This is a genomic window from Zoogloea ramigera (assembly GCF_006539865.1).
GTDB classification, from domain to species: Bacteria; Pseudomonadota; Gammaproteobacteria; order Burkholderiales; family Rhodocyclaceae; genus Zoogloea; species Zoogloea ramigera.
The window spans coordinates 55565-113235 of sequence record NZ_BJNV01000002.1; the positions used below are offsets into that span (position 1 = coordinate 55565).

At 66.3% G+C, this 57671-nt stretch carries 51 protein-coding genes and 1 tRNA gene (2 of these 52 running past the window's edge); 47 read left to right on the forward strand and 5 right to left on the reverse strand.

Going from position 1 to position 57671, the window contains the following annotated elements; translation table 11 throughout:
• On the forward strand, nt 1-153 hold the 3' end of the coding sequence (locus ZRA01_RS00385; protein ID WP_141348765.1) for a phenylacetate--CoA ligase family protein. 1188 nt of this gene lie to the left of the window's left edge; only the last 153 of its 1341 coding nucleotides appear in the window; its start codon lies off the left edge, out of view; its stop codon occupies nt 151-153.
• An 11-nt stretch (nt 154-164) separates the two neighbouring features.
• Entirely contained in the window at nt 165-596 is a 432-nt protein-coding gene (locus ZRA01_RS00390; protein WP_141348766.1) for an ACT domain-containing protein, read from the forward strand.
• A gap of 18 nt (nt 597-614) precedes the next feature.
• Here the strand turns inward: ZRA01_RS00390 and murJ are convergent, their stop codons facing one another.
• The gene (gene murJ, locus ZRA01_RS00395) at nt 615-2153 is read right to left on the reverse strand and encodes a murein biosynthesis integral membrane protein MurJ (RefSeq protein WP_141348846.1); all 1539 of its coding nucleotides are present in this window, start codon (nt 2151-2153) and stop codon (nt 615-617) included.
• 168 nt (nt 2154-2321) lie between these two features.
• Here murJ and ZRA01_RS00400 point away from each other — a divergent pair, with 168 nt between their 5' ends.
• A complete protein-coding gene (locus ZRA01_RS00400; RefSeq protein ID WP_141348767.1) occupies nt 2322-3290 on the forward strand; it encodes an acetyl-CoA carboxylase carboxyltransferase subunit alpha in 969 nt (322 codons plus the stop codon).
• Nucleotides 3277-4608, forward strand: a complete 1332-nt coding sequence (gene tilS, locus ZRA01_RS00405) for a tRNA lysidine(34) synthetase TilS (RefSeq protein ID WP_141348768.1) — start codon at nt 3277-3279, stop codon at nt 4606-4608. Before ZRA01_RS00400 ends, tilS begins: the two co-directional genes overlap by 14 nt.
• Nucleotides 4609-4638: 30 nt before the next feature.
• Here tilS and ZRA01_RS00410 read toward each other — a convergent pair whose 3' ends face one another.
• Both ZRA01_RS00410 and ZRA01_RS00415 read right to left on the reverse strand, forming a co-directional pair.
• The gene (locus tag ZRA01_RS00410; RefSeq protein WP_141348769.1) at nt 4639-5244 is read right to left on the reverse strand and encodes a response regulator transcription factor; all 606 of its coding nucleotides are present in this window, start codon (nt 5242-5244) and stop codon (nt 4639-4641) included.
• Complete coding sequence (locus ZRA01_RS00415) at nt 5241-7121, reverse strand: sensor histidine kinase (RefSeq protein WP_141348847.1); 1881 nt, start codon at nt 7119-7121, stop codon at nt 5241-5243. The genes ZRA01_RS00410 and ZRA01_RS00415 overlap by 4 nt, the downstream gene beginning before the upstream one ends.
• 285 nt (nt 7122-7406) lie before the next feature.
• On the opposite strand from ZRA01_RS00415, the gene ZRA01_RS00420 reads away from it, so the two are divergent.
• The 21 genes from ZRA01_RS00420 (at nt 7407) to ZRA01_RS00520 (ending at nt 29267) form a co-directional block, all read left to right on the forward strand.
• Complete coding sequence (locus tag ZRA01_RS00420; protein WP_141348770.1) at nt 7407-8411, forward strand: TRAP transporter substrate-binding protein; 1005 nt, start codon at nt 7407-7409, stop codon at nt 8409-8411.
• A gap of 90 nt (nt 8412-8501) precedes the next feature.
• A complete protein-coding gene (locus tag ZRA01_RS00425; protein ID WP_141348771.1) occupies nt 8502-9203 on the forward strand; it encodes a TRAP transporter small permease in 702 nt (233 codons plus the stop codon).
• Nucleotides 9200-10483, forward strand: coding sequence for a TRAP transporter large permease (locus tag ZRA01_RS00430; protein ID WP_141348772.1), 1284 nt, complete (start codon nt 9200-9202; stop codon nt 10481-10483). The genes ZRA01_RS00425 and ZRA01_RS00430 overlap by 4 nt, the downstream gene beginning before the upstream one ends.
• A gap of 178 nt (nt 10484-10661) precedes the next feature.
• Nucleotides 10662-13109, forward strand: coding sequence for a heavy metal translocating P-type ATPase (locus tag ZRA01_RS00435; RefSeq protein WP_141348773.1), 2448 nt, complete (start codon nt 10662-10664; stop codon nt 13107-13109).
• Between the two features lie 8 nt (nt 13110-13117).
• Nucleotides 13118-13315 (forward strand): cbb3-type cytochrome oxidase assembly protein CcoS, encoded by a 198-nt coding sequence (gene ccoS / locus ZRA01_RS00440; protein WP_141348774.1) that lies wholly within the window; start codon nt 13118-13120, stop codon nt 13313-13315.
• A 459-nt stretch (nt 13316-13774) separates the two neighbouring features.
• Nucleotides 13775-14200, forward strand: a complete 426-nt coding sequence (gene ndk / locus ZRA01_RS00445) for a nucleoside-diphosphate kinase (RefSeq protein ID WP_141348775.1) — start codon at nt 13775-13777, stop codon at nt 14198-14200.
• Nucleotides 14201-14245: 45 nt separating this feature from the next.
• Complete coding sequence (gene rlmN, locus ZRA01_RS00450; RefSeq protein ID WP_141348776.1) at nt 14246-15349, forward strand: dual-specificity RNA methyltransferase RlmN; 1104 nt, start codon at nt 14246-14248, stop codon at nt 15347-15349.
• Nucleotides 15346-16155 carry a type IV pilus biogenesis/stability protein PilW gene (pilW, locus tag ZRA01_RS00455; RefSeq protein ID WP_141348777.1) on the forward strand — a complete coding sequence of 270 codons (810 nt, stop codon included), beginning with the start codon at nt 15346-15348 and terminating at the stop codon, nt 16153-16155. The genes rlmN and pilW overlap by 4 nt, the downstream gene beginning before the upstream one ends.
• Complete coding sequence (locus tag ZRA01_RS00460) at nt 16152-17063, forward strand: helix-turn-helix domain-containing protein (RefSeq protein WP_141348778.1); 912 nt, start codon at nt 16152-16154, stop codon at nt 17061-17063. Before pilW ends, ZRA01_RS00460 begins: the two co-directional genes overlap by 4 nt.
• Nucleotides 17064-17074: 11 nt before the next feature.
• The gene (ispG, locus tag ZRA01_RS00465) at nt 17075-18325 is read left to right on the forward strand and encodes a flavodoxin-dependent (E)-4-hydroxy-3-methylbut-2-enyl-diphosphate synthase (RefSeq protein WP_141348779.1); all 1251 of its coding nucleotides are present in this window, start codon (nt 17075-17077) and stop codon (nt 18323-18325) included.
• Between the two features lie 31 nt (nt 18326-18356).
• Nucleotides 18357-19652 (forward strand): histidine--tRNA ligase, encoded by a 1296-nt coding sequence (gene hisS / locus ZRA01_RS00470; protein WP_141348780.1) that lies wholly within the window; start codon nt 18357-18359, stop codon nt 19650-19652.
• Entirely contained in the window at nt 19639-20292 is a 654-nt protein-coding gene (locus ZRA01_RS00475; RefSeq protein ID WP_141348781.1) for a YfgM family protein, read from the forward strand. The genes hisS and ZRA01_RS00475 overlap by 14 nt, the downstream gene beginning before the upstream one ends.
• Nucleotides 20289-21422: an outer membrane protein assembly factor BamB gene (bamB, locus tag ZRA01_RS00480; RefSeq protein ID WP_141348782.1), complete on the forward strand. Its 1134-nt coding sequence runs from the start codon at nt 20289-20291 to the stop codon at nt 21420-21422. Before ZRA01_RS00475 ends, bamB begins: the two co-directional genes overlap by 4 nt.
• 21 nt (nt 21423-21443) lie before the next feature.
• Entirely contained in the window at nt 21444-22772 is a 1329-nt protein-coding gene (der, locus tag ZRA01_RS00485) for a ribosome biogenesis GTPase Der (RefSeq protein ID WP_141348783.1), read from the forward strand.
• A gap of 99 nt (nt 22773-22871) precedes the next feature.
• Nucleotides 22872-23114, forward strand: a complete 243-nt coding sequence (gene hfq / locus ZRA01_RS00490; protein ID WP_079434940.1) for an RNA chaperone Hfq — start codon at nt 22872-22874, stop codon at nt 23112-23114.
• A gap of 75 nt (nt 23115-23189) precedes the next feature.
• Nucleotides 23190-24323: a GTPase HflX gene (gene hflX / locus ZRA01_RS00495; protein ID WP_141348784.1), complete on the forward strand. Its 1134-nt coding sequence runs from the start codon at nt 23190-23192 to the stop codon at nt 24321-24323.
• Nucleotides 24324-24406: 83 nt separating this feature from the next.
• On the forward strand, nt 24407-25678 hold the full coding sequence (gene hflK / locus ZRA01_RS00500; RefSeq protein WP_141348785.1) for an FtsH protease activity modulator HflK: 1272 nt from the start codon (nt 24407-24409) through the stop codon (nt 25676-25678).
• Complete coding sequence (gene hflC, locus ZRA01_RS00505; protein ID WP_141348786.1) at nt 25678-26595, forward strand: protease modulator HflC; 918 nt, start codon at nt 25678-25680, stop codon at nt 26593-26595. The genes hflK and hflC overlap by 1 nt, the downstream gene beginning before the upstream one ends.
• On the forward strand, nt 26596-26781 hold the full coding sequence (locus ZRA01_RS00510; RefSeq protein ID WP_141348787.1) for a DUF2065 domain-containing protein: 186 nt from the start codon (nt 26596-26598) through the stop codon (nt 26779-26781). It abuts the gene before it with no gap.
• 15 nt (nt 26782-26796) lie between these two features.
• Nucleotides 26797-27951, forward strand: coding sequence for an ATP phosphoribosyltransferase regulatory subunit (locus ZRA01_RS00515; protein ID WP_141348848.1), 1155 nt, complete (start codon nt 26797-26799; stop codon nt 27949-27951).
• 5 nt (nt 27952-27956) lie between these two features.
• Nucleotides 27957-29267, forward strand: a complete 1311-nt coding sequence (locus ZRA01_RS00520) for an adenylosuccinate synthase (RefSeq protein WP_141348788.1) — start codon at nt 27957-27959, stop codon at nt 29265-29267.
• Nucleotides 29268-29435: 168 nt separating this feature from the next.
• Here the strand turns inward: ZRA01_RS00520 and ZRA01_RS00525 are convergent.
• A tRNA-Leu gene (locus tag ZRA01_RS00525) sits at nt 29436-29520 on the reverse strand.
• Between the two features lie 175 nt (nt 29521-29695).
• Between ZRA01_RS00525 and rnr the strand changes: the two genes are divergently transcribed.
• The 3 genes from rnr to ZRA01_RS00540 are packed head-to-tail and all read left to right on the forward strand — an operon-like array spanning nt 29696 to nt 33473.
• On the forward strand, nt 29696-32035 hold the full coding sequence (rnr, locus tag ZRA01_RS00530) for a ribonuclease R (protein ID WP_371859280.1): 2340 nt from the start codon (nt 29696-29698) through the stop codon (nt 32033-32035).
• A complete protein-coding gene (gene rlmB, locus ZRA01_RS00535) occupies nt 32028-32774 on the forward strand; it encodes a 23S rRNA (guanosine(2251)-2'-O)-methyltransferase RlmB (RefSeq protein ID WP_246093237.1) in 747 nt (248 codons plus the stop codon). Before rnr ends, rlmB begins: the two co-directional genes overlap by 8 nt.
• A 21-nt stretch (nt 32775-32795) precedes the next feature.
• Nucleotides 32796-33473: a HugZ family pyridoxamine 5'-phosphate oxidase gene (locus ZRA01_RS00540; RefSeq protein ID WP_141348791.1), complete on the forward strand. Its 678-nt coding sequence runs from the start codon at nt 32796-32798 to the stop codon at nt 33471-33473.
• An 11-nt stretch (nt 33474-33484) separates the two neighbouring features.
• On the opposite strand, the gene ZRA01_RS00545 is transcribed toward ZRA01_RS00540, so the two are convergent.
• The gene (locus ZRA01_RS00545) at nt 33485-34273 is read right to left on the reverse strand and encodes an outer membrane lipoprotein-sorting protein (RefSeq protein WP_141348792.1); all 789 of its coding nucleotides are present in this window, start codon (nt 34271-34273) and stop codon (nt 33485-33487) included.
• Between the two features lie 84 nt (nt 34274-34357).
• On the opposite strand from ZRA01_RS00545, the gene ZRA01_RS00550 reads away from it, so the two are divergent.
• The 19 genes from ZRA01_RS00550 to ZRA01_RS00640 form a co-directional block, all read left to right on the forward strand.
• Nucleotides 34358-35125 (forward strand): ABC transporter ATP-binding protein, encoded by a 768-nt coding sequence (locus ZRA01_RS00550; protein ID WP_141348793.1) that lies wholly within the window; start codon nt 34358-34360, stop codon nt 35123-35125.
• Nucleotides 35126-35165: 40 nt separating this feature from the next.
• Nucleotides 35166-36464 carry a DUF1302 family protein gene (locus ZRA01_RS00555; RefSeq protein ID WP_141348794.1) on the forward strand — a complete coding sequence of 433 codons (1299 nt, stop codon included), beginning with the start codon at nt 35166-35168 and terminating at the stop codon, nt 36462-36464.
• A 194-nt stretch (nt 36465-36658) separates the two neighbouring features.
• A complete protein-coding gene (locus tag ZRA01_RS00560; protein WP_170182859.1) occupies nt 36659-37264 on the forward strand; it encodes an XrtA/PEP-CTERM system exopolysaccharide export protein in 606 nt (201 codons plus the stop codon).
• A 60-nt stretch (nt 37265-37324) separates the two neighbouring features.
• Nucleotides 37325-38887, forward strand: coding sequence for an XrtA system polysaccharide chain length determinant (locus ZRA01_RS00565; protein ID WP_141348795.1), 1563 nt, complete (start codon nt 37325-37327; stop codon nt 38885-38887).
• Between the two features lie 9 nt (nt 38888-38896).
• Nucleotides 38897-39886 (forward strand): XrtA-associated tyrosine autokinase, encoded by a 990-nt coding sequence (locus tag ZRA01_RS00570; protein ID WP_141348796.1) that lies wholly within the window; start codon nt 38897-38899, stop codon nt 39884-39886.
• Nucleotides 39883-41427, forward strand: coding sequence for a TIGR03016 family PEP-CTERM system-associated outer membrane protein (locus tag ZRA01_RS00575; RefSeq protein ID WP_141348797.1), 1545 nt, complete (start codon nt 39883-39885; stop codon nt 41425-41427). The genes ZRA01_RS00570 and ZRA01_RS00575 overlap by 4 nt, the downstream gene beginning before the upstream one ends.
• 7 nt (nt 41428-41434) lie before the next feature.
• Nucleotides 41435-42523 carry an XrtA/PEP-CTERM system-associated ATPase gene (locus ZRA01_RS00580; protein ID WP_141348798.1) on the forward strand — a complete coding sequence of 363 codons (1089 nt, stop codon included), beginning with the start codon at nt 41435-41437 and terminating at the stop codon, nt 42521-42523.
• Nucleotides 42520-43386 carry an XrtA system polysaccharide deacetylase gene (locus ZRA01_RS00585; RefSeq protein WP_174851573.1) on the forward strand — a complete coding sequence of 289 codons (867 nt, stop codon included), beginning with the start codon at nt 42520-42522 and terminating at the stop codon, nt 43384-43386. Before ZRA01_RS00580 ends, ZRA01_RS00585 begins: the two co-directional genes overlap by 4 nt.
• A 13-nt stretch (nt 43387-43399) precedes the next feature.
• Entirely contained in the window at nt 43400-44437 is a 1038-nt protein-coding gene (locus tag ZRA01_RS00590; protein ID WP_141348799.1) for a FemAB family XrtA/PEP-CTERM system-associated protein, read from the forward strand.
• Between the two features lie 5 nt (nt 44438-44442).
• On the forward strand, nt 44443-45687 hold the full coding sequence (locus tag ZRA01_RS00595) for a TIGR03087 family PEP-CTERM/XrtA system glycosyltransferase (protein ID WP_141348800.1): 1245 nt from the start codon (nt 44443-44445) through the stop codon (nt 45685-45687).
• Nucleotides 45684-46883: a TIGR03088 family PEP-CTERM/XrtA system glycosyltransferase gene (locus tag ZRA01_RS00600; RefSeq protein WP_141348801.1), complete on the forward strand. Its 1200-nt coding sequence runs from the start codon at nt 45684-45686 to the stop codon at nt 46881-46883. Before ZRA01_RS00595 ends, ZRA01_RS00600 begins: the two co-directional genes overlap by 4 nt.
• Before the next feature lie 7 nt (nt 46884-46890).
• Nucleotides 46891-48822, forward strand: a complete 1932-nt coding sequence (locus ZRA01_RS00605; protein ID WP_141348802.1) for an XrtA/PEP-CTERM system amidotransferase — start codon at nt 46891-46893, stop codon at nt 48820-48822.
• A complete protein-coding gene (locus ZRA01_RS00610; protein WP_141348803.1) occupies nt 48823-50034 on the forward strand; it encodes a TIGR04063 family PEP-CTERM/XrtA system glycosyltransferase in 1212 nt (403 codons plus the stop codon).
• Entirely contained in the window at nt 50031-51155 is a 1125-nt protein-coding gene (locus ZRA01_RS00615) for a glycosyltransferase family 4 protein (protein WP_141348804.1), read from the forward strand. The genes ZRA01_RS00610 and ZRA01_RS00615 overlap by 4 nt, the downstream gene beginning before the upstream one ends.
• Entirely contained in the window at nt 51148-52500 is a 1353-nt protein-coding gene (locus ZRA01_RS00620) for a phenylacetate--CoA ligase family protein (protein ID WP_141348805.1), read from the forward strand. Before ZRA01_RS00615 ends, ZRA01_RS00620 begins: the two co-directional genes overlap by 8 nt.
• Nucleotides 52501-52551: 51 nt before the next feature.
• Nucleotides 52552-53892 (forward strand): putative O-glycosylation ligase, exosortase A system-associated, encoded by a 1341-nt coding sequence (locus ZRA01_RS00625; RefSeq protein WP_141348806.1) that lies wholly within the window; start codon nt 52552-52554, stop codon nt 53890-53892.
• Nucleotides 53893-53981: 89 nt separating this feature from the next.
• Nucleotides 53982-55478 (forward strand): exosortase A, encoded by a 1497-nt coding sequence (xrtA, locus tag ZRA01_RS00630; protein WP_170182860.1) that lies wholly within the window; start codon nt 53982-53984, stop codon nt 55476-55478.
• Nucleotides 55475-56743 (forward strand): glycosyltransferase family 4 protein, encoded by a 1269-nt coding sequence (locus tag ZRA01_RS00635; RefSeq protein WP_141348808.1) that lies wholly within the window; start codon nt 55475-55477, stop codon nt 56741-56743. The genes xrtA and ZRA01_RS00635 overlap by 4 nt, the downstream gene beginning before the upstream one ends.
• A protein-coding gene (locus ZRA01_RS00640; RefSeq protein ID WP_170182861.1) for a glycosyltransferase crosses the window boundary here: on the forward strand, nt 56736-57671 show its 5' portion. Its footprint extends 480 nt past the window's final position; the window shows 936 of its 1416 coding nt (coding positions 1-936); its start codon is at nt 56736-56738; the stop codon falls past the right edge of the window. Before ZRA01_RS00635 ends, ZRA01_RS00640 begins: the two co-directional genes overlap by 8 nt.

A 57671-nucleotide genomic window follows, 5' to 3' on the forward strand; every position in this document is an offset into this window, starting at 1 on the left:
GGGGCGATGGAAGAGCTGCGCCGCCGCATCGCCCATTCGATCCACAACGTCACCGGCCTCAACGTGGCGGTGCGCCTCGCCGAGCCCCATTCGCTGCCGCGCAGCGAAGGCAAGGCCAAGCGGGTGTGGGACGAACGCCAGGACAGCCAGTGAGGACCGCCGCCATGAAAATCAGCCAGCTCTCGACCTTCATCGAAAACCGCAGCGGCCGCCTGCGTGCCGCCTGCGAAGCCCTTGCCGCCAGCGGCATCAACATCCACACCCTGTGCCTCGCCGACAGCCGGGATTTCGGCATCCTGCGGCTGATCGTCGCCGACCCGCTGGCCGGCAAGGCGGCGCTGGAGGCGGCGGGCTACGTGGCGCAGCTCACCGACGTGCTGGCGGTCGAGGTTGCCGACAGCGCCGGCGGCCTCGCCCGGGTGCTCGCCACCACCGACGAGGCGGGGCTGGACATCGAGTACATGTACGCCTTCAGCACCGCGCCCGGGCAGCAGGCGGTGGTCATCATCCGCTTCAGCGACCCGGACCGGGCGCTGGCCGAGCTGCAGCGGCGCGGCCTCAATGTGGTCGAGCCGGTGAAGTTGCTGCAGGGCTGAAGCCCCGTGCCGCTGGGCTCAGGTGGCGGCCCGGCGGCGGAAATCGCGCACCCGGAAGCCGAGGGCGAACAGGGTCGCAAAATACACCGCCATCCCGCCGATCACCAGCGCCGACAGGCGGGCCAGGCGTTCAAGGCCGGAGGCCTGCAGCCACAGGCTGTCGCTGCCCACGGTGAACCAAACGGCGACGCCCAGCACGCCCAGCGCCGCCAGCAGCTTGACGAAGAACAGCCCCCAGCCCGGCTGGGGCTGATACACGCCGCGCTTGCGCAGGCCGCGGTAGAGCATGCCGGCGTTGATGCACGAGGCGAGGCCGATCGACAGCGCCAGCCCAGCGTGCTGCAGCGGGCCGATGAAGACGAGGTTCATCAGCTGGGTTGCCGTCAGCGAGATCAGCGCGATCTTCACCGGCGTGCGGATGTCCTGGCGAGCGTAAAAGGCCGGCGCCAGCACCTTGACGAGGATCAGCCCGGCCAGGCCGACGCTGTAGGCGATCAGCGCCGTGCGGGTCTGGAACACGTCGTTGGCCGTGAAGGCGCCGTGGTGGAAGAGGGTGGCGATCAGCGGCACCGCCAGCAGCGCCAGGCCCAGTGCGGCGGGCAGGGTGATCATCAGCGTGAGGCGCAGGCCCCAGTCGAGCAGCGACGAGAACTCGGCCGGCTTCTCGTCGGCGTGCATCTTGGACAGGCTGGGCAGCAGGATCGTGCCGAGGGCCACGCCGAGCATGCCGGCCGGAAACTCCATCAGGCGGTCGGCGTAATACAGCCACGACACGCTGCCGCTGGGCAGGAAGGAGGCGAACACGGTGTTGATGAGCAGCGAGATCTGGCTCACCGACACGCCGAGGATGGCCGGCGCCATCAGCTTGAGGATGCGCCGCACGCCCGGGTCGGAGAAATCCAGCGAGAAGCGCGGCAGCATGCCGATGTTGGCCAGCGGGCGCAGCTGCAGCAGCACCTGGGCCAGCCCGCCGATGAACACCGCCCAGCCCAGCGCCATCACCGGCGGGTCGAAGTAGGGCGCCGCCAGCAGCGCCATGGCGATGAACGACAGGTTGAGCAGCACCGGCGTGAAGGCCGGGATCGCGAAGCGGCTCCAGGTGTTGAGCACGCCACCGGCCAGCGCCACCAGCGACATGAAGAAGATGTACGGGAAGGTGATGCGGGTGAGCTGCACCGTCAGCTCGAACTTGCCGGCGTCGGCCGAGAAGCCCGGCGCGGTGGCGTAGATGATCAGCGGGGCGGCGATGGCGCCGAGGATGGAGACCAGCAGCACGACCAGCCCGAGGCCGCTCGCCACGTGGTTTACCAGCCGGTGGGTCTCCGCCTCGCCGCGCTTGTTTTTATACTCGGCCAGGATCGGCACGAAGGCCTGGGAGAAGGCCCCCTCGGCAAACATCCGGCGCAGCAGGTTGGGCAGCCGGAAGGCGACGAAGAAGGCGTCGGTCTCCACGCCGGCGCCGAAGGCCCGGGCCACCACGAAATCCCGCACGAAACCGAGGATGCGCGACAGCAGGGTCATGCCGCTGACCGTGGCGAGGGCGCGGAGGAGGTTCATCGAGGCCATGGGGACGCTGCGGAGGGCAAAAAGGGGGTGAACTTTAGCCCTCGTTGCGCTCTGCAGCAATGCAATTTCCATGGGGCGCGTGAGGCTTTTCCGGGGCGGTGCGCGTCCCGGCGGGCGTTGGGGTAAAATGCGCAAAATTTTCACTAGTCTGGCCCCCCGATGAAGACCACGTTCCTGGATTTTGAACAGCCCATTGCCGAACTCGAGGCGAAGATCGAAGAGCTGCGCTTCGTGCAGGACGACTCGGCGGTGGATATCTCCGAAGAGATCGCCCGCCTGGAACAGAAAAACTATGGCCTCACCAAGGACATCTACAGCAAGCTGAGCCCGTGGCAGTGCGCGCTGGTGGCCCGCCACCCGCAGCGGCCCTACACGCTCGATTACGTCGAGCACATCTTCACCGACTTCGAAGAGCTCCACGGCGACCGCGGCTTTGCCGACGACAAGGCGATTGTCGGCGGCCTGGCCCGCTTCAACGGCCAGCCCTGCATGGTGATCGGCCACCAGAAGGGCCGCGACACCAAAGAAAAGATCTTCCGCAACTTCGGCATGCCGCGCCCCGAGGGCTACCGCAAGGCGCTGCGCCTGATGAAGCTGGCCGAAAAATTCGGCCTGCCGGTGTTCACCTTCATCGACACGCCGGGCGCCTACCCGGGCATCGACGCCGAGGAGCGCGGCCAGTCCGAGGCCATCGGCCACAACCTGTTCGTGATGGCCGAGCTCAAGGTGCCCATCATCTGCACGGTGATCGGCGAGGGTGGCTCCGGTGGCGCACTGGCCATTGCGGTCGGTGACCAGCTGATGATGCTGCAGTACTCCACCTACTCCGTGATCTCGCCCGAAGGCTGCGCCTCCATCCTCTGGAAGAGCGCCGAGCGGGCCCCCGATGCCGCCGAGACGATGGGCATCACCGCCTCCCGCCTCAAGTCGCTGGGCCTCATCGACAAGGTCATCAACGAGCCGGTCGGTGGCGCCCACCGCGACCACCGGGCGATGGCCCAGAGCCTCAAGCGCGCGCTGCAGGATTCCCTGCGTCAGGTGTCCGACCTGTCGCCCTCCGAGCTGCTCGAGCGGCGCTTCGAGCGCCTGATGAGCTACGGCAAGTACAAGGAAATTGCCGTCGACTGAGCTCGCCGGGCGTGTCGCCGGCAGCTGGCGGCAGCTTCCCCAACCGGCCCGGCGCGTTCGGGTCGGCCTGAGCGGCGGGCTCGACTCCACCGTTCTGCTTCATCTGCTGGCCAGCCTGCGCCAGACCCTTCCCCTTCAACTCTCCGCCGCCCACGTGCAGCACGGCCTCGTCGCGGGCTCGGCGGCCTGGGCAGACGACTGCCGGCGCCTGTGTGACGGCCTCGGCGTGCCGTTGGTGGTGTCCGCGGTGCAGGTGGATCGCCACCACCCGGGCGGGCTTGAGGCCGCTGCGCGGGATGCCCGGCGGGAGGCCCTGGCTGCCCTCGGCGACGAGGTGCTGGCCCTGGCCCACCACCGGGACGATCAGGCCGAGACCGTGCTGTTCCGGGCCATCCGCGGCGCCGGCGTGCGGGGCGCCGGTGGCATGAGGCCCGTTGTGGCGGCCGGCCCGGGGCCGCTCGTCTGGCGGCCGCTCCTCGACGTGCCGCGTTCGGCGCTCCTTGCCTACGCCCGCGCCCACTGTTTGGCGTGGGTCGATGACCCAAGTAACGCCGACAGCGGTTTTTCCCGCAACTTTCTCCGCAACGAAGTGCTGCCGCTGGTGGAATCCCGTTTCCCTGGCGCGGCGGCGGGGCTGGCCCGTATGGGCCGCCTGTGCGGCGAGGCCGCCGGCATGCTCGACGAGCTGGCCGCCCTCGACCTCACCGCGCTGCGCCTGCCCGGCAGCCAGCGCCTGGGGCGGGAGGCCACGCTGCGCCTGTCGTCGGCCCGGCTGCGCAATCTGTTGCGCTTCATGCTGCTTGAGGCTGGCGAGGCGATGCCCGACGAGGACCGGCTGCGGGAGATCGAGCGCCAGTTGTGCAGCCCGGGGGCGGCGGAGGGCCTGTGCCTGCCGATTGGAAAGTCGGCCCTGTGCGTGTATCGCGAGGCCTGGTGGCTGGCGCCCGCCCGCCATGACGCCGCGCTGGTATCGCTGGCCTGGAGCCTCGAACCGAGCGTGCGGTGGGCGGGCGGCGTGGTGGAGTGGCGTGAGACGGTGGGTGAGGGCCTGGCGGCGGCTGCGCTCGCGGGCGGGGTGTGCGAGCTGCGCCGGCGGGCCGGGGGCGAGAGGATGCGCCTGCGCGCCGGTGGCCCGTCCCGGTCCCTCAAGAATTTGCTGCAGGAGGCCGGCGTGCCGCCCTGGCTGCGGGACAACCTGCCGCTGTTGTGGGTGGATGGCCGGTTGGCGTGGATCGCCGGGGTCGGTGTGGCGGCGGAGTTCCGCTGCCGCCCGGGGGAGTCGGGGGTGGTGCTGAACTGGTCGGTGCTGGCCGGTTGAGCGATTAAGGGCGCAGCGCCGGCCTGCTGCTCAGTCCCGGGGTTGTGCCAGCAGCTGGGCGAGCTCGACGGCGGAGCGGACGCCCATCTTTTCGAAGACCCGCGAGCGGTGCACCTCGACGGTGCGCATCGAGATGTTGAGCTCGTCGGCGATGACCTTGTTGAACTTGCCGGCCAGCACCAGGCGCATTACCTCGTGCTCCCGCGGGGTGAGCTGGCTGATGCGGGTGGCGACGGTGGCCTGGCTGGCCTCGCTGGCCTGGCGGCGGGCGTCGGCGGCGAGGGCGCGGATCACCCGGTCAACCAGGGCGTTGTCATCCACTGGCTTCTCGAGGAAATCGAAGGCGCCTTTCTTGAGGGCGCCGACGGCCATCGGCACGTCGCCGTGGCCGGTGAGGAAGATCACCGGCAGGCTGTTGCCCTGTTCGCGCAGGGCCTCGAAGCACTCCAGCCCGCTCATCTCGCGCATCCGGATGTCGAGCACGATGCAGCCTCGCCAGTCGGGCTGCCAGGCTTCGAGGAAGGCCTCGGCGGATTCCCAGGCCCGGCAGGCGACCTGGCGGGTGCGGAACAGCCAGGTGAGGGCGTCACGGATGGCTTCGTCGTCGTCGACGATGTGGGCGAGGGCTTGGCTCATGGATGGGGCACGGGAAGCGTGAAGCGAAAGATCGTACCACCGTCCGGATTGGGCTCGAAGCTGAGGCGGCCTCGGTGCAGCTCGGCAATGGAGCGGCAGATGTTGAGGCCCATCCCCATGCCCTCTTCCTTGGTGGTGAAGAAGGGCGCAAAGAGCTTCTCGGCAACCTCCGGGTCGATGCCCCGCCCGCGGTCGGTGACCGAAAAGACCAGCATGCCGTCCTCGGCGCGGGTGGCCAGGTGGAGGCGACGTTCGCGCCGGGGCGTGTCGGCCATCGCGTCCATGCCGTTGCGGATGAGGTTGATCGCCACCTGTTCGATCATCACCGGGTCGGCCAGCACCGGCGGGAGGCCGTCGGCGAGGTCCACGTCGATGCCCACGCTGCGCCGGGCGGCGTCGGGTTCGACGAGGCCGACCGCCTCGCGGATCACCCCGTTGAGGTCGACGGTTTCGAACTTGGGCTCGCTGCGCCGCACGAAGGCGTGCACCCGCCGGATGATCTGGGCGGCACGCTGGGCCTGCTTGCCGATCTTCTGGAGCACGCCGGTGAGCTCGTCGGGGGCGATGCTGCCGTGTTCGAGCATGTTGAGGCAGCCGGTGTTGTAGCTCGAGATGGCGGCCAGGGGCTGGTTGAGCTCGTGGGCGAGGGTGGAGGCCATCTCGCCCATCGTGACAAGGCGGGCGGTGGCCTGCAGCCGCTCCTGCTGCTGGCGGGCGAGCTCCTGGGCGCGCTTCTGCTCGGTCACGTCGACCACCGAGCCCATCCAGCCGATGTGCCGGCCCTGGTCGTCGATCAGCGGGGCTTCGATCAGGAGGGCGTCGAAGCGCTCGCCACTCTTGCGCATCAGGCGGACTTCCAGCCCCTGGGCCGGCGCGTTGCCGCCCAGGATCTGTTGATGGACCCCGCTGGTGTGTTCGATGGCCTCCGGCGCCCAGTAGGGCATCGGCGGCTGCATGCCGACCAGCTCTTCGGCGCTCCAGCCGACCATCCGGCAGAAGGCCGGGTTCACGTAGGTGATGCGGCCGTTCAGGTCGCGGGCGCGCATGCCGGTCTTGAGGGAGTCTTCCATCGCCTTGCGGAAGGCGTGCTCGCCGCTCAGGGCCTGCTCGGCCGCCTGGCGGCGCTGCATGTGGCGACGCAGCTGCCACAGGCTCCACACGATGGCGGCGGCGAGCACGCCGAGGGAGCCCATCAGGAGCAGGGGAATCCAGCGCACTTCGCTCTTGTAGGCGGTGATGACGAGGTTGAGGCCGTGGCCGGGCGGCTCGAAGGGGATCTCGTAGGCGAGGGTGGCCAGCGGCGAAACCTTGGACTTGGCGGCGATCTCGACGCCCAGGTTGTTGGTCACCGAAACCCTGTAGCGCTCGGAGAACCACCAGGGCACCTGCCGGGCCAGCAGGGCGTTGAGGGAATACACGCCGACAACAGTGCCCAGGTGGCGCCCGCCTTCGAAGATAGGCTGGTGGACCTCGAACTGGGTCTGGTTTTCGAGGACGGCGTAGGACTCGCTATAAACCGGCCGGCCGAGGGAGCGCGCCAGACGGAAGGCCGCGGCGGAAGGAAAGGTGCCGGTGGTTTCCCCCACCATTTCATGGTTGGTGAAGGGCGGCGCCGCGCCTTTAACCTTGCCGTCGGGGTCTAGCCAGAGCACCCGTACGATGCCGCTTTCCGGGTCGAGGGCGCGCTTGAGGCGGGCCTCGGTGGTCGTCCCGGCGGGGCTGTCAGCGAGCAGTTCGGGGCCGAGCTGGACGAGGAGGGCATTGTTGCGCTCGAACTGGAACGAGAAGTTCTGCTCCATCCACAGCACGTCGGTGATCAGGGTGGCGCGCTGCTCCTCGGCGTCTTCCCGGTGGATCAGCCACAGCAGCGCCGCCATCGCGGCGATGAAGAGGGCTACCGCGGCGTAGGGCAGGCTCCAGTACCAGCTGGGCGGCGGCGGTGTCGAGGATGCGGGCGGCAGGGCGGTGTGGGGCACGGGTCGAGTCTCTCCTGGTCGTCGGCTGCATGGTGACGGAGAAGGCCGGCGCTGGCCTGAGGGCTTTCCACAATTGAGCGCCCGCCGCGCCAGAAGCTACTTTTCGGGCATCTGCCGGCTTGAGGTTTTGGGTCGGGGGAGTTCGGTTGGTCAAGCACGCAGCACCCAAATATAAAGGAGACTTCCATGAAACTTCGTACCATTCTGTTCAGCCTCGCCGCCGTTGGCTTCTGCACCGGTGCCGCCGCCCAGGCGCCGATCGTGATCAAGTTCAGCCACGTGGTGGCCGCCGATACGCCGAAGGGCAAGGCCTCCGAGTTCTTCAAGAAGCGTGCGGAAGAGCTGAGCAAAGGCAAGGTGAAGGTGGAAGTCTATGCCAACAGCGCGCTCTACAAGGACAAGGAAGAGCTCGAGGCCCTGCAGCTGGGCGCCGTGCAGATGCTGGCGCCGTCGCTGGCCAAGTTCGGCCCGCTGGGGGTGAAGGAGTTCGAGGTCTTCGATCTGCCGTACATCTTCGACGATTACGCCGACCTGCACCGGGTCACCCAGGGGCCGGTGGGCGCCGGCATCCTGAAGAGGCTCGAGCCGAAGGGCATCGTCGGCCTGGCTTACTGGGACAACGGCTTCAAGTCGTTCTCGGCTAACACGCCGATCCGCAGCCCGGCCGACCTGAAGGGCAAGAAGCTGCGCATCCAGTCGTCCAAGGTGCTCGAAGAGGAAGTCCGCACCATCGGCGGCCTGCCCCAGGTGATGGCCTTCTCCGAGGTGTACCAGGCGCTCCAGACCGGCGTGGTGGATGGCACCGAGAACCCCCATTCCAACATGTACACCCAGAAGATGCACGAGGTGCAGAAGCACCTGACCGTGACCGACCACGGCTACCTGGGCTACGCGGTGATCGCCAACAAGAAGTTCTGGGACGGCCTGCCCGCCGACGTGCGCGGCAACCTGGAAACGGCGATGAAGGAAGCCACCACCTACGCCAACAAGATCGCCCAGGAAGAAAACGACAAGTCCCTCGAGGCGATCAAGAAGAGCGGCAAGACCCAGGTGTACGTGCCCACCAAGGACGAGAAGCTGGCCTTCAAGAAGGCGCTGGTGCCGGTCCACCAGAAGATGGAAGGCCGCATCGGCAAGGGCCTGATCGAGTCGATCTACAAGGAAACCGGCTTCGACCCCGCGAAGCTGTAATTTCGTCCGCTCGAAGTTCCTTTTGTTGCAGGGCAGCCCCCGCCGCCGCGGGCGGCCCTGCCTCGCCGTCACGTTTCGCGAGGTGCAAGCATGAAATTACTCGATCACCTTGAGGAGTGGATCATCACGCTCCTGATGGGCAGTGCCACGGCGATCATCTTCGCCGCGGTCGTTCATCGCTACCTGGCCGGGCTCAGCATCCCCGGCCTTCAGGACTGGCTCCTGTCCCTCAACTTCAGCTGGGCCCAGGAGCTCTGCATCATCATGTTCGTCTGGATGGCCAAGTTCGGCGCGGCCTACGGCGTGCGCACGGGCATCCACGTGGGTGTCGACGTGCTCATCAACCGCCTGTCGGATGGCATGCGCGGGCGCTTCATCATCTTCGGGCTGCTCGCCGGCGCGCTGTTCACCGGCATCGTTGCCACCTTGGGCGCCCATTTCGTGTGGGAGAACGGTGCCCACTATGCCTTCCTGACCTTCACTGGTGCGGAAGTCGGCGACATTCCCGAAGGCCCGACGACCCCCGACCTCGAATGGCCCACCTGGATCGTCTATAGCGCCATCCCGCTGGGCTCCAGCCTGATGTGCTTCCGCTTCCTGCAGGTGGCCTGGAACTTCCTGCGCACCGGCGAGCTGCCCCACCACGACCACGGCCACGTCGATGGTCTCGAGCAAGAGCAGCTGCCGGTGGACGTGGATGTGTATGGCATGGACGACAACCTGCACATGCACGATCTCAAACACAAGCCCCTCGGCGACTCTCGCGGGCCGGGCAAGGGAGGCCGTCAATGAACGCCGCAATCATCTTCGGCATCCTGCTTGTGCTGATGCTGACGGGCATGCCCATCTCGATCTCCCTCGGCCTCACGGTGCTGAGCTTCCTGTTCACCATGACCGAGGTGCCCCTCGAATCCGTGGCGCTCAAATTGTTCACCGGCATCGAGAAGTTCGAGATCATGGCGATCCCCTTCTTCATCCTGGCCGGCAACTTCCTCACCCACGGCGGGGTGGCCAAGCGGATGATCAACTTCGCCACCTCGATGGTCGGCCATTGGTACGGCGGCCTCGGCCTGGCTGGCGTGTTGGCCTGCGCGCTGTTCGCGGCGGTGTCGGGTTCGTCGCCGGCCACGGTGGTGGCGATCGGCTCGATCCTGCTGCCGGCGATGGTGCGGGCGGGTTTCCCCAACAAGTTCGGCGCGGGCATCATCACCACCGCCGGCGCGCTGGGCATCCTGATCCCGCCGTCCATCGTGATGGTGATGTACTCGGTGGCCACCAACACCTCGGTCGGCGCGCTGTTCATGGCCGGCGTGGTGCCGGGCCTGGCCCTGGCGGCAACCCTCGGCGGCGTCACCTGGTACCGGGCGCGCAAGTTCGACTACCCGCGCCAGCCCAAGGCATCCATCGCCGAGCGGGTGAAGGCCTTCCGCGAGTCGGTGTGGGGCCTCTTGCTGATCGTGGTGGTGATGGGCGGCATCTACACCGGCATCTTCACCCCCACCGAAGCGGCGGCGATGAGCGCGATGTACGCCTTCATCGTGGCGGTCTTTGTTTACAAGGACATGCCGCTGAAAGACGTGCCGAAGGTGCTGCTCAACTCGGCCAACATGTCGGCGATGCTGCTCTACATCATCACCAACGCGGTGCTGTTCTCCTTCATCATGACCAACGAGAACATCCCGCAGGCGCTGGCCGACTGGATGCTGGGCCACGGGCTGGGGGTGATCGCCTTCCTGCTGGCGGTGAACGTGCTGCTGCTCCTGGCCGGCAACTTCATGGAGCCGTCGAGCATCGTGCTGATCTTTGCGCCCATCCTGTTTCCGGTGGCGATGAAGCTGGGCATCGACCCGGTGCATTTCGGCATCATCATGGTGGTGAACATGGAAGTCGGCATGTGCCACCCGCCGGTCGGTCTCAACCTGTACGTGGCTTCCGGCATCACCAAGATGGGCATCACCGAGCTCACCGTGGCCGTCTGGCCGTGGCTGTTGTCGATGCTGGTGTTCCTGGGGCTGGTCACCTACTGGCCGGGTCTTTCGCTGTGGTTCCCGCGGATGCTGGGCGTGATGTAAGCCTGGCGGCGGCAAGCATGGAGCGCGTGCCGGCCGGCGCGCCCCGGCTGCAGGGCTTCCCAGCCTTTTGCTGCGCCGCAGCTTTGTGATAAAAGATCGGGTTTCCCGTGGCCGCCTCCGGCTACGGGCCCTGATTGCGAGGCCCGCGTTGTCCCAGCCGTTGCCCCAGACTCCCTCCGTGCCCGAGCACGATTGCTATCATTGCGGCCTGCCTATCCCCGACGAGGTCGACCTGGCGGTGGATATCGAAGGCACCCGCCACCAGATGTGCTGCACCGGCTGCCAGGCGGTGGCCCAGTCCATCGTCAGCAGTGGCCTCATCGACTACTACAAGCGTCGCGACGCGATGCCCGAGCAGGCCCGCGAGGCGATGCCCGACGAGCTGAAGGATCTCGGCCTCTTCGACCACCCGGACTTCCAGCAGGGCTTCGTCAAGCCCATCGGCGAGCACGAGCGTGAGGCCGCGCTGATCCTCGAGGGCATCACCTGCTCGGCCTGCATCTGGCTCAACGAACAGCACGTGGCCCACCAGCCCGGCGTCACGGCGGTCGACATCAACTACGCCACCCGGCGTGCCCGCGTGCGCTGGGACGAGCGCCGCATCAAGCTCTCCGACATCCTCGCGGCGATCCAGGCCATCGGCTACCGGGCCTATCCCTACGACGCGGCCCGCTCCGAGCAGATCTCCCAGCGTGAGCGCCGCAGTGCCCTGTGGCGGCTGTTCGTGGCCGGCTTCGGGATGATGCAGGTGATGATGTACGCCTTTCCGGCCTACATTGCCGCCGATGGCGAGATCACCCCCGACATCGAGGTGATGATGCGCTGGGCCAGCCTGATCCTCACCGCGCCGGTGGTGCTGTACTCCGCCGCGCCTTTCTTCAGCCACGCCTTCCGCGACGTGCGCCTGCGCCGGCTGGGGATGGATGTGCCCGTCGCTCTCGGCATCGGGGCCGCCTTCATCGCCAGCTGCTGGGCCACCTTCACCCGGCAGGGCGAGGTGTATTTCGACTCGGTGACGATGTTCGTGTTCTTCCTGCTGTGCGGCCGCTACGTCGAGATGCTGGCCCGCCAGAAGGCCGTGCGTGGCGTCGAGGAGCTCGGCAAGGCCTTGCCCGCCTTCGCTGAACGCCTGGCCGCCTGGCCTGCCGGCGAGGGCGAGCGGGTGCCCGTCTCCCAGCTCCAGCCGGGCGACGTTATCCGCGTCAAGCCGGGCGAGACGGTGCCCGCCGACGGTGTGGTGATCGACGGCGAGAGCGAGGCCAACGAGGCCCTCCTCACCGGCGAGAGCCGCCCGGTGCCCAAGCGCCCCGGCGCCGAGATCACCGGCGGCACGGTCAACGTCAGCAGCCCCCTGTGCCTGCGGGTCAGCCGCACCGGCGAGCACACCCGCCTCGCGGCGATCCGCCAGCTCATGGAGCGCGCCTCCGCCGAGAAGCCGCGGGTCGTCCAGCAGGCTGACCGGGTGGCGGCCTACTTCATCATCGCGCTGCTGGTGCTGGCCTGCGTCACCGCCGGCTGGTGGTACTGGCATGACCCAGACCGCGCCCTGTGGGTCTTCGTGTCGGTGCTGGTGGTCAGCTGCCCTTGCGCGCTGTCGCTGGCGACGCCAGTGGCGCTCACCGTCGCCACCGACGCCCTCGCGCGGATGGGCGTCCTCGTCACCCGCGGCCACGCCATCGAGGCCCTGGCGCGGGCCGAGCATTTCGTGTTCGACAAGACCGGCACGCTCACCTACGGCGAGATGCGCCTCGAGACGCTCCATTGCCTCGGCGACGCCAGCCCGGCCAGCGTGCTCGGCCTCGCCGCCGCCCTCGAGCAGGGCTCCGAGCACGCCATCGCCCGGGCCCTGCGCCTTCGGGCGGTGGAGGAGGGCGTCGCACTGCCGGCCTTCCTTGCCGTGACTGCCACCACCGGCCAGGGCGTCGCCGGTGAGTTCGACGGCCAGCAATATCGCATCGGCCGCCCCGCCTTTGCCGCCGGCCTCGCTGGCACGCCCGTCCCCGAGGTGCTCCAGCAGGCCGAACAAGGCGGCGGGACGGTGATCGCGCTGGCCTCATCCGCCGGCTGGCTCGGCGGCTTCGTGCTCAGCGACGGGCTGCGGGAAGACTGCGAGGCCACCTTCGACGTCCTGCGGGCGCAGGGGCTCAAGCTCTCGATCTTCAGCGGCGACACGCCCTCCACGGTCGAAGCCATGGGCCGCCGCCTCGGCGTCAGCCACGCGCTGGGCGGCATGACCCCGGAAGGCAAGCACGCCGGCCTGCGTCAGTTGCAGCAGGGCGACGCGGTGATCGCGATGGTCGGCGATGGGGTGAATGACGCGCCGGTGCTGGCCCAGGCCCAGGTGTCGGTGGCCATGGGCGGCGGTACCGACCTGGCCCGCAACCAGGCCGACATCGTGCTGCTGAGCGCCCGGCTCGGCGCCCTCGCCGATGGCCTCGCACTGTCCCGCCGCGCGCTGACGATCATCCGGCAGAACCTGTGGTGGTCCTTCGTCTACAATTTCACCGCGGTGCCCCTGGCCATGTCAGGGCTTGTGACGCCCTGGATGGCCGGCATCGGCATGTCGGCCAGTTCCCTCTTCGTCGTACTGAACGCCTTGCGCCTGCAGCGCGGGGCCAAGCGCTGAGGTTGGTCATGGAAAGCCTGTATCTGCTCATCCCCTTGTCGATCGTGCTGGTCTTCGTGATCGCCGTCATCTTCTGGTGGTCCGTCCGCAGCGGCCAGTTCGACGACCTCGAAGGGCCTGGCTACCGCGTCGTCAGCGATGACGATACGCCACCCGCCGATGCCCGCGCCAAGGCGCCCGACCCGGGGCGTCGCCCAGCGCCCTGACGGGAGCACGCCTCGACTTTGGAATTTGCCAGCAGGCGGGTGCGGCGCTTGCTGCCATTGGGGGCGTCAGCGTCTGCGTCGGCAGCCACGGCCTCTTTCTCCCTGTGCTTGACATGGTTTTGATTCAGGTCAAATTCTGCGCCGCTGGTCTCCGGCATAATCCGTTCCAGGTTGAGGACGTGATCACGAGCAACAACAAGCGCGTCCTTGGGGCCCTCTGGTGGCCCAAAGCTAAAGTCTCTCTGTTGGGGTTGGGGGTGCGCGATGCGCACCCTTTTTTTTCGCCCGTCTCAGCCGGGTCGACCGTTCTCCCATCATCTCCCGGCATACCCTGCTGCGGCACTCTTACATTCCGTAATCGTCTCGTCGTTCCGAAAAACGCCGAATCGACGTACCAACCTGCTAAAATTTCAGGCTTTCGGTTTTTCGACCACCTCAGCCCTACTGGAGTTTAGTCTCATGGCCATTGAACGCACCCTTTCCATCATCAAGCCCGATGCCGTCGCCAAGAACGTGATCGGCCAGATCTACGCCCGTTTCGAAGGCGCCGGCCTCAAGGTCATCGCCGCCAAGATGGCCCACCTGTCCGAGCGTGAAGCCGGCGAGTTCTACGCCGTGCACAAAGAGCGCCCCTTCTTCAAGGATCTGGTCTCCTTCATGACCTCCGGCCCGGTGATGATCCAGTGCCTGGAAGGCGAGGGCGCCATCGCCAAGAACCGTGAGCTGATGGGCGCCACCGACCCGAAGAAGGCCGACAAGGGCACCATCCGCGCCGACTTCGCCGAGTCCATCGACGCCAACGCCGTGCATGGCTCCGACGCCGCCGAAACCGCCGCCGTGGAAATCGCCTTCTTCTTCCCCGGCATGAACGTTTACAGCCGTTGATGATCTCTACCGGCGGGATGAAACTTCTTTCTTCCGCCGGTCTTGATGGAATTACACGTGGTCAATCTTCTCGATTTCGATGCCGCAGCGCTCACCGACTGGTTCGTCCAGCAGGGTGAGAAACCATTCCGTGCCAAACAGGTGCTCCGTTGGGTGCATCGCTTCGGCGTGACCGATTTCGACCAGATGACCGACGTGGCCAAGTCGCTGCGGGCCAAGCTCGCAACGACGGCCTGCATCACCCCGCCCGTGCCGGTGCGCGACAGCATCTCCACCGACGGCACGCGCAAGTGGCTGCTCGACGTGGGCAACGCCAACGCGGTCGAGACGGTGTTCATCCCCGAGACCAACCGCGGCACCCTGTGCATCTCGTCCCAGGCCGGCTGCGCCCTCGATTGCGCCTTCTGCTCCACCGGCAAGCAGGGCTTCAACCGCAACCTCAGCGCCGCCGAGATCATCGGCCAGCTGTGGCTCGCCAACCGCATGCTTGGCGCCAACGGCGACGGCGAGCGGGTCATCAGCAACGTGGTGATGATGGGCATGGGCGAGCCCCTCGCCAACTTCGACAACGTCGTGTCGGCCCTCAACCTGATGCTCGACGACAACGCCTACGGCCTGTCCCGGCGCCGCGTCACCGTGTCGACGTCCGGTATCGTGCCCGCCATGGACCGCTTGCGCGACGCCTGCCCCACGGCGCTGGCCGTGTCGCTGCACGCCTCCAACGACGCGCTGCGCGACAAGCTGGTGCCGATCAACCAGAAATACCCGCTGCGCGAGCTGATGGCTGCCTGCCGCCGTTACCTAGAGCGCGCCCCGCGCGACTTCATCACCTTCGAGTACGTCATGCTCGACGGGGTGAACGACAGCGATGCCCACGCCCGCGAGCTCGTCGCGCTCACCCGCGATGTGCCGTGCAAGTTCAACCTGATTCCCTTCAACCCCTTCCCGAATTCGGGTTTCGACCGGTCGCCGGCGCCGCGCATCAAGCGCTTCGCCGAGATCCTGATCGACGCCGGCATCGTCACCACCACTCGCAAGACGCGCGGTGACGACGTGGATGCGGCCTGCGGGCAGCTGGCGGGGCAGGTCACCGACAAGACGCGCCGGGTCGCGTCCCGGATCGTCCCCATCGTGGAGCAACCCCGATGAATCGTTCCCTCGTCGCCCGTCTGCTCATCGCGCTGCCGGCGGCCCTCGCCCTGGGGGCCTGCGTCGGGCCGCAGCCTGGAGGCTCCCTGGCCCGCATGGAGCGGCCGGTGTCCGAGATGCCGGTGGGCAAGGACGAGTCCCGCGGCAAGGCCAAGGTCCATGTCGAGCTCGGTCAGGCTTATTTTCAGGTCGGCCGCTACGGTGTGGCGCTGGACGAGGCCAAGGCCGCCATCTCCTACGACTCGCGCTACGCCCCGGCCTATCAGTTGATGGGGCTGGTGCATATGTTCCTCGAAGAAAACCAGATCGCGGACGCCAACTTTGCCCACGCGCTGTCACTGGCCCCGGGCGACCCCGAGATCCAGAACAGCTACGGCTGGTTCCTGTGCTCCACCGGCAAGGAGGCCGCCGGCATCGAGATGCTCCAGGCCGCCGCCCGCAACCCGTATTACCAGACACCCACCCGGGCCAACGCCAATGTGGGCCTGTGCCAGCTGCGGCTGAACAACGACGCAGCTGCCGAGCGTGCCTTCCTGCGGGCGGTCGAGCTCGACAACGGCAACCATCAGGCGGTCTTCCACCTCGCCGATATTGCCTACCGGCGTGGCGCCTACGAGGCCGCCAAGCGTTATGTGGCCGCCATCAACCAGACGGTCGAGCCGACGGCCGAGAGCCTCTGGTTGGCGATCCGCATCGAGCGCAGGCTCGGTGACCGCGCGGCCGAGGCGAGCCTCGTGCAGCAGCTGCGCCGCCGTTTCCCCGGCTCTCCCGAATACCAGGCTTTCTTGCAAGGGCAGTACCAGTGACCGATTCCCAAGCCGTGCCGTCGTCTGCGCCGACCTCCTCCCAGGACACCTCGGTGGGTGACACCCTGCGGCGCACCCGCGAAGCCCAGGGGCTCTCCATCTCCGAAGTCGCCAACGCGCTCAAGCTGAACGCGCGCCAGATCGAGGCCCTCGAATCGGGCCGTTTCGCGCAGCTTCCGGGGCTGGCCTTCACGCGGGGTTTCCTGCGCAACTACGCGCGTCTCCTCAAGATCGATGCTGCACCGCTGCTGGCAGGCCTGCAGGCGCCGGATGCCGGCGAGCCGATGGAGCTCGCGCCGGCCTCCAACGCCCATGGCGACATGCCGCAGGTGGGGCGCGGGCGTTTCCGCCGCTCGGTGATCCCGGGCGTGCTGGCGGCGCTGGTGCTGTTCGGCATCGTGGTGGCGGGCTGGTACTACGATACGCTCCGCAAGAAGCCGGCCGAGGAGCTCGCCCTTCCGGCGCCGGATGCCCAGCAAGGTGTCGCCGAGGGTGAGCCGGCCAGCGTCCAGCCGCCCCCGGCCGAGCCCGCCCCGAAGGCCGCCGAAGCCCCGGCCGCGCCCGCACCTGCCCCCGCCGCACCGGCTGCTGCGGGTGTCCCGGTGCCCCTCAGCCCGACCGTCACCGAGTCTGCGCCGGTAAATCCCGCTGCTCCTGCCGCCGAGGCCGGGCGTGACCGGCTGGTGTTCCAGTTTGCCCAGGATGCCTGGGTCGAGGTCAAGGACAAGAGCGGCAAGGTCGTCTTCTCCCGGCTCGGCAAGGCCGGCTCCGAGGAGACATTCGACATCTCCGCCCCGGTTTCCCTCGTCATCGGCAACGCCCGTAACGTTAAGCTCCAGCGTAACGGCACTCTCGTCGACATCCCGACCCCCGGCAAGGTGACCGTCGGGCGCCTCAAGCTAGATTGAATACTGCTGCCATGGATCTCCTCCTCTCCGGGCGCGCCGCCGCTCGTCGCCAGACCCGCCAGGTGCGCGTCGGTAATGTCCTTATCGGTTCCGACGCGCCGGTGGTCGTGCAGTCGATGACCAACACCGATACCGCCGACGACTTCGCCACCACGATGCAGGTCGCCCAGCTCGCCCGGGCCGGCTCCGAACTGGTGCGGATCACCGTCAATAACGACGAAGCCGCCAAGGCGGTACCGAAGATCCGCGAAAAGCTGCTCCAGATGAACCTCGACGTTCCGCTGGTCGGCGATTTCCACTACAACGGCCACAAGCTGCTGCTCGACAACCCGGCCTGCGCCGAGGCCCTCGACAAGCTGCGCATCAACCCGGGTAACGTGGGGCAGGGCGCCAAGCGCGACACTCAGTTCGCGTCCATCGTCGAGATCGCCTGCAAGTACGACAAGCCGGTGCGCATCGGCGTCAACTGGGGCAGCCTCGACCAGTCGGTGCTGGCGCGCATCATGGATGAGAACGCGAAGCGTGCCGTGCCGAGGGACGCGATGGCGGTGATGCGCGAGGCGCTGGTCACCTCGGCCCTCGAATCGGCCGCCAAGGCCGAGGAATACGGGCTTGGCCGCGACAAGATCATCCTGTCGGCCAAGGTCAGCAGCGTGCAGGACCTGATCGCGGTGTATCGCGACATGTCCGCCAAGTGCGACTACCCGCTGCACCTCGGGCTTACCGAGGCCGGCATGGGCTCGAAGGGCATCGTGGCGTCCACCGCCGCGCTGGCGGTGCTGCTCCAGGAGGGCATCGGCGACACCATCCGCGTCTCCCTCACGCCCGAGCCCAACGGCAGCCGCACCCAGGAGGTCGTCGTCGCCCAGGAGATCCTGCAGACCATGGGCCTGCGCGCCTTCACGCCAATGGTCACCGCCTGCCCGGGCTGTGGCCGCACCACCAGCACGCTGTTCCAGGAGATGGCCTCCGACGTGCAGAACTTCGTGCGTGACAACATGCCCGTCTGGCGCGAACAGTTCGACGGTGTCGAGAACATGACCCTGGCGGTGATGGGCTGCATTGTTAACGGTCCGGGCGAGAGCAAGCACGCCAACATCGGCATCTCGCTGCCGGGCACCGGTGAATCCCCTGCGGCGCCCGTGTTCGAGGACGGCGTCAAGACCCGCACCCTGCGCGGCGACAACATCACCAACGAGTTCAAGGCCATCATCGAAACCTACGTGGCCCGTACTTATCCCCGAAAAGGCGCGCCGGCCTGAGCCCGCGCCGATCAGAACAACAAAGGGAATCATGAGCAAGACCCTCCAGGCCGTGCGCGGGATGAACGACATCCTGCCCGACGACGCCGAAGTCTGGGAGCAGTTCGAGGACATCGTCCGCGACTGGCTGCACAGCTACGGCTACCGCCCGATCCGCATGCCCATCGTCGAGCCGACGCCGCTGTTCAAGCGGGCGATCGGCGAAGTCACCGACATCGTCGAGAAGGAGATGTACTCCTTCGAGGACGCCCTCAACGGCGAACACCTCACCCTGCGCCCCGAAGGCACGGCGTCCTGCGTGCGGGCGGCGATCCAGCACAACCTGTTGTTCGGCAACCCGCGGCGCCTGTATTACCAGGGCCCGATGTTCCGCCACGAGCGCCCGCAAAAAGGCCGTTATCGCCAGTTCCACCAGGTCGGCGTCGAGGCCCTCGGTTTCGACGGGCCCGACATCGACGCCGAGCACATCCTGATGTGCGCCCGGCTGTGGGACGACCTGGGCCTCGAGGACGTCAAGCTCGAGATCAACTCGCTGGGCAGCAGCGAGGAGCGCGCAGCCCACCGGGCCGCGCTGATCACCTACCTCGAGGGCCACAAGGACAGCCTCGACGAGGACGGCAAGCGTCGCCTCTATACCAACCCGCTGCGCATCCTCGACACCAAGAACCCCGATCTTCACGCGATTGTCGAAGCGGCGCCCAAGCTCGCCGACTTCCTCGGCGAAGAGTCGCTCAAGCACTTCGACGGCGTGCAGACCATCCTCAAGGACGCCGGCCTGCCGTACCGCATCAACCACCGCCTGGTGCGCGGCCTCGATTACTACAACCGCACGGTCTTCGAGTGGGTCACGACCCGCCTTGGTGCCCAGGGCACTATCTGCGCCGGCGGCCGTTACGACGGCCTCGTCGCCCAGCTCGGCGGCAAGCCGGCGCCGGCGGCGGGCTTCGCGATGGGCGTCGAGCGTCTGCTCGCCCTGTGGCAGGAGTCCGGTGGCCAGGCCGAACGCGTGGTGCCCGATGTGTACCTGGTGCACGCTGGAGAGGCCGCCCAGCGGGCCGCTTTCCGGGTCGCCGAAGGCTTGCGTGGGACGGGCTTTGCGGTCACGCTGCACTGTGGTGGTGGCAGCTTCAAGTCGCAGATGAAGCGCGCCGATGCTTCCGGCGCACCGTTCGCCGTGGTGATCGGTGACGACGAGGCGGCGGCCGGTGAGGTCAGCCTCAAGCCCCTGCGCGACGGTGGCGAACAGATTCGCGTCCCGATGGACGTGCTCCCGGAAACCCTGGCGGACCGCCTGATCGAATCGGAAGAAGACGATGGCAGCATTTGACCTCGAAGAGCAGGAACAGATTTCCCAGATCAAGGGCTGGTGGGAGCAGTTCGGCACCCTCGTGACCGGCGCCGCCGTGGCCGCCGCCCTCGCCTCGGTTGGCTGGCAGGGCTGGCAGTGGTACCAGGGCAAGCAGACCGCCGAGGCATCCGCGCTCTACGCAGTGCTGCAGAAGGCCGCCAGTGAGAAGAACACCCAGAAGTCCCGCGAGGCGGCCGGCGCCCTTATCGAGAAATACAACGGCACCGCCTACGCCGACATGGCCGCGCTGCTGTCTGCCAAGGTGCAGGCCGAAGCCGGTGACCTCAAGAACGCCCGCGTTCCGCTGGCCTGGGCGGCGACCAAGGCCAGCGATCCCGCCCTGCGGGAGCTGGCCCGCCTGCGCCTCGCCACCGTGATGTTCGACGACAAGGCCTACGACGAAGCCCTGGCCCAGCTCCAGGCCCCGACCGACGAAAGCCTGGTCGCACGCTTTGCCGACCTCAAGGGCGACATCCTGCTTGCCCAGGGTAAGCGCGAAGAGGCTCGCGCGGCCTACAAGGCGGTCGTGACGGCCCTCGAGACGACGACCAAGAGCGAATCGGCGGCGCTGCGGGAGATCGCCCAGGCCAAGCTTGACGCCGTCGGGGGCGCGCAATGAGGGCGCATACCCTGGCGCTGAGCCTCGCCGGCGCGTTTGTGCTGTCGGCCTGCAGTTCGCTCAACCCCTTCTCGTCGGAAGGCAAGCCGCCGGCGCTCAAACCCCTGGCGAGCCCGGTCAAGATGAACGAGGGCTGGCGCGCCCGGGTGGACGACGCTGGTGTCTTCGTGTTCCAGCCGGCGATCAGCGGCGGCGCCGTTTTTGCCACTGGCAAGGATGGTGAAGTGACGCGGATCGAGTCCGGCCGCACGGTCTGGAAGACGCCTCTCAAGACCCGCGTGTCTGGCGGTGTCGGGTCCGATGGCAATCTGGTTGCCGTGGGCACGCCCAAGGGCGAGGTCATCGCGCTCGACGCGGAAACGGGGCAGGTCAAGTGGCGTGTCTTCATCAACGCCGAGGTGCTCGCTGCGCCGGCCGTCTCGGGCGGCATGGTGGTGGTGCGCAGTGCCGACAGCCGCCTGTTCGGCCTCGACGCCTCCGACGGCAAGCGCCGCTGGACGTACCAGCGGGCCACCCCTGCGCTGGCCCTGCGTAACGCGGCGGGCGTGGTGATGGAGGGCAACTTCATCATCGCCGGTTATCCGGGGGGCAAGCTGGTGGCCGTCAATGGCACCAACGGCAGCCTGGCCTGGGAGGGCACCGTTGCGGTGCCGCGCGGTGCGACCGAGCTCGAGCGGGTGGCCGACATCACCAGCCTGCCGGTGATGACGCCCCGGGCAACCTGCGCCGTCGCCTACCAGGGGCGGGTCGCCTGTTTCGACATGAGCAACGGCACCACGCTGTGGACGCGCGACCTTTCCAGCTCCAGGGGCCTTGATCTCGACGACCGGAACGTCTTCGTGACCGACGAGAAAGGTGCCGTTCACGCGCTGGATCTCGCCAATGGCGCCAGCGTCTGGAAGCAGGATCAGCTCGCTGGCCGCAGCCCCGGGCGCCCGCGGATCATGGGCGAATACGTCGCGGTCGGCGACGTCGAAGGCTATGTGCATCTTCTCCGGAAAGACGACGGCAGCCTCGCTGGCCGCCACCGCGTCGATTCCAGTCCGATTCTCGCCGACCCGCAAAAAGCAGGCGGCGACATCGTCATCCAGACACGCAATGGCAGCCTCCAGGCCATCGGCGTGCAGTAACAATAAGGGAGTCACCGTAGCGTGAAACCTACCCTCGTCCTCGTTGGACGCCCCAACGTGGGCAAATCCACCCTGTTCAATCGTCTCACCAAGACCCGCGACGCGCTGGTCGCCGACTTTCCCGGCCTGACCCGCGACCGCCGCTACGGCCTCGGGCGTGTCGCCGAGCGCGAGTTCCTAGTGGTCGATACCGCCGGTTTCGATCCGGTCGCCAAGGAAGGCATCGTCCATGAAATGGCCAAGCAGGCCGAACAGGCCATCGCCGAAGCCGACGCGCTGCTGTTCATGGTGGATGCCCGCAACGGCCTGACCCCCCACGACGAGCAGATCGCTGCGCGCCTGCGCCGGGCGGGCCGCCCGACCTTCCTGGTGGTCAACAAGGCCGAAGGCATGAACCGCGCCGTCGTGTCGGCCGAGTTCCACGCCCTCGGCCTGGGTGACCCCCTGTGCATCTCCTCGGCCCATGGCGACAACGTGCATGCGCTGATGGAGCTGGTGCTCGAATCCTTCCCCGCCGACGAGGACGACGACGAGGCCGATGAGAAAGGCCCCCGCGTCGCCATCGTTGGTCGGCCGAACGTCGGCAAGTCCACGCTGGTGAACACGCTGATCGGCGAAGAGCGGGTGATCGCATTCGACATGCCGGGCACCACCCGGGACGCCATCGAGGTGCCGTTCGAGCGCAACGGCAAGCACTACACCCTCATCGACACCGCCGGCCTGCGCAGGCGCGGCAAGGTCTTCGAGGCGGTCGAGAAGTTCTCGGTGATCAAGACCCTGCAGGCGGTGGAACAGGCCAACGTGGTGGTGCTGGTCCTCGATGCGAGCCAGGAGATCTCCGACCAGGACGCCCACATCGGTGGTTTCGTCGTCGAGGCCGGCCGCGCGCTGGTGGTGGCCGTGAACAAATGGGACAGCGTCGACGATTACCGCCGCCAGCGCATCAAGGAAGACATCGAACGCAAGCTGCCCTTCCTGGGTTTCGCCAAGTTCCTGTATGTCTCGGCGCTGAAGGGGCAGGGCATCGTGCCGATGCTGAAGGCCGTCGATGGCGCCTACGCCGCCGCGATGACCAAGCTGGCAACCCCGAAGCTGACCCGTCTGCTCCTCGATGCCACGCTCAAGCAGCAGCCGCCGCGGCACAGCGGGTTCCGCCCCAAGATGCGCTACGCCCACCAGGGCGGGATGAATCCGCCGATCATCGTCGTGCACGGCAGCGCGCTCGATCACGTGCCGGCGTCGTATGTCCGCTACCTCGAGCGCAGTTTCCTCGAAGCATTCAAATTGCAGGGCACACCGTTGAGGATACAATTCAAGTCTTCACATAACCCCTTTGCAAGCAAGGTTTAAAGAGCCCACTTCCACACCAGTGAGCGGTCTGTTTGTTCGTGTTGCAACGCAGCAAATCGCTCTATAATTATTTCAAACTAAAACCATAGAGGTTCTAACATGAGCAACAAGGGGCAACTTTTGCAAGATCCCTTCCTGAATGCCTTGCGGCGTGAGCACGTTCCGGTCTCCATCTACCTCGTGAACGGCATCAAGCTGCAGGGGCAGGTCGAGTCCTTCGACCAGTACGTCGTGCTGCTGAAGAACACCGTGACGCAGATGGTTTACAAGCATGCCATCTCCACTGTCGTGCCGGCGCGCCCGGTCAATATCCAGCAGGAACAAAACGAGGCAGCAAGCTGACCTATCCGCTCAGTCATACGCTTGCTCAGCCGTTGAGCCGGCCGCGTCACGGCCTTTGCCAATCCGGGAGCCCGAGTGTTTGAAAGGCCTGCTTCGGGGACGCGTGCGCTACTGGTCCAGGTTGATTTCGGCCAGGGCAGTCTCGAAGAACGTCTGGCAGAGATCACCTTGCTGGCCGAAAGCGCCGGTGCAAGCGTGGTCGGTGTGGTTCAGGCCAAGCGCCAGGCGCCAGATCCCGCCCACTTTGTCGGCAAGGGCAAGGCGGATGAAATCGGGTCGTCAGCGCAGCTGAACGAGGCCGACATCGTCATCTTCAACCATGACATCACTGCCGCGCAGCAACGCAACCTCGAGCGCAAGCTCAATTGCCGCGTTATCGACCGTTCCGCGCTGATTCTCGACATCTTTGCCCTGCGGGCGAAGAGCCACGAGGGCAAGTTGCAGGTCGAGCTGGCCCAGTTGCAGCACTTGTCCACACGCCTCGTGCGGGGCTGGACTCACCTGGAGCGCCAGAAGGGCGGTATCGGCCTGCGGGGGCCCGGTGAGAAGCAGCTCGAAACCGACCGTCGTCTGCTTGGCGAGCGGGTCAAGCTGCTCAAGTCCAGGCTGGCGACCCTCGAGCGGCAGCGTGCCGTGAGGCGGCGGGCCCGGGAGCGCCGCGAAGTGCTCACCATTTCACTGGTGGGCTACACCAACGCAGGCAAATCCACGCTGTTCAATGCGCTGACCAAGGCTGGCGCCTACGCGGCAGATCAGCTCTTCGCGACCCTCGACACCACCTCCCGGCGGCTTTTCCTCGGCGAGGCGGGCAACGTGGTGTTGTCGGATACCGTTGGTTTCATTCGCGATCTACCCCACTCGCTGGTGGCCGCCTTTCACGCGACCCTCGAAGAGACCGTGTCTGCCGACCTTCTGCTCCACGTGGTCGATTCGGCCAGCGAAGACCGGGAAGGGCAGATCGCGGCGGTGAATGGCGTGCTGGAAGAAATCGGGGCGGGCAGCCTTCCCCAGATCCAGATCTGGAACAAGATCGACGCCACGCTGGCGAGCCCGGAAGTGCAGCGGGACGCTTGTGGTAAGATCTCGCGCGTTTTGCTTAGCGCCAGGACGGGCGAAGGCCTCGACCTGCTGCGTGAGGTGCTCGCCGACGTGGCACTGGCGCACAAAGCCGAACTGGCTGCCATTTCAGCGGCAGCGCAGGCTGGTTGAACCCGCGCCCGCATTCAAGGTCCTACATCTCCGCATTCACGACTATCCTGGAGCAGATTTTTACTGTGATCTCAGGCATCCTCATGTCTCTAAACGATCCCAAATGGGGTAAGGGCAGCGGTGACAACCGCGGCGGCGATGGCAATCAGGGGCCTCCCGACCTCGACGAGCTGTGGCGCGATTTCAATCGGCGTCTGTCCGGCATGTTCGGCAAGACCCCCGGGCGGGGTGGCGGCTCCGGCGACGGTGATGGCGGCGGCAGCAAGTTCCCCGAGTTCAATTCCCGGCAGTTCGGTGGTGGCATCGGCCTGATCGCGGCGTTCGTTGCCGTGATCTGGCTCGCCAGCGGCTTTTACATTGTCGACGCTAGCCAGCGTGGTGTCGTGCTGCAGTTCGGGCGCTTCCAGGAATCCACCGAGCCTGGCCTGCGCTGGCGTCTGCCTTACCCGATCCAGTCCCACGAGCTGGTGAACCTCACCGGCGTGCGCACCGTCGAGATCGGCTATCGCGGCTCCGAGCGCAACAAGGTGCTGAAAGAGGCGCTGATGCTCACCGATGATGAAAACATCGTGAACATCCAGTTTGCCGTCCAGTACGTCCTCAAGGACCCGCAGCAGTACTTGTTCAACAACCGTAACGCCGACGACTCCGTGATCCAGGCGGCCGAAACCGCGGTGCGCGAGATCGTGGGCAAGAGCAAGATGGACTTCGTGCTCTACGAGGGCCGTGAGCAGGTGGCGGCCAACGCCCAGAAGCTCACCCAGGACATCCTCGATCGCTACGCCACCGGGATCCAGGTGAGCAAGGTGACGATGCAGAACGCCCAGCCGCCCGAGCAGGTGCAGGCCGCCTTCGACGATGCCGTGAAGGCCGGCCAGGACCGGGAGCGTCAGAAGAACGAAGGCCAGGCCTACGCCAACGACGTGATTCCGAGGGCCCGCGGTGCGGCGTCCCGCCTGATCGAAGAGGCCGATGCCTACAAGGGCAGGGTGGTTGCCCAGGCTGAGGGCGATGCGTCGCGCTTCAAGCAGGTGTACACCGAGTACGCCAAGGCGCCCGAGGTGACCCGCCAGCGCATGTACATCGAGACGATGCAGCAGGTCTTCTCCAACACCTCCAAGGTGATGGTGGACTCCCGTGGCAGCGGTAATTTGCTGTATTTGCCCCTCGACAAGCTGATGCAGAGCACCGCTTCGCCAGCGGCCAGCGCGCCTGTCGCCGAAGCCTTGCCGCAGGCCGGTCGCCCCGCCGCCGCGGCCGAGAGCAACATCTCGCCGCCGCGCGTCGACGCCTTGTCGGGCGAGGCGCGCAGCACCCGTGAGTCGATTCGTAACCGTGAGCGGGGAGAGCGCTGATGCGTGAACGTTTGCCTTTGTTTGCCGGCGTCGGGCTGTTCGTCTTCGCCATCCTGTCGATGAGCCTGTTCACCGTCGATCAGCGCCAGCACGCGCTGGTGTTCCAGCTGGGCGAGGTCAAGGAGCAGATCAGTGAGCCGGGGCTGCATTTCAAGATCCCGCTGATCCAGAACGTCCGCTACTTCGACAAGCGCATCCTGACCCTCGACACCACCGAGCCGGAGCGTTTCATTACCTCCGAAAAGAAGAACGTGCTGGTCGATCTGTTCGTCAAGTGGCGGATCGTCGATCCCAAGCTGTACTACATCTCGGTGGGCGGCGATGAAGCCCGCGCCAAGACGCGCCTCGAACAGACGGTCAATGCCGGCCTGCGCGAGGAGTTCGGCAAGCGCACCGTTCATGAGGTGGTGTCCGGCGAGCGCGACCGGATCATGGACGACATGCGGATCAAGGCCGACCAGGACTCCCGCAAGATCGGCGTGCAGATCGTTGATGTTCGCCTGAAGCGTGTCGACCTGCCGTCCGAAGTCTCCGAGTCGGTCTATCGCCGCATGGAGGCCGAGCGCAAGCGGGTGGCCAACGAGCTGCGTTCCCAGGGTGGTGCCGAAGCCGAAAAGATCAAGGCCGATGCCGACAAGCAGCGCGAGGTGATCATCGCCGAAGCCTACCGCCAGGCCCAGATCGTCAAGGGTGAGGGTGACGCCAAGGCGTCGGCCATCTACGCCCAGGCCTTTGGCCAGAGCCCGGAGTTCTACGCCTTTTACCGGAGCCTTGAGGCCTACCGGAGCAGCTTCAAGAGCAAGGCCGACCTGATGGTCGTCGAGCCTAACTCCGAGTTCTTCAAGTATCTCAAGGGGGCAGGCGCTCGTTCGGCGCCGGCATCCGATGCCGCAAAGGGTGCCAAGAGCACCAAATAAATGGGGCGCACCCTTCTTCTTGCGTTCGCGCTGATGCTGGTGCTCGAGGGGGTGATCCCCTTCGTCGCGCCAGCCACCTGGCGCGAGACCTTCAGCCGGCTGATCCGCATGGCCGACGGGCAGATCCGCTTCGTCGGCTTTGCGTCGATGCTCGCCGGCCTCGTCATCCTGATTGTTTTTTCCTGAGGCGCCTTACCCATGTTGCGTTGGGTTCTACCCGAATATATCCAGGACGCTCTGCCCGCCGAGGCGGCGAAGCTGGAAGATCTGCGCCGCCGATTGCTCGATGATTTCCGTCTGAACGGCTACCAGCTGGTTGCGCCGCCGCTGCTCGAATATCTCGAGTCGCTGCTGACCGGTGCTGGCCAGGATCTGCAGCTCAAGACCCTCAAGCTGGTCGACCAGCTGTCCGGCCGTTTGATGGGGGTGCGTGCCGACATCACGCCGCAGGTGGCCCGTATCGATGCGCACCTGCTCAACCGCAAGGGTGTGGCGCGGCTGTGTTACTGCGGCAGCGTGGCCCATGCGGTCCCGTCGTCGTTGACCGCTACCCGCGAACCCCTGCAACTGGGCGCAGAGCTCTATGGGCACGCCGGTATCGAAGCAGACGCCGAGGTCATTCGCCTGCTCGCCGAGGCCCTGCAGACGGCCGGGGTCGGAACCTCCCGGATCGACCTGGGCCATGTGGGTATCTTCAAGGCGCTGGCCCAGACGGCCGGCTTGCTGCCCCAGAAGGAAGAGGCGCTGTTCGATTGTCTGCAGTCCAAGGATCTGCCAGGGCTGCGTGAGCTGCTAGTCGAGGCGCCCGAGGGCGTCCGTGCGGCCCTCCTGGCCCTGCCGACCCTCTACGGTGGCGTCGATGTTTTGGCGCGCGCCCGCGAAGTGTTGCCCCGTCAGCCCGAGATCGTGGCTGCGCTGGATGATCTGCAGGAGCTGGCGAGCCGTCTGGCCGGTCTGCCGATCAGTTTCGATCTGGCGGATCTGCGCGGCTATCATTACCACAGCGGTGTGGTGTTTGCGGCTTACGGCGGCAATTCGCCGGTGGCCCTGGCTTTGGGCGGGCGCTACGACAGCGTCGGTCGGGCCTTCGGGCGCGGTCGTCCGGCCACTGGTTTCAGTCTTGATTTGCGGGAGCTCGCGGCCCAGGTGCCCGACCCCGTGGCGGCAGGCGCAATCCTGGCGCCGGCAGGGGGAGAGGCGGGCCTCTCCGCAACCATCGCCGCGCTACGCGCTGGCGGTGAAAACGTAATGATCGAATTGCCCGGCCATGAAGGCACGTGGCGTGAGGCCGGCTGCGACCGGCGTCTGGTTCTGCGGGGCGGTGCCTGGCAGGTCGAACCGCTTCAGGGAGAGTAAGAAGAATGGCAAAGAACGTAGTCGTGGTGGGCACCCAGTGGGGTGACGAAGGCAAGGGCAAGATCGTCGATTGGCTGACCGATCATGCCCAGGGCGTGGTGCGCTTTCAGGGCGGCCACAACGCCGGCCATACGCTGGTGGTCGGCACCACCGAATACAAGCTCAATCTCGTCCCGTCGGGCATCGTGCGTGAAGGCGTCGAATGCTACATCGGCAACGGCGTGGTGCTCGATGTGCACCATCTGCTCGCTGAAGTCCGCGGCCTCGAGGCTGGCGGCATCAAGGTGCGCGAGCGCCTCAAGATCAGCCCGGGCTGCCCCGTCATCCTCGGTTACCACTCGGCCCTCGATCGGGCCCGTGAGGCGAAGAAGAGTGCCGGTGCCAAGATCGGCACGACCGGCAAGGGCATCGGCCCGACCTACGAAGACAAGGTCGCGCGCCGGGCGCTGCGGGTCTACGACCTCTTCGACCCGAAGCGCTTTGCCGAAAAGCTGGCCGAGAACCTCGAATACCACAACTTCGTGCTGACCCAGCACCTGGGCGCCGACCCGGTGGATTTTCAGACGGTCTTCGACGAGGCGATGGCCGATGCCGAAGAGATCCGTCCTATGGTCACCGATGTTTCGGCCGACCTCTACGCGATCAACAAGGCGGGCGGCAACCTGCTGTTCGAAGGTGCCCAGGGCACGCTGCTCGACATCGACCACGGCACCTATCCCTTCGTCACCTCCAGCAACTGCGTGGCGGGCCAGGCGGCGGCGGGTTCCGGTGTCGGCCCCGGCCGGCTGCACTACGTGCTGGGCATCACCAAGGCTTACTGCACGCGCGTCGGCGGTGGCCCGTTCCCGACCGAGCTCGACTTTGAAACGCCGGGAACGCCGGGCTACCAGATGTCCACCGTCGGGCGTGAGTTCGGCACCGTGACGGGCCGCAAGCGTCGCTGTGGCTGGCTGGATCTGGCCGCGCTGAAGCGCTCCATCATCATCAACGGCGTGTCGGGCCTGTGCATCACCAAGCTCGACGTGCTCGACGGCCTGTCCGAACTCAAGCTGTGCACCGGCTACATGCTGGACGGCAAGCGTATCGACCTGCTGCCCATGGGCTCCGAGGAAGTCGTGCGCTGCGAGCCTATCCTCGAGACGATGCCGGGCTGGTCGGGCACCACCTTTGGTGCGCGCACCTGGGATGCCTTGCCGCCGGAAGCGCGAGCCTACCTGCACCGGATCGAGGAGATCTGCGAGGTGTCCATCGATGTGATCTCGACGGGCCCCGAGCGGGACGAAACCATTCTCAAGCGTCACCCCTTCGGCGTCTGATCGGGCTGCCGGCCATGTGATTCCGGGTGAGCGGCCCTTGCCGGGCTGTCCGGAATCACGCTGCGCAGGGCAGGGCCGGCATCCGCCATGTTTCCTTCAGGGTCCGGCCTTGTTTGATCGGATACGACGGACGAAAAAAAACCGATCAAACTTGACCGGTTTTTATCTTGGTGCCCAGAAGAGGACTCGAACCTCCACGCCTCGCGGCACTAGTACCTGAAACTAGCGCGTCTACCAATTTCGCCATCTGGGCAGCGATGGGCGCCATTATAGATTAGAAAGATCCCGTGTCAAGTTCAAAAGCAAAAAACACAAAAAAGCCAAGCAAATTCCGCCAGAGCGATCCGTTCTACGAGCGGGAGTGCCAGAAGTACGATTTCCCCTTGCCGAGCCGGGAGTTCATTACGCAGGTGCTCACCGAGCGCGGAGTGCCCTTGCCCTTCGGTGAGCTCGCCGATGCGATGGACATCCTGCCGGTCGAGCGCGAATTCTTCGAGCGCCGCATGTTCGCCATGGAGCGTGACGGGCAGGTGATCCGCAACCGCCGCGGCGCCTATCTGCTGCCGGCCAAGGCCGACCTGATCCGCGGCACCGTCCAGGGCCATCCGGATGGCTACGGCTTCGTGGTCACCGACGATGAGGGCGCCGACATCTTCCTCGGCCCCAACGAGATGCGCGAAGTGCTCCACGGCGACCGGGTGATGGTGCGTGTCGCCGGCCTTGATCGGCGCGGTCGCCCGGAGGGCAAGCTCGTCGAGGTGCTCGAGCGGGCCAATACGCGCATCGTCGGGCGGGTGCTCGTCGAAAACGGCGTGACCCTGGTGGTGCCCGAGAACCGGCGGATCTCCCAGGAGATCCTGCTGGCGCCGGGCGTCAAGGCGAAGAAGGTGGTGGCAGGCCAGGTGGTGGTGGTCGAGCTCGTCGAGCAGCCCACGCGCTACGCCCAGCCCATCGGCAAGGTCGTCGAGATCCTCGGCAACTACGCCGATCCGGGCATGGAGATCGAGATCGCGCTGCGCAAGCACGAGCTGCCCTGCGAGTTTTCCAGCGCCGCCAAGGACCAGACCCGGCGCCTGCCCGACGCCGTCCGCAAGTCCGACTGGAAGGGCCGTGAGGATCTCACCGCGCTGCCGCTGGTGACGATCGACGGCGAGACCGCCCGGGACTTCGACGATGCGGTGTTCTGCGAGCGCCAGGGCCGCGGCTTCCGCCTTGTGGTGGCGATCGCCGATGTGTCCCATTACGTGAAGGTCGGCTCGGCGCTCGACGGCGAGGCCTACGATCGGGGCAACTCGGTGTATTTCCCGCGCCGGGTGATCCCGATGCTGCCCGAGAAGCTGTCCAACGGCCTGTGCTCGCTCAACCCGCAGGTGGAGCGCCTGTGTATGGTGTGTGACATGGCGATCTCGACGACCGGCGCGATCAAGCAGTTCCGCTTCTATCCGGCTGTGATGTTCTCGAAGGCGCGCCTCACCTACAACCAGGTCGCCGCGGCGCTCTACGAGCAGGACGCGGCGGCGATCGAGAGCGTGGGCGAGCTGCTCCCGCACCTGCAGAACCTCGACAAGCTGTTCCGCGTGCTCTTGAAGGCCCGGGCCAAGCGCGGCGCGATCGACTTCGAGACCCAGGAAACCCGCATGATCTTCGACGAGAACGGGAAGATCGCCCAGATCGTGCCGGAGAAACGCAACGACGCCCACCGCCTGATCGAGGAGTGCATGCTGGCCGCCAACGTGTGCGCCTCCGAGTTCCTGCAGACCCACGAGCACGCGGCCCTGTACCGGGTGCACGAGGGCCCGACGCCCGAGAAGCTGGCCAAGCTGCGTGAGTTCTTCGCCGAGTTCGGTCTGCAGCTGGGCGGGGGCGAGGAGCCCCGCGCCGGCGATTACGCCCGCCTGCTCGAGAAGATCCAGGGCCGGCCCGACCTGCAGCTGCTGCAGACGGTGATGCTGCGCTCCCTTCGCCAGGCCATGTACAGCCCCGACAACGTGGGCCACTTCGGCCTGGCCTACGAGGCCTACACCCACTTCACCTCACCGATCCGGCGCTACCCCGACCTCCTCGTGCATCGGGCGATCAAGGCCGTCCTGGCCGCCGACAAGTACCAGCCGGCCCAGGAGGCGGGCGACTGGGAGCAGATCGGCCTGCATTGCTCGATGACCGAAAGGCGCGCCGACGAGGCCGACCGGGACGTGGAGAACTGGCTCAAGTGCTACTACATGCAGGATCGCATCGGCGAGGAATTCGACGGCAGCGTTTCGTCGGTGGTACCTTTCGGCCTTTTTGTCGCGCTGGACGACGTGTTCGTCGAGGGCCTCGTGCATATCTCCGATCTCGGCAGCGACTATTTCCACTACGACGACGCCCATCACTCCCTCGTCGGCGAGCGCACCGGCGAGCGTTACCGCCTGTCCGATCGGGTGCGGGTGCAGTTGGTGCGGGTGAATATGGAGGCCAGCAAGATCGACTTCCGGCTCATCGCCGGCCCGGCGCGGGTGACCGAGAGAGTCGGCAAGACGGCTCGCGAGAAGCTTGCGCCCGAGTCGCTTCCGCCCGCATCCGACGCACCGGCAAAGCCGCGCCGCCGGGCGGCCAAGGCAGAGGCGGTCGAAGTGGCGCAGCCCGTCGATAAGCCGAAGAAGGCCAAGGCCGCCGCCAAGCCGCGTGCTCCGGCCGACAGCAAGGCCGATGCCAAGCCGGCAAAGACAAAGAAGCCGGGCAAGACTTCCCTTGCCGGTGCAAAGAAGAAAGCGAAAACCAGTGTCTGAAACTGCAAGTTCCCGTCTCATCTACGGCTTTCATGCCGTTCTGGCCAAGCTGCGTCACGATCCCGAGGCGATCTTCGAGATCTACGTGGACGCCAAGCGTACCGACCCGCGCGCCCGCGATCTGCTACGCCATGCGGAGCAGCTGTCCACCCGCGTGGTGCCTTCCGACGGCGAGCGCCTCGACCGCATGGTTGGCACGCGTCGTCACCAGGGCGTCGTGGCCCGCATCGACGGGCGCCGCAAGGAGCTCAAGCTGGCCGACGTGCTCGACGGCCTTGATGAACCGGCGCTCTTCCTGGTGCTCGACGGCATCCAGGACCCCCACAACCTCGGCGCCTGCCTGCGGGTGGCCGATGCGGCCGGCGCCCACGCCGTGATCGCCCCCAAGGACAAGGCCGTGGGCCTCAACGCGACGGCGGTGAAGGTGGCCAGCGGGGCCGCCGACACCGTGCCCTACATCACCGTGACCAACCTCGCCCGGGCGCTGCGCGAGATGCAGGAGGCCGGCGTGTGGGTGCTGGGCGCGGCGGGAGAGGCCGAGAAATCGATCTACACCGTCGACCAGAAGGGCTCGATCGCCTGGGTGCTGGGCGCCGAGGGCGATGGACTGCGGCGGCTCACCCGGGAAACCTGCGACGAGCTGGTCCGCATCCCGATGTACGGCACCGTCGAGAGCCTGAATGTGTCGGTGGCCAGCGGCCTGTGCCTGTTCGAGGCGCGCCGGCAGCGCGCCGGCTGAGCAGCGCAGAAGGGGCGCCGGGTGAAGGTCGACTATTCTGAAGTCCGCCGGTTGCTCCGCCTTGGCGCGCCTGGTGCCTTGGGCACCCACTCTGCCAGCGTGGAGGGGTATCCGTTCGTCAGCAACGTGCCCTATGTGCTCGATGGGTGCTGCCGGCCCTTGTTTCTGTTGAGTGGTCTGGCGGAGCACACGCGCAACCTGCTGGCAGACCCCCGTGCCAGTCTGTTGGTGCTTGAGGGGGAGGGCGGACGTCTCGATCAGGGGCGGGTCACGCTGCTCGGCAGGGTGCTGCCGGCGACCCTCGACGAAGCCGCGCAGGCACGCTATCTGCGGTACCAGCCCCAGGCTGCCGACTATCTCGCCCTCGGCGACTTCCGCTTCTTCCGCATGGAGCCGGCGAGGGCGCGCTTCATCGGTGGCTTTGGGCGGATGGGCTGGGTGGACGCGTGCCCGCCGCCGGCCCAGCTCGATTCACGCACCGAAGCCAGGCTGCTGGATGCGCTCGGTACGCTCGCGCCCGCCGGGGTGAGTGTGCTCGGGCTTGATTTCGAAGGGCTGGATGTGCGGATCTGCGGGGTGTCCCGTCGTCTCGGGCCCCTGCCGTCGGCGCAGGATGCCGAGGGCCTGTTTGCGCTTGCTGCCGACTGCTTGCGTCGGGCGGCGGCTCAGCCGCCCGATTCAGGCGTGATGGCCGCCTGAAGCGCCTGCGCTCAGTCGACGCGGTTCAGCTTGTCCATGTACTGTTTGGTGAACACCCGGTCGGGGAGATCCTTCTCGCTCATCTGGGAATAACGAAGGGTCGACACGTCGCCCTTGCGCAGGGAGTCTTCCATGATGAGCAGGGTTGGTCGGGTGCGACCGCCAAGGCTCTGGAATTTCTCGTAGCGGCATACCTTCAGCAGCCGATCGGAAAGCGAGTAGAACTCGGCCTTGTGCGGCCAGTTGTTGGACTGGCGCACCCAGTACAGCACCTTGCCGTAGGTCACGCCCCGTTCTGCGGCGGTAAGTTCGAGCACGTGCATCTTTTCACCGTCGATGGTTTCGGTGCGCAGGATTTTGGGTTCATAGTCACCCGAAAAGTTGGCACGCGCCAGGTCGCCGTTGGCCACCTGACCGGTGAGGCGCTGGGCGAGGGAGAGCCGCACGGGTTGTGAGATGTTGGGCATGAAGACCCACAGGTCACGCCCGCGCATCAGCATCGCCTGGCCCCGGTCGGAAGCGGGTTCGAGGGTCTGGACGATGGTGTTCTGGTTACCCTTGGAGAGCACCTTGTACTTGCGCTCGTCGGGCTGCTCGCCGGGGCTGGTGGAGACGATGTCGATGGTCACCTGGAAACCCTCTGCCGGAAAGCGGATTTCGTCGGCCTTGGCGACGATGCTGCGCGCCAGCTCGGCGTCGTCGGCAGCCAGACTGGCGCCCCCCGTCAGCAGTGTCATCGCGGCGAACAGGGTAACGAAGCAGCCGGCTCGGCGGCGTGAAAGGGAAATTTTTAGGCTCATGGTGTTATCCTTTGGACGCAAATAACATAGATCGGTGAGGCGATGCCAATTACGAACGATGGCGCTGTCGGCGAATCACAAAAAATGATCATTGAGATCAAGGACGTCAGCAAGGTCTACCGTCTGGGTGATCAGAATGTCCGCGCGCTCAAGCACGTTAATCTGAAGGTTGGGGAGGGCCGCTTCATGGCGATCGCAGGATCGTCCGGAAGCGGCAAGTCTACCCTTTTGAACATCATGGGGTGCATCGATACACCCAGCAAGGGCAAGGTGATCATCGATGGTCGGGATGTGTCCGGCCAGTCGCCCGACGAACTTGCCGAGATCCGTGCGAGAACCATCGGCTTCGTCTTTCAGACCTTTAACCTGCTGCCCGTCCTGTCGGCCGAGGAGAACGTGGAGTATCCGCTGCTGCAGATGCCCGAGATCAGTCGGGAAGAGCGCAGGGAGCGGGTTCACACCTACCTGGGCATCGTCGGGCTCGGCAAGTACGCCAGCCATCGACCGAACCAGCTGTCGGGTGGCCAGCGCCAGCGGGTCGCGATTGCGCGTGCCCTGGTGACCAACTCCCGGGTCGTTCTCGCCGACGAGCCTACGGCCAACCTCGATCGCACCACCGGAGCGGGGATTCTCGACCTCATGCAGAAGATCAACGTCGAACGCGGCACGACCTTCGTCTTCTCCACCCACGACAGGCGGGTCATGGAGCGGGCCGATACCCAGGTCCGGATGGAGGATGGGCGGATATTGAAGCTCGGGTTAAGGCGCCCCGACGAGACGACTTTCAAGTTTGTTTTCGATAAGAGCAAGGATAAGGATGAGGCTGGCCCGGAGATCGACCCCGATGCCTGAGCGCCTCGGCGAAACACGTAAAAACGCTGGAGCATGACCAATGACTCATATTTTTCGCCACACTGCCGTGGCGTGTTCGATGATGCTGTGCGTGGCGGCAGCCCAGGCTGCCGACGATGAACTCGAGCTCGAAGAGGCGACAGAGGCGACCCCCAAGACCTCCGGGATCCTGCAGTTCGACGTGGCGCGCACCTACGCGCGTCCTGAGCACTGGTCCATGGCCCGTGCCCGTGCCGAACTCACCGCCCAGGGCGGCAGCCAGGGGCTGAAGTGGAAGATCTCCGGCCGCGCCGACGCTGATGCGGTATTCGCCATCGACTCGGGCTTCTATCCGGATGCGGTGCGCCGCGACCAGCAATATCAGTTCGACCTGCGTGAAACCTACCTCGACTTTTCCGCCGGCGACGTGGATATCCGGCTCGGCCGCCAGCACATCGTGTGGGGCGAGATGGTCGGCCTGTTCTTCGCCGACGTGGTCTCTGCCCGGGATCTGCGCAGCTTCTACCTGCCGGAGTTCGAGCAGCTGCGGATCCCCCAGTGGGCAGCGCGGGCCGAATACTATTTTGGCGACACCCACGCCGAGCTGGTCTGGATTCCCGTCCCCAGCTACGACCGGATCGGCAAGCCCGGCGCCGAGTTCTACCCCATGCAACTTCCCCAGGGCACGCGGATGCGGGGTGAAGTCAAGCCCGACAACACCCTCGCCAACAGCAACTGGGGTGCCCGCCTGTCGCGGCAGTTCGGCGGCTGGGATATGTCCGGCTTCTACTACCGCAGCCTCGACGTTGCCCAGACCTTTTACCAGGTCGGCAGCTTCGGCAACGAGTTCGAGCCCCGCCACGACCGCATCACCCAGATCGGCGGCACGATGGCCAAGGACTTCGGCGAATTCGTGCTGAAGGGCGAGCTGGTGCACGCCCGCGGACGCAAGTACAACACCTTCAATCCGGCACTGAACCCGGATGGGCTGGTGGCGCAGAACACCATGGATTACGCGTTCGGGGTCGACATCCCGGCCTTCCGGGATGGTCGTGTGAACCTGCAGTATTTTGGCCGCCGCACCTTCGACCTCAACCCGGCGATCGGGCTTGAGCGGGTCGAGGACGGGGCGAGCATCCTTCTGAACACCAAGCTCGCGAAGGCCTGGGAAGGCGAGATGCTCTTCGTCTCGATGCTCAAGCGCACCGATTTCATGTTCCGGCCGCGGGTCATCTGGTCTGCGAGCAAGAGCTGGCGGCTGGTGTTTGGTGCGGACGTGTTCGGTGGTGACGCCACGGGTGCTTTCGGCCGATATTCGGATCGGGACAGGGTCTATACCGAAGCGCGCTGGTCCTTCTAGAACACATCGTCGTTCGGCTATCATCCGCGCCGGGCCTTACCCGGTGCAGATTTTTAACGTCCCTCCATGGCGAAGTCATGTACCCTTTCCAGGGTTGCGTGACGTTTTTCTCCGGGCGGGTGTGCCGTCTGCCGTAATATCCGCATGTTATCGTTCAAAGGCTGAAATACGGCCGCAATCAGGGGAAGTAGCTTATGAAACGTTTTTTGACGACAGGCTTGCTGGCCTGTGCCCTGGCAGGTCTGGCCGGCTGTGCCACGACCTATCCGCCGGCTCCGGCAACCGCTGATAATGCCGATTACAACTATCTGATCGGTCCTGGCGATAACGTGAACATCGTCGTCTGGCGCAACCCGGAGCTGTCCATGTCGGTTGCCGTGCGGCCGGATGGCAAGATCACCGCGCCGCTGGTCGAGGATCTCCCGGCTGCAGGCCGTGATTCCACGACCCTGGCCCGTGAAATCGAGCAGGCGCTGGGCAAGTACATCCGCGACCCGGTCGTGACCGTGATCGTCGGCGGCTTCGTCGGGCCGTATTCCCAGCAGATCCGCGTGATCGGCGAGGCGGCCAGGCCGCAGACCCTGCCCTATCGCCAGAAGATGTCGATGCTTGACGTGATGATCGCGGTGGGCGGCATCACCGATTTCGCCGATGGCAACCGCGCCACCCTTCTGCGGACCTCCGAGGGCAACAAGCAGTATTCGGTCCGTCTGAAGGACCTCGTCAAGCGCGGCGATGTGTCGGCCAACGTCGAGCTGAAGCCGGGCGACGTGCTCATCATTCCGCAGAGCTGGTTCTGAACTTTCACTTGATTTCCTCCCCGGCCCGAGTGCCGGGGAGGCTGCATTCGGATTCTCCCAATGGAAGATATATTGAGACAGCTGTCGGTGATTCTCCGCGGCATGTGGCTCTATCGCTGGTGGGGCCTGGCCGCTGCGTGGATCGTGGGTCCGATTGCGGCGGCGGCGGTCTATCTGCAGCCTGACCGTTATGAGGCTTCGGCGCGCGTCTACGTTGACACCCAGTCCATCCTCAAGCCGCTGATGTCCGGCCTGGCGGTGCAGCCCAACGTCGACCAGCAGATCAACATCCTCAGCCGAACCCTCATCAGCCGTCCCAACGTCGAGAAGCTGATCCGCATGGCCGACCTGGATCTTGCGGCCAAGACCAAAGAGGAGCGTGAGGCCTTGATCGTCTCGGTAACCAAGGCGCTGCAGATCCGCGAAGCGGGGCGTGACAACATTTACACGCTGGCCTACACCGACACCGATGCCCAGCGGGCCAAGCGGGTTGTCCAGTCGATGGTGTCGATCTTCGTCGAGTCCGGGCTGGGGGATAAGCGCAAGGACTCCGACACCGCCCGGCGCTTCATCGAGGATCAGATCAAGGCCTACGAGCAGCGGCTGGTGGATGCAGAGAACAGACTCAAGGAGTACAAGCTGCGCAACATGAGCACGGTGGGGTCGGGCGCGCCGGATTATTTCCGCAAGGTGGCCGATGCCACCGAGCAGCTCAACCAGGCACGGCTTGCGCTGCGTGAGGCAGAAAACTCCCGCGATGCCCTGAAGCGGCAGTTCTCCGGTGAAGACTCGATGATCCTGCCCGAGCGCATGTCCAGCGCGTCCCTGGCCAGCGTCTCGGTTCCCGAACTCGATGGGCGCATCGAGTCCCAGAAAAAGTCGCTCGATGCCCTGCTGCTGAGATACACCGACCAGCACCCGGATGTGGTGGCGGCGCGCAAGCTCATCGAGGAGCTCGAGGCCCAGAAATCCCAGGAAATCCAGATTCGCCGCAAGACCATGGGTAACGGCCCGGCGATGGCTGGGGCTGGCGCCAGCCCGGTCATGCAGCAGATGAAGATTGCGCTGGGCGAGGCCGAAGCCAACGTGGCTTCGCTCAAGGCCCGCGTCAGCGAATACGAGAGCCGGGTTCAGCAGCTCGCCGCCGCATCGCGGATGCTGCCGCAGCTCGAGACCGAATACACCCAGCTCAACCGGGACTACGACGTCAACAAGAAAAACTACGATGCGCTGGTGGCCCGTCGGGAGTCGGCGACCATGGCCGTCGAGATGGGGGCGACCTCGGGGGTTGCAGATTTCCGTCTGATCGACCCGCCCACGGTGCCGGCCAAGCCCTCCGCGCCCAACCGGCTGCTCCTGATGCCCGGCGCGGGGGTTCTGGCACTGCTGCTGGGCGCCGCCGTCAGCTTCCTGATCAGCCAGATCCGCCCGATCTTCACGGACACCCAGGTCCTGCGTGAGGTGACCGGGCTCGCGGTGCTCGGCGCCGTCAGCATGATCGCTGATCCGGACCGGATGCGCGTACAGCGTCGTGGGCGGATCGTCTTTCTCGGCGGGGTCGGGGCACTTGTCGGTTTGTTTGGCGCAATGACTGTCTGGCTCTTGCTGGCCAGGATGGGTTGAGAGGCGAACATGAGCATTATTGAAAAAGCGGTCGAGCGACTCGAACAACTCCAGCGCGCAAACGCCGGGCAGGCGGCGCCCGAGGCCGCTGCGCCGGTCGACGCAACGCCCGCGCCGGTTCGGCAGGCTTCGGCCTTCGCCGCGGAGCCCCCGAAACCGGTGGCAGAAGCGCCCGCCGCGCCCGCTCCGGTCGCGGCGCGTACGCCCGCGCCTGCCGCCGCAGCCCGCCCGGGCAACCCGGCCCAGAGCATCGAGATCGATCTCGATCGCCTGCATTCGATCGGCGCCGTGACGCCCAACGCTCCGCGCTCGCTGATCGGCGACGAGTTCCGGATCGTCAAACGCCCGCTGCTGCGCAACGTGCAGGGCAAGGGCGCCGCGGCGATCGACAACGCCAACCTGATCATGATCACGAGCTCCCTGCCCGGAGAGGGCAAGAGCTTCAGCTCCATCAACCTGGCCATCAGCATGGCGATGGAGCTCGACCACACCGTGCTGCTGATCGATGCGGACGTCTCGCGTCCGTCGGTGCTCAACATCCTCGGCCTGCCGCCGAAGAAGGGCCTGATGGATGTGCTCACCAACCCGGACATCCAGCTGGGTGATGTGCTGCTCAAGACCAACATCGAAAAGCTGAGCCTCCTGCCGGCCGGTACGCCTCACCCCCGGGCCACCGAGCTGCTGGCCAGCGATGCCATGAACAATCTGCTCGACGAGCTCGCCGTGCGGTATTCCGACCGGATCATCGTCTTCGATTCGCCCCCGCTGCTGGTCACCACCGAATCCCGGGTGCTGGCGACGCACATGGGCCAGATCGTGATGGTGGTCGAGTCCAACAAGACGACCCAGGCCGCGGTCAAGCAGGCGCTGTCCACCATCGAGTCCTGCCCCGTCAAGCTGATGCTGCTCAACAAGGCGGCTCACTCGGGCGCCGGTGCCTATGGTTATGGCTATGGTTACGGCTACGGTTACGGCCACAACCCGAAGGAGAACGCGTGAGAACCCCCGCTTCCGGTCGCTCACGGCGGCAGTCCGACGCCTGGCGCCTGGCGGCCCTCTGTGCCCCCCTGGGGCTGATGGCTGCATCCCCGGTGCTGGCGCAGCAGCAAACGTTCAGGGTCATGCCGTCCGTTCGTTTCACCGAGACGATCACCGACAACGCAGGCTTGCGTAACGCGGGCGAGACGAAGACGGACTGGATCACCCAGATCAGCCCGGGGCTCAGTGTCGATGCGCGCGGCGCCCGGGTCACCGGATCGTTTTCGGCATCGGTCAATGCGATCCATTACGGCAATGGCACCTCCGCTGATTCGACCAACCTGGCGTTCAACGGCAGAGGCAACATCATGGCCCTGGAGAATCGTCTGTATGTCGATCTCAACGGGTCGGTGAGCCGCATGGCCACCTCGGTCTTCGGTGCGAGGCCCGCGGACACGGTGACCGGCATCAACCAGACCCAGGTGAGCGTTTTCAACATCAGCCCCTACTTCACGACCCGTTTCGGCAACACCGGCTCTCTGCAGTTGCGCTACACGCAGGGCGTCTCCGACTCCGGCAGTACGGCGATGGCCAAGACTACCTCACAAAGCTGGGCGCTCAGCGCTTCAGACCCTCGCATGACGGGTCGCCTGGGCTGGGGCTTGAATGTCCTCGACCAGACCAGCGACAACAGCGCCTCCTCACGCCAGCTCAAGCAACAGACGGCGCGCCTGACCGGCATGGCCCAGGTGATGCCGGAGCTCATGCTGCGCCTCATCGTCGGCGCAGAATCCAACAATTACCGGATAAGCAACCAGAGCAGCTCGATCTATGGCGCGGGTGCCGACTGGACGCCGACACCGCGCACGCGTGTTGCGGCAACCGTCGAAGACCGTTTTTTCGGCACCGGCTACACCCTGGCCGCCGATCACCGGTCGTCGCAGATGGTTTACCGGGCCAGCTTTAGCAAGGATGCCACGACAACGAGCAACTCGATGCTGAGCCCGCTGTCGTACGCCGATTTCTTTTTTGAGCCTCTGATGCGCCAGTACGCATCCCTCTACCCCAACGTTGCCGAGCGGGAGGCTTTTGTGCGGCAGTTGCTTGCCAGCATGCCGCAGGGGCAGGTGTACCAGCCCGTCCTCACCAACGCGACCTTCCTCGACAAACGGCTCCAGGTGGGCGCCACCTACCTCGGCCAGCGCAACTCCCTTGGGCTGGTGGTGTTCCAGTCGTTGCGGGACAGCCTTGTCGAACGGGATTTTGCCGTGAGCAACGATCTGCAGGCGGGCTCGCAACTGCGGACGACGGGAGCCACCCTCACGCTCAGCCATCAGGTCACCGGGCTGACCAACCTCAATGCGTCCTTCAGCTCGACCCGCAGCCGCAACGAAGGTCTCGTGAGCCAGAGTTCGGACTCGCGCCTGCTGACCGTCGGCGTCTCGTCCCGACTGACGCCCAAGGCAACCGGCATGTTGAACGCGCGCCGCAACGAGGGTTCCTACTCCACCAGCGACTATACCGAAAACGCGGTGATCGGCAGCCTCGCAATCCAATTCTGAGCATCTCATGTACGAAGCCTATTTCGGGCTGCGAGGCAAGCCCTTCCAGCTCAACCCGGACCCCTCCTTCTTCTATGGCAGTCGCGGCCACCGCCGCGCCATGGCCTATCTCGAATACGGGCTGCATCAGAACGAAGGCTTCATCGTCATCACCGGCGAGGTCGGGGCAGGCAAGACGCTGCTGGTGCGCAGCCTCCTCGAAAAGCTCGACCCCAAGAAGATCGTGGCCGCCAATCTGGTGAGCACCCAGATCGACGCGGACGACACCCTTCGTCTGGTGGCGGCGGCCTTTGGTATCCCCAGCAAGCACCTCACCAAGAGCGACCTGCTGCTCGCCATCGAGGCTTTCCTGGTGTCCACCACCGCAGCCGGCAAGCGGGCCCTCCTGATCGTCGATGAAGCCCAGAACCTCACGCCCCAGGCGGTCGAGGAGCTGCGGATGCTCTCCAATTTCCAGCTCGAAGACCACGCGCTGCTGCAGAGCTTCCTCGTCGGGCAGCCCGAGTTTCGCGCCATCATGCAGAGCCCGGAGATGGTGCAGCTGCGCCAGCGCGTGATCGCCTCCTATCACCTGGGGCCGCTGGATCTGCAGGAAACCCACGCCTACATCGAACACCGTCTGTCTTGTGTCGGCTGGAAGGGCAACCCCAGCTTCGACCAGGAGGCCATGCGCGAGATCTTCAACGTCAGTCAGGGCATTCCGCGGCGCATCAATGCCGTGTGCGACCGCATCATGCTCGGCGCCTTCCTCGGCGAGCAGCGCCGCGTCAGCGTTGACCTCGTCAATCAGATCTCGGCCGAGATGCGCGAGGAGCAGGTCACGCCGGCTGCGCTGCAGACCGACGCATTTTCGCCCCGGCCCGCAGCCGTCGTCGAGGCCTCGACAGCCGGAATCGACCTGCAGCGCCTGCTGGCCAACCCCGAGGCCGCCAAGGTGCTGGCGGGGGCAGGGGCGGCCTTCGATACGGCGCGCTTCGAAGAGCGCCTGGCCGTCCTCGAACGGACGCTGTCGACCACCCTCAATGCCCTCGGGCAGCTACTCAAGGCGGCCCAGCAGCAGGCGACGACAACCGAAAGCGGAGGGCAGGGCAAGTGAGCGCACCCACCACCCAGACCCGCGAGCCTATCGTCAATGCGCTGACGATCGACGTCGAAGACTATTTTCAGGTGTCCGCGCTGGCCAGCCATTTCCCCAAGGATCGCTGGAGTTCCACCGAGTGCCGGGTCGAGCGCAACGTGCATCGCATCCTCGAGCTGATGCACCAGCACGAGGCCAAGGGCACCTTCTTCACCCTGGGCTGGATCGCCGAGCGCTATCCCAAGCTGGTGCGCCTGATCGCCATGGAAGGGCATGAGATCGCCAGCCACGGCTACGGCCACGAGCGGGCCAGCGACCAGACGCCCGAAGCCTTCCTGGCCGACATCCAGCTGGCCAAGGTGGTGCTCGAAGACATCGCCGACTGCGAGGTGCGGGGCTACCGCGCGCCGAGTTTCTCGGTGGGCTATTCCAACCCCTGGGCCCACGACTGCATCGAGGCAGCGGGCTACGCCTACAGCTCCAGCGTGTATCCGGTCAAGCACGACCACTACGGCGTGCCCGACGCGCCGCGCTTTCCCTACCCGGTCGCCAAAGGGCTGCTCGAGATCCCCATCACCACCGTGCGCCGGTTCGGCCGCAACTGGCCGGTGGGCGGCGGTGGATACTTCCGCCTGCTGCCTTACCCGGTTTCGGCGTGGGGCATCCGCAAGGTCAACGCCGAAGACCGTCGTCCGGCCATCTTCTATTTCCACCCCTGGGAGATCGATCCCGGCCAGCCGGTGGTCAAGGAAGCGAGCGCCAAGACCCGCTTCCGCCACTACGTGAATCTCGAGCACACCGAAGCGCGTCTCGAGCGCCTCCTGCAGGATTTCGCATGGGGGCGGATGGACGACGTGTTTCTCTCCGCAACTAGAATTTGAGTCTGGGTTTCGCATGGTTTCTGTCGTAAAAGTACGCCCCTACGAGGCGGGGGACGCCTCGCGCTGGAACGCCTTCGTGTTTGGCTGCCCGGACGCGACCTTCTTTCATCGCATCGAGTGGCGCGACATCATGGAGTCGGTGTTCCGGCACCGTACCCACTACCTCCTCGCCGAGCGTGACGGGCAGATCGTCGCGGTGCTGCCGCTGGTCGAGGTCAAGAGCCGGCTGTTCGGCCACGCCATGACCTCCCTGCCGTTTGCGGTCTATGGCGGCATTGCCGGCAGCGACGCCGAGGCCGTCGACGCCCTCGACGAGGCCGCCGACGCGCTGTCGCGCAAGGCCGGGGTGCAGCACCTCGAGTATCGCAACCTCACCGAGCGCCACCCCGACTGGCCGCGCCAGGAGGTTTACGTCACCTTTCGCAAGGAGATCCTCGCCGACGAAGAGGCCAACATGCTGGCGATCCCCCGCAAGCAGCGGGCGATGGTGCGCAAGGGCATCAAGAACGGCCTCGTCTGCGAGATCGACAGCAACGTCGACCGCTTCTTCGCGCTGTACTCCGACAACGTGCTGCGCCACGGCACGCCGGCCCTGCCGAAACGTTTCTTTGAAACCCTGATGAGGGTTTTCGGGCAGGATTGCGAGGTGATGACGATTACCTCGCCCGAGGGCAAGCTGCTTTCCACCGTGTTGACCTTCTACTTCCGGGACGAAGTGCTGCCCTATTACGCCGGCGACGACCTCGCTGCGCGCGAGCTGGCGGCCAACGACTTCAAGTACTGGGAGCTCATGCGCCGTGCCTGCGCCCGCGGCTACAAGATCTTCGATTACGGTCGCAGCAAGATCGGGACGGGCCCGTACAGCTTCAAGAAGAACTGGGGCTTCGAGCCCTTGCCCTTGTCCTACGAATACCGGCTCTACAAGCGCGACGAGGTGCCCCAGAACAACCCGCTCAACCCCAAGTACCGGGCTTTCATCGCCATGTGGCGGCGCCTGCCGCTGGCCGTGGCCAACACGATCGGGCCGCACATCGTTCGTAATCTCGGGTGAGCCCGGTGGCAGACGACCGCAGCCCGCTGCTCTACCTGGTTCATCGCATTCCTTTTCCGCCCAACAAGGGCGACAAGGTCCGGTCCTTCAACATCCTGCGTCAGCTGGCGCGGCGGCATCGGGTGTTCCTCGGCACCTTCGTGGATCATCCGGACGACGCGGCCCATGTGGGCCGCCTCGCCGAGTGGTGCGAGGAGAGCCATGTGGTCCGCCTGGATCCGCGCCTCGCGCGGGTGCTCAGCTTGCGTGGCCTGCTCGGCGGCGAGGCCCTCAGCCTGCCTTATTACCGCGATGCCGGCCTGCGGCAGTGGGTGGCCGACGTCGTGGCCCGGGAGGGCATCCGCCAGGCTGTCGCGTTCTCCGGCCCCATGGCCCAGTACCTCGACGTGCCCGGCCTTGACCGGCGGATCATCGATTTCTGCGATCTCGATTCCGCCAAATGGACCCAATACGCCCCCGACCATCGCTGGCCGATGTCGTGGCTGTACCGGCGCGAGGGCGCAAAGCTCCTCGCCTTCGAGCGCCAGGCCGCCGCGGCCGGCGACGCCAGCCTGTTCGTCACGGAGGCCGAGGCCCAGCTCTTCCGGCAGGCCGCGCCCGAGGTGGCGGGGCGGGTCGGCGTGATGCAGAACGGCGTCGACGCCGATTATTTCAGCCCTGACCATACCTTCGACAGCCCCTTTCCGCCGGGCGGGCCGGTGCTGCTGTTCACCGGCGCGATGGATTACTGGCCGAACATCGATGCGGTGGTCTGGTTCGCCGGCGAGCTGCTGCCCAAGGTGCGCCAGCAGTTTCCCGACGCCCGCTTCTGGATCGTAGGCATGAATCCCGCGCCGGCGGTTCAGGCGCTGGCGGCCGAGGGAGTCGTCGTGACCGGCACGGTGCCCGACGTGCGGCCCTATCTGGCCCACGCCGACGTGGTCGTCACGCCGCTGCGGATTGCCCGCGGGATCCAGAACAAGGTGCTCGAGGCGATGGCCATGGCGCAGCCGGTCGTGATTTCTTCGGCATCCGCCACCGGGCTCGAGGCCTCGCCGGGTGAGGATTGTGAGATTGCCCACAGTGGGGATGAATTCGTTTCGCTTATCGTTGGCTTGCTCGCTGATGTAATATTGCGCCGCAACATGGGGCAGGCCGCCCGAAAGCGGGTCGTCACCCGTTATAGTTGGGGGGCACACCTGTCGGCCCTCGAAAAACTGCTGGCCGCCCCCTCCGAACCCACCGCGCAGCCCCGCCCGAAAGCGTCATGACCGACCCGCGCCCCCTAGTGATCCATGTGGTTTTCAGCTTCGATGTCGGAGGCCTCGAGAACGGGATCGTCAATCTGCTCAACCACATGCCGGCAGAGCACTTTCGGCACAAGATCGTGGCGCTGACCCGCTGTGTGCCGTCGTTCTGTGAACGCGTCCGGCGCTCCGACGTCGAGTTCGTCTCGCTGCACAAGCCTGCGGGCCACGGCTTGAAGCTGTATCCGGCGCTGTTCCGGATGTTCCGCGAAGAGAAGCCGGCGATCGTCCACACCCGTAACCTGGCCGCGCTCGAGATGGTCGTGCCGGCCTGGCTGGCCGGGGTGCCCGTGCGTATCCATGGGGAGCATGGCTGGGACAGCTTCGATCGGGAGGGGACGAGCCGGAAGTACCGCCTCGTCCGCAAGCTGTATTCGCCCTTCGTGTCCCACTACGTGGCGCTGTCGCGCAAGATCGAGAGCTACCTGCTGGACAAGGTCGGCGTTGGCGCGCGCCGCGTGAAGCGCATCTGCAACGGCGTCGACGCCCGGCGCTTCGTGCCGGCGGCGCCTCGCCGCGTGTTGCCCGGCTCACCCTTCGACGCACCGGAGCTGATGGTGTTCGGCGCGGTCGGCCGCCTCCAGGCCGTCAAGGACCACGCCAACCTGATCCGCGCCTTTGCCCGGATGATCCGTGGTGACGCTGAGGCCGCAAGGCGGGCGCGCCTGATGATCGTCGGTGGCGGCCCGCTCCAGGGTGAGCTCGAAGCCCTGGTGCGTGCCGAGGGGCTCGAAGGCCACGTCTGGCTCACCGGCGAGCGCTCTGACATTCCCGACGCGATGGGGGCGATGAACGTTTTCGTGATGCCGTCCCTGTCGGAAGGCATCTCCAATACCGTGCTCGAGGCCATGGCCTCCGGTCTGCCGGTGATTGCCACCAACGTCGGCGGCAACCCCGAACTCGTGGCCGATGACCATAACGGCCTGCTCGTGCCCGCGGCGGATCCGGCCGCGCTTTCCGCCGCCATGATGGCCCTGTTCCGGACGCCCGGGCGGGTGACGGCCATGGGGCAGGCGGGGCGCGAGCGGGTCCTGCAGGAGTTCAGCCTCGACGCCATGGTCGGGTCTTACCTGTCCCTTTATCAGGCGCTGCTCCCGGAGAGCGCTGGCGCATCCCTGGCGGCGGTTCAATCCGGCAAAAGCCCTTCCCTGAAAGCATAAACAAGTCATGTGCGGCATCGCCGGTCTTTTTGACACCCGCGGCAAGCGCGATTTCGATCGCGGCTTGATGAAGCGGATGAACGACATCCAGTTCCATCGCGGCCCCGACGAGGGGGATCTCTATTTCGAGCCCGGCGTGGCGCTGGGGCACCGCCGCCTGTCGATCATCGACCTGTCCACCGGCCAGCAGCCCTTGTTCAACGAGGACGGCTCGGTGGCCGTGGTCTTCAACGGCGAGATCTACAATTTCCAGGAGCTCGTGCCCGAGCTCGAAGCCCTCGGCCACGTCTTCCATACCCGCAGCGACACCGAGGTCATCGTCCATGCCTGGGAGGCCTGGGGTGAAGCCTGCGTGCAGCGCTTCCGCGGCATGTTCGCCTTCGGCCTGTGGGACCGCAACCGCCAGACCTTCTTCCTGGCCCGCGACCGGTTGGGCGTCAAGCCGCTGTATTACGCGCTGCTCGACGACGGCACGCTGCTCTTCGGCTCCGAGCTGAAGGTGCTGATGCAGCACCCCGGCCTCGATCGGCGCATCGACCCCCATGCGGTCGAGGAATACTTCTCCCTCGGTTACGTGGCCGAGCCGCGCACGATCTTCCGCGGCGCCCTCAAGCTGCAGCCGGCAGAAACCCTGTGCATCCGGCGCGGCGAGCCGATCCCGGCGCCGCGGTCGTACTGGGACGTGCGTTTCTCCCTCGACAACCACCTCTCGGTGGGTGAGGCCTGCGCCGAACTCAACGAGCGCCTGCGCGAATCCGTCCGCCTGCGGATGATCGCCGACGTGCCCCTGGGCGCCTTCCTGTCCGGCGGCGTCGACTCGAGCGCGGTGGTGGCCACCATGGCGGGCCTCTCCGGCGACCCGGTGAGCACCTGCTCGATAGCCTTCGACGACCCGGCCTTCAACGAGTCGGCCTTCGCCCAGCTGGTCGCCGACCGCTACCAGACGCGCCACTACGTCGAGACGGTCAGGTCCGATGACTTCGACCTCATCGACACGCTGGCCGCCCTCTACGACGAGCCCTACGCCGACAGTTCGGCGATCCCCACCTACCGGGTCTGCCAGCTGGCCCGCAAGCACGTCACGGTGGCCCTCTCGGGTGACGGCGGTGACGAGAGCTTCGGCGGCTACCGGCGTTATCGCACCCACCTGATGGACGAGAAGATGCGCGGCGCGCTGCCCGCGGGGGTGCGCCGGCCGCTGTTCGGCATGCTCGGCCGGGTGTACCCCAAGGCTGACTGGGCGCCGCGCGTGTTCCGCGCCAAGAGCACCTTCCAGGCGATGGCGCGCAACTCGGTCGAGGCCTACTTCCATTCGGTGTCCATCCTGCGCGACGACATGCGCCGCAGCCTCTTCTCGGCCAGCTTCCGGCGCGAGCTGGCGGGCTATAACGCGGTCGAGGTGTTCCGCCGCCACGGCGAGGCCGCCCAGACCGACGACCCGCTGGCCCTCATCCAGTACCTCGACATCAAGACCTACCTGGTGGGCGACATCAACACCAAGGTCGATCGGGCCGCGATGGCCCATTCCCTCGAAGTGCGCGAACCGCTGATGGACCATGAGCTGGTCGAGTGGCTCGCCACGCTGCCCTCCAGCCTCAAGGTGAAGGGCCAGGAGGGCAAGTTCCTGTTCAAGAAGGCCCTCGAGCCCTTGCTCCCCGACGACGTGCTGTACCGCCCCAAGATGGGCTTTGCCGTGCCGCTGGCGCGCTGGTTCCGTGGGCCGCTGAAGCAGCGCGTGCGCGAGGTCATGCTCGGCGAGACGCTGGCCCAGACCGGGATCTTCAACCGCGATTACCTCGAACATCTGGTGGACGCCCACCAGTCCGGCGCGAAGGACTACAGCGCGTCCCTCTGGACGGTGATGATGTTCGAAGCCTTCCTGCGCCACAACGGCGCCTCAGTGCCGGCGTCCCCGGCTGCAGCCGAATTGATCACGTAAATGCGCATCCTTCATATCCTCGACCACTCGATCCCCCTTCACAGCGGCTACACCTTCCGTACCGCGGCGATCCTGCGCGAGCAGCGCGCACGGGGCTGGGAAACCTTCCACCTGACCTCGCCCAAGCAGGGCGCGACCGCCGCCGAGGTGGAGGAGGTGGACGGCCTGCGTTTCTACCGCACGCCGGTGCCGCCCGCAGGGCCGGCGGGCGTCAACGAGTACCGCCTGATCCGCGCCACCGAGGCGCGCCTGGAAGCCCTGGCCCGGGAGCTGCGCCCCGACGTGCTGCACGCCCATTCGCCGGTGCTCAACGCGATCCCGGCGATCCGGGTCGGCCGCCGCCTGGGCATCCCCGTCGTGTATGAGATCCGCGCCTTCTGGGAAGACGCCGCCGTCGACCACGGGACGACCGCCGAGGGCAGCCTGCGCTACCGCGCCACCCGGGCCCTCGAGACCTGGGCGATCAAGCGGGTGGATCATGTGTTCACGATCTGCGAAGGCCTGCGCCGCGACATCGTGGCCCGGGGCATCCCCGACGCCCGGGTGACCGTCATCCCCAACGCCGTCGACGTCGAGAACTTCCAGGTCTCCGGCTCGAAGGACGCCGCGCTGCCGCTCCGCCAGGAGCTCGGGCTAGAGGGCAAGACGGTGCTCGGTTTCGTCGGCTCGTTCTACGCCTACGAGGGCCTGGACCTGCTGCTCGACGCCTTCCCCGGGCTGCTGGCGAGCCGACCCGAGCTGCGGGTGCTGCTCGTCGGCGGTGGCCCCCAGGATGCCAACCTCAAGGCCCAGGCGGAGCGCCTCGGGGTGGCCGACAAGGTGATCTTCACAGGCCGCGTGCCCCACGCCAGCGTGAGCCTCTACTACGACCTGATCGACCTCCTGATCTATCCGCGCCATTCGATGCGCCTCACCGAGCTCGTCACCCCGCTCAAGCCCCTCGAGGCGATGGCCCAGGGCCATCTCTTCGTGGCATCGGATGTCGGTGGCCACCAGGAGCTGATCCGCGACGGCGAGACGGGCCGGCTCTTCGCCGCCGGCAATCCGGGCGCCCTGGTGGCGGCGGTGAACGACATGCTCGACCACCGCGAAAAGTGGCCCGCGATGCGCGCGGCTGGCCGGCGTTTCGTCGAGGACGTGCGCAACTGGAAGAACAGTGTGGCCAACTACCGCAAGGTGTACGACCAGCTGCTCGGGAGCCGTCCGGCATGAGCTTTTCCGGCCTGCGCGTCGCCCTCGTCGGGCCGCTTCCTCCGCCCGCCGGCGGCATGGCGAACCAGACCCGGCAGCTGGCCGAGCTGCTGCGCCAGGAGGGTGCGAGCGTCGAGCTGGTGCAGGTGAATGCGCCCTATCGTCCGGCCTGGATCGGCCGGGTGCAGGGCCTGCGGGCCGTGGCGCGCCTGCTGCCCTACGGCTTCGGCCTGTGGAGCGCGGCGGGGCGGGCCGACATCGTGCACGTAATGGCCAACTCTGGCTGGTCGTGGCACCTCTTCGCGGCGCCGGCGGTCTGGATCGGCAGCCTGCGCCGGCGGCCGGTGGTTGTGAACTACCACGGGGGCGAGGCCGAGGCCTTCCTCAACCGGTCGGCGCCGCGGGTTCGCTCGACCCTGGCCCGGGCCTCCCAGCTGCTGTTTCCATCAGGTTTTTTGAAAGAGGTCTTCGGGCGTTTCGGAATCGAAGGCCGGATCGTCCCGAACGTGGTCGACCTGGCCCGCTTTGCCCCTGCCGAGAACCGGAAGCGGGGCGCCCATCTGGTGCTTGCCCGCAATCTCGAGCCCATCTACGGGATCGATACCGCGCTGCGTGCCTTTGCCCTGGTCGCCGCGGTGCGCCCGGAGGCACGCCTCTCGGTGGCCGGCAGCGGGCCGCAGCTCGCCGAGCTCCAGGCCCTCGCCGACGCGCTGGGGGTGGCGGAGCGGGTCCGTTTCACGGGCCGTCTCGACCGCGACCAGATGGCCGCCCTCTACCGGGACGCCGACCTCACGCTCAATCCGAGCCGGGTCGACAACATGCCGGTGTCGGTGCTCGAGGCCATGGCCTGCGGGGTGCCCGTCGTGACGACCGACGTGGGGGGAATCCCCTTCCTGGTCAGCCACGAACGCACCGCCTTGCTGGTGCCTGCCGATGCGCCCCAGGCGATGGCCGACGCTGCGCTGCGCGTGCTGGACGACGCGCCCCTCGCGGCGGTGCTGCGTCAGGCGGGGCTGGAAGAGGTGCGCCGCTACGCCTGGTCTGCCGTCAGGAACGAGCTGCTGGCGGCCTATGAGGATGCCCTGCGTGGGCACTTACCGTCCGGCGCCGCCCGGATCCAGGAATCGAACGATCATGTCTGACATCTATACCCGCCTCGTGGCGAACGCGCTGTTCCCGCTCCAGGAACGCCTCAAGAAGCACGACACCGTGAAGGTGCGGCAGGCCATGGAAGAGTCCCAGTGGTGGCCGCAGCAGCGCATCCTCGAGCAGCAGGCGGCGCGCCTGCGTGATTTCCTTGCCGACATCGGCAGCCACGTTCCCTTTTACCGCGACCTGTTCGCCCGGGAGGGCTTCGACCCGCAGAAGGTGACCGGGCCGGCCGACTTGCAGGCGCTGCCCTTCCTCACCAAGTCGGTGATCCGCGAGAACAAGGACACGCTGCGCGCCGACGACGCCCAGGGGCTGGCGCGCTTCAACACCGGCGGCTCCAGCGGCGAACCGTTGATCTTCTTCATCGGCACCGAGCGCGTGACCCATGACGTGGCCGCCAAGTGGCGCGCCACCCGCTGGTGGGACGTGGATATCGGCGACCCGGAGATCGTCGTGTGGGGTTCGCCGATCGAGCTCGGCTCCCAGGACAAGGTCCGCCTGATCCGCGACCGGCTGATGCGCACCGAGCTGCTGCCGGCCTTTGAGATGTCCGACGCGAAGGTCGAGGGCTTCATCGCGCGCATCCGCGAGGTGCGCCCGCGCATGGTGTTCGGCTACCCCTCGGCGATCAGCCACATCGCGGGCTACGCCGAGAAAAAAGGCATCCGCCTCGACGACCTGGGCGTGAAGGTCGTCTTCGTGACCTCCGAGCGCCTCTACGACCACCAGCGCGAGATCATCAGCCGGCTCTTCGCCTGCCCGGTGGCCAACGGCTACGGCGGGCGCGATGCGGGTTTCATCGCCCATGCCTGCCCGTCGGGCTCGATGCACATCACCGCCGAGGACATCATCGTCGAGATCATCGACGGGGAAGGGCGGGTCCAGCCGCCGGGGGTGTCGGGCGAGATCGTCGTGACCCACCTCGCCACGCGTGATTACCCGTTCGTGCGTTATCGCACGGGCGATGTCGGTGTCCTGAGCGAAGATCGCTGCCCCTGCGGCCGCGGGCTGCCGATTCTCCGCGAGATCCAGGGTCGCAGCACCGATTTCGTCATCTCCGCAGATGGCACCGTGATGCATGGCCTTGCGCTGATTTATGTTCTTCGGGATATTCCGGGGGTGGCGTCCTTCAAGATCGTCCAGGAGACGACCGCCCTCACCACGGTGTTCGTGGTGCCGGGGCCGCTCTTCGAGGCCGGTGATGTCGGGCGCATCCAGGAGGGCCTCAAGCGCAGGCTGGGGGCGTCCGTGACGATCGACGTGAAGCTCGTCGACGTGGTGCCGGCCGAGGCGTCCGGCAAGTTCAGGTACGTGGTCAGTCGCGTCGCAGCCTGATTTTTGTGGCCCATTGGTTGGTGGACCTGATGAATGTATGGAGCGATGTGAGTGCGTGATCTACTGATAACGCTCATTTTTGTATACGGTGCGATCAGGGCCCTCAAGTATCCCTATATCGCAGCCTTGCTGTGGGCGTGGATCGGCCTGATGAACCCCCACCGGCTGGGCTGGGGTTTCGCCTACAGCCTGCCTTTCGCGATGATCGCCGTGGCGCTGCTCGTCGTCGGCATGATGACGCATCCCAAGCAGGTGCGCTGGCCCTCGAGTGGGCCGGTGACGGTGCTGGCGCTGTTCGTCGTCTGGATGGGGCTCACCACGGTGGCGGCCATCCACTTCGACGAAAGCAGCGCGATCTACGTGAACGTTTCCAAGGTGTTGGGCGTGGCGCTCCTCATCGGCTGCGTGGTCCGGACCCGCGAAGAGATCCTCGGCTTCATCGTCGTCACCGCCTTGTCGGTGGCGTTCTTCGGCATCAAGGGGGGATTCTTCACCCTCGTCACCGGCGGTGCCTTTCGGGTGTGGGGCCCGCCGGGTAGCGCGATCGCCGACAATAACGAGCTGGCGGTCGCGCTGATCGTCTCGATCCCGTTGCTGTACTACCTGTACATGCGGGCGGAAGACCTCGTGAAACTGCCGACGCTCACCCGTCTGAGCCCGAAATGGATCAGGCGGGGCTTGCTGCTCAGCATCGGGCTGTGCGCCGTTTCAGTCCTCGGCAGCCATTCCCGTGGCGCGCTGCTGGCAATGTCGTCGATGGCCATCGTGCTGTGGTGGCGCAGCAAGTCGAAGCTCACGATCGGCATCGTGCTGCTGATCCTGGCGCCGGCGCTGGTGATGTTCATGCCCGACGAGTGGGGCGAGCGGATGGGCACGATCAAGACCTATGAGTCCGACGCCTCGGCGATGGGGCGGATCAACGCCTGGACGATGGCGATCAACATCGCCAACAGCCGCATCCTGGGGGCGGGTTTCGCCACCGACAGCGCGCTCGTGTATCGGATGTATGCACCCAACCCGAACGAGGTGCTGGTCGCACACAGTATTTACTTCCAGGTTCTGGGCCAGCATGGCTACATCGGGCTTGCCTTGTTCCTGACCTTCTGGATTCTGACCTATCGCACGGCCGGGCGCCTGATGAAGTTGGGGCGCGGGCACCCCGAGCTCGCCTGGGCCGCCGACCTGGGGTCGATGATGAAAGTCAGTCTGGTGGGGTTCGCGGTGGGCGGTGCCTTCCTCAACCTGGCTTTCTGGGACATGCCCTATTACCTCATGCTGATCGCGGTCGTGACTGAAAAATGGGTCAAGGCCACCCTGGGTGAGCAATCGGCCGCAGCTTCGGCAGAGGCCATGAGCCTGAAGGCTTCGGGCCGGCTGAAAGCCTCACCGTAATGGAAACGGAACTGATGACATCTCTGGATCGCCAATCGAAATCTGTGATGCCCGGCATGGAAGATCATGCGGCAGGGGGCCGCCGTGGAGTGAGCCGAGGGCTCGCCTGGGGCCTGATCCTCGTGGTGTGGACCCTGCTCCTGCTGGTCTTCCGCCCTTACGTCGAGATGGTCCTGGTGGCCTGGGAGACCCTGCCGAGCCACGCCCACGGTTACATCGTGCTGGCGGTCGTCGCCTACCTCTTCTGGACCAAGTGGCCGCATCTTGCGGCGATCGCCTACCGGCCGTCCGCCAGGGGCTTTGCCGCGCTCGTGCTGGGCTCGCTGGTGGCGATGGTCGGTGAGCTGACCTCCGTTGCGGCGGTGGTGCAGTTTTCCGTGGTCTTCCTGATCTTCTGCACGGTCTGGGCGGTTGGTGGCGACAGGGCGGCCCGGGTTTCGGCAGGCCCCATCAGCTTCCTGGTGTTTGCGGTGCCGTTCGGGCAGGAGGCGCTGCCGGTCCTGATGAACTGGACGGCCGATGCCACGGTGGTCGCCTTGCGCCACTCGGGGGTGCCGGTATTCCAGGAGGGGCGAAACTTCGTGATCCCGAGCGGGCGCTGGTCGGTGGTCGAGGCCTGTGGCGGCATCCGTTATCTTCTCAGCTCGATCTTCATTGGTGCAGTGTTCGCTTACCTCACCTTCACGCAGACCCACAAGCGGGTGCTGTTCATGGTCTGGTCGGTGGTCATGCCACTGCTGGCCAACTGGCTGCGCGCCTACGTGATCGTGATGGTGGCTCACCACTCCAACAACGAGTGGGGCATGGGTGTCAGCCACCTGGCCCTTGGCTGGATCATCTTCGGGATCGCGGTCTTCGTCGGCTTCGCGGTAGGTGCCCGCTGGCGTGATCCCCAGCCGGAGGTGCCCCGCGGTGGCCCGGCGATGGCGGGGAGTTCGCTCGCCGTGATGCTTGCGGCGAGTGTGCTCGCGGCTGCGATTCCACCGGGCATCGCGCGTTCGGCAGAGGCCCTCACGGCCAGGACGAGCAGTACCGAGACGCCCCAGCTGCGTTTCGACTCCCTCTCCGATCTGGAGCGGGACAGCTCGGACGCCGACGGCATTCGCCCCAGCTTCCCCGGCGCGCGGGCCGTCCATCAGGCGCGTTACAAGACCCGTGACGGCGAGACGGTAGATGTCTTCATCGCCTACTTCCGCCAGCAGGAGCAGGGCGCCGAGCTGATCAACGTGAGCAACATGGTGGAGCCCAGCCACGACTGGAGCTGGTCCACCTCCAGCACGGTCCGGCGCGACAGCGCCACCGTGCCGCAGGTGCGCCTCGAGGGCTATGTCAAGGGCGGGCGCCACGCGGCTGTTTATCAGGTCTACTGGGTCAATGGCACCACGACACCCAGCGATGCGGTCGCCAAGCTGAACGAGGCGCTGTCTCGCCTGCGGGGTCGTGGTGACGATTCGGCCGCGATCATCCTGACCATGTACAGCCAGGACAATCTCGAGGCGGCGCGTCTGAAGACTGAAGCCTTCGCCGCCGAACGCCTTGACGGCGTGCTGGCGGATCTCCAGCGCACGGCGGAGGGCGGCAAGTGAGCGCAGCCACGACCACCGATACCGCGGGTGACAAGGGATGCCTGATGGTGGCGAGCATCTTCACCCCCATCCAGGGCGGTTCCGCCACCGTTTACGCCAACCTCTGCCGCTTCGCGCCGCCCGGCAAGATGGTCGCGCTGGCGACCCGGCGCCACTACCAGGACGGCATTGAGATCCCCGGCTGGAAGGAGCACGACGCGCGCTGCGGCTTTCCGATCCACCGGCTTGACCTGCTGCGCCCCGAGATGGCGCCGCCGCCGGCGAACAAGCTGGTCTCGGCCTGGCGCTACCTGACGATCGATATTCCGCTCCGCCTGAAGATCGTCGCCACGGTACGTCGGCTCATCCGCGAGCACGGGATCGGCGTGATCTGCATCGGCGAGCTGGTCTCGACCGCCTGGCTGGGTGAGTTCTGCCGGCGCTTCTTCGGCGTGCGGATGGTGCTCTACGTGCACGGTGAAGAGATCACCCAGCGCCTGGGCGCAGGCTCCTTCGGGCGCCGCCGCGGCGAGCACCTGCGGGGAGCCGACGCCGTGGTCGCGGTCAGCCGCTTCACCCGGCAGGCGCTCATCGAGCAGATGGGGGTGCGTCCCGAGCGGATCTGCCTCATCGAGAACGGCGTCGATACCTGGCGCTTCTCGCCGGGCCCCGACGACGGGGCGCTGCGGGCGCGTCTGCGCCTGGTCGGCAAGCGGCTGGTGGTCGCCGTCGGCCGGCTGGTGCCCCGCAAGGGCTTCGACAAAACCATCGCCGGCTGGGCGCAGGTGCATCAAGCCCACCCCGACGCGCACCTGCTGATCATCGGTGACGGTCCGCAGCGGGCGGAGTTGCAGGCGATGGCAGATGCCTCGCCCGCCGCCGCTTCGATCACCCTCGCGGGGGCGCTCGACGATGCCGAGCTCCTCGCGGCCTACCGCAGCGCCAGCCTGTTCGTGATGCCCAACCGGACCATGCCCGATGGGGATACCGAAGGTTTCGGGCTGGTCTTCCTCGAAGCCAACGCCTGCGGTCGGGCGGTCATCGGTGGGCGGGCAGGCGGCGCCGTCGAGGCGGTGCGTGATGGTGAGAGCGGCCTGCTGGTGAATGGCGAAAACGTTGCAGAGATCGCCGAGGCGATCAAGCGCGTGCTCGGCGACGATGCCTTGCGCGGCCGGCTCGAAGCCGGCGCCCTCCGGCACGCCCAGGCCAACAGCTGGGAAAACCGGGTCCGGTTGTTCCAGGACCTTTGCCGGAAGTTGCAGCAAACGGGAGAAAAAAATGTCTGAACCGCGCACCCTGCTGGTGATCGCGGGCGAGTTTCCGCCGCTCAAGACGATTGGGCGCATCCGCACCGTAAAGTTTGTCGATCAGCTCCGCCAGCATGGCTGGCGCTCGATCGTCATTACCCTCAAGCCCTCCGGCACCGAGCCCAACTACGATCCGTCCCTGATGGCCGAGATCGTCGACGGCGTCGAAGTCGTCCGGGTGCCCATCCGCAACCGCGAGGACGAGATCGCCAACGCGGTCAAGCGCCTGCTCGGGCGCAAGCCGGCAGCGCCGTCAGTCAGCGCTGCCACCGCGTCCGGCGCTGCGGTGGCGGTGGCGGCTCCGGTGGCCACGGCGCCCTCCGGCGGGCTCATGGACCACGCCCACGCGATGACGCGCTGGGTGCTGCGCAGCTTCGTGGATGTGCCCGACGACTTCCGTCTGTGGGCCGACGAAGCCCTCAAGGTGGCCCGCAAGCTGTGCGCCGAGCGGCGCATCGACGCGGTCTACACGACCCTCCCGCCCTTCTCGAGCATGTTCGTCGGCCACGCGCTGCGCCGCGAGACCGGCCTGCCGTGGATCGCCGACTACCGCGACCTGTGGTATGGCGATGTGCTGCGCGAGTGGGTGCCCGAGTGGCGCAAGAAGATCGAGCTGCGCATGGAGCGCCGCCTGCTGCGGGAGGCCGACGTGATCGTCACCGTCTCCGAGCCCAAGACCGCCTACATGCAGCGCCTGCACCCCCAGCTCAAGGCCCGCTGGGAGACCCTCACCAACGGCTACGACACCGAACTCTACGGTGAGCGCCAGCGCACCCGCCCGTTCACCGGCGAGACCGTCGAGTTCGTGTACACCGGCCGGCTCTTCAAGAACCGCCGTGGCTACGCCTTTGCCGAGGCCCTCGGGCGCATCCACCGCAGTGACCCGGCGCTGGCCGCCCGGGCGCGG

Bases quoted from the DNA above. Each gene is read 5' to 3' on its own strand.
- ZRA01_RS00390 (WP_141348766.1), top strand. From the start codon at position 165: ATGAAAATCAGCCAGCTCTCGACCTTCATCGAAAACCGCAGCGGCCGC.
- murJ (WP_141348846.1), bottom strand. From the start codon at position 2,153: ATGAACCTCCTCCGCGCCCTCGCCACGGTCAGCGGCATGACCCTGCTG.
- ZRA01_RS00400 (WP_141348767.1), top strand. From the start codon at position 2,322: ATGAAGACCACGTTCCTGGATTTTGAACAGCCCATTGCCGAACTCGAG.
- ZRA01_RS00410 (WP_141348769.1), bottom strand. From the start codon at position 5,244: ATGAGCCAAGCCCTCGCCCACATCGTCGACGACGACGAAGCCATCCGT.
- ZRA01_RS00415 (WP_141348847.1), bottom strand. From the start codon at position 7,121: ATGGCGGCGCTGCTGTGGCTGATCCACCGGGAAGACGCCGAGGAGCAG.
- ZRA01_RS00420 (WP_141348770.1), top strand. From the start codon at position 7,407: ATGAAACTTCGTACCATTCTGTTCAGCCTCGCCGCCGTTGGCTTCTGC.
- ZRA01_RS00425 (WP_141348771.1), top strand. From the start codon at position 8,502: ATGAAATTACTCGATCACCTTGAGGAGTGGATCATCACGCTCCTGATG.
- ZRA01_RS00430 (WP_141348772.1), top strand. From the start codon at position 9,200: ATGAACGCCGCAATCATCTTCGGCATCCTGCTTGTGCTGATGCTGACG.
- ccoS (WP_141348774.1), top strand. From the start codon at position 13,118: ATGGAAAGCCTGTATCTGCTCATCCCCTTGTCGATCGTGCTGGTCTTC.
- ndk (WP_141348775.1), top strand. From the start codon at position 13,775: ATGGCCATTGAACGCACCCTTTCCATCATCAAGCCCGATGCCGTCGCC.
- rlmN (WP_141348776.1), top strand. From the start codon at position 14,246: ATGGAATTACACGTGGTCAATCTTCTCGATTTCGATGCCGCAGCGCTC.
- pilW (WP_141348777.1), top strand. From the start codon at position 15,346: ATGAATCGTTCCCTCGTCGCCCGTCTGCTCATCGCGCTGCCGGCGGCC.
- ispG (WP_141348779.1), top strand. From the start codon at position 17,075: ATGGATCTCCTCCTCTCCGGGCGCGCCGCCGCTCGTCGCCAGACCCGC.
- hisS (WP_141348780.1), top strand. From the start codon at position 18,357: ATGAGCAAGACCCTCCAGGCCGTGCGCGGGATGAACGACATCCTGCCC.
- ZRA01_RS00475 (WP_141348781.1), top strand. From the start codon at position 19,639: ATGGCAGCATTTGACCTCGAAGAGCAGGAACAGATTTCCCAGATCAAG.
- bamB (WP_141348782.1), top strand. From the start codon at position 20,289: ATGAGGGCGCATACCCTGGCGCTGAGCCTCGCCGGCGCGTTTGTGCTG.
- hfq (WP_079434940.1), top strand. From the start codon at position 22,872: ATGAGCAACAAGGGGCAACTTTTGCAAGATCCCTTCCTGAATGCCTTG.
- hflK (WP_141348785.1), top strand. From the start codon at position 24,407: ATGTCTCTAAACGATCCCAAATGGGGTAAGGGCAGCGGTGACAACCGC.
- hflC (WP_141348786.1), top strand. From the start codon at position 25,678: ATGCGTGAACGTTTGCCTTTGTTTGCCGGCGTCGGGCTGTTCGTCTTC.
- ZRA01_RS00510 (WP_141348787.1), top strand. From the start codon at position 26,596: ATGGGGCGCACCCTTCTTCTTGCGTTCGCGCTGATGCTGGTGCTCGAG.
- ZRA01_RS00520 (WP_141348788.1), top strand. From the start codon at position 27,957: ATGGCAAAGAACGTAGTCGTGGTGGGCACCCAGTGGGGTGACGAAGGC.
- ZRA01_RS00545 (WP_141348792.1), bottom strand. From the start codon at position 34,273: ATGAGCCTAAAAATTTCCCTTTCACGCCGCCGAGCCGGCTGCTTCGTT.
- ZRA01_RS00550 (WP_141348793.1), top strand. From the start codon at position 34,358: ATGATCATTGAGATCAAGGACGTCAGCAAGGTCTACCGTCTGGGTGAT.
- ZRA01_RS00555 (WP_141348794.1), top strand. From the start codon at position 35,166: ATGACTCATATTTTTCGCCACACTGCCGTGGCGTGTTCGATGATGCTG.
- ZRA01_RS00560 (WP_170182859.1), top strand. From the start codon at position 36,659: ATGAAACGTTTTTTGACGACAGGCTTGCTGGCCTGTGCCCTGGCAGGT.
- ZRA01_RS00565 (WP_141348795.1), top strand. From the start codon at position 37,325: ATGGAAGATATATTGAGACAGCTGTCGGTGATTCTCCGCGGCATGTGG.
- ZRA01_RS00570 (WP_141348796.1), top strand. From the start codon at position 38,897: ATGAGCATTATTGAAAAAGCGGTCGAGCGACTCGAACAACTCCAGCGC.
- ZRA01_RS00580 (WP_141348798.1), top strand. From the start codon at position 41,435: ATGTACGAAGCCTATTTCGGGCTGCGAGGCAAGCCCTTCCAGCTCAAC.
- ZRA01_RS00590 (WP_141348799.1), top strand. From the start codon at position 43,400: ATGGTTTCTGTCGTAAAAGTACGCCCCTACGAGGCGGGGGACGCCTCG.
- ZRA01_RS00600 (WP_141348801.1), top strand. From the start codon at position 45,684: ATGACCGACCCGCGCCCCCTAGTGATCCATGTGGTTTTCAGCTTCGAT.
- ZRA01_RS00605 (WP_141348802.1), top strand. From the start codon at position 46,891: ATGTGCGGCATCGCCGGTCTTTTTGACACCCGCGGCAAGCGCGATTTC.
- ZRA01_RS00610 (WP_141348803.1), top strand. From the start codon at position 48,823: ATGCGCATCCTTCATATCCTCGACCACTCGATCCCCCTTCACAGCGGC.
- ZRA01_RS00615 (WP_141348804.1), top strand. From the start codon at position 50,031: ATGAGCTTTTCCGGCCTGCGCGTCGCCCTCGTCGGGCCGCTTCCTCCG.
- ZRA01_RS00620 (WP_141348805.1), top strand. From the start codon at position 51,148: ATGTCTGACATCTATACCCGCCTCGTGGCGAACGCGCTGTTCCCGCTC.